This is a genomic window from Vibrio frigidus (assembly GCF_042465995.1).
GTDB lineage: Bacteria > Pseudomonadota > Gammaproteobacteria > Enterobacterales > Vibrionaceae > Vibrio.
On record NZ_JBCDMC010000019.1, the window covers coordinates 1 to 50492 of the forward strand.

A 50492-nucleotide genomic window follows, 5' to 3' on the forward strand; every position below is an offset into this window, starting at 1 on the left:
GCAAAATGAAGCCACCGTCATTCCCGTGAAAACGGGAATCTTCTACATGTTACCCATGTGCCCGGTCAGATCTGTTACCCATGTTGGTGATCAGTGCCAAACCAACGTCATCCCCATGAAAATGGGGATCTAATACCCCCAAGATTCCCGTTTTCACGGGAATGACGAAGTATTTAGCACTAACCGAACCGTATACACCTGCGTGGGAATTTTTGTCTCGCGATCCATCGCTAGTAGTTTAGCTCATTAATTGATAAATTATCTTTCGGTCTATTCGTCGTGTGGTCAGGTATTATTCTATGAAAAAATTCTCCCGTCGTGGCTGGAACAATGTTCTTATTTTCGCTGTTATTGTTTTTATGCTGATATTGAATCTACCAACAATCATTAAGAACAACTTCATGGAACCAGCGCAGAGCATTTATCCTTACGTGATGGATCCTCAATCGGATATTAGAGAGATGCACTTTGCTACTCTGTCTATTCAAAGACATAATCTTGAATGGGTTGCCAATAAAGATCTCTCCATTTCACCTCTAGAGCTCGTACAGAGATGGCATTTTCTTGCAGGTACAGAAGTGGATGAAGTGACTTTTGCGCAGTTAAAAGAGCAGCTACCAAAAGCGAACACGTTAGAAATTTGGTATTTAGACAAGGAAGAGCCGCAAAGAGTGACCTACTACCAAACCCCTCAATTCTGGCTTATGAAAAGTTGGGAACAGAAATGGATTGCGGTTTCTGTAGAAGAGGACTACCTTTTCCCTTATCTATAAATTATCTAGCCGATAACCTATACCCCATGCCTGAACTCCCAGAAGTAGAAGTTAGTCGAATGGGTATTACTCCCCATTTGTTTGGTAAAACCATAAAACACATCACCATTCGTCAACCGAAACTTCGTTGGATGATCCCAGAAGAACTGAGTCAGCTTACTGGACAGGTCATTTTAGGTATTCAACGCAGAGCAAAATACCTTCTGTTAAAAACTGAAAAAGGCAGCATTATTGTTCATTTGGGTATGTCTGGGTCTTTGCGAGTATTGAATGAAGGGCATGAAGCAGGTAAGCACGATCATGTCGATCTACTGCTAACCGACGGAACATTACTCCGCTATAACGACCCTAGAAGATTTGGTGCTTGGCTCTGGCAAGATAAAGAACAAGAGCATGAATTATTCAAGCACCTTGGTCCCGAACCTTTAGAAGAGGTCTTCAATGCTGACTATATATTCGAAAAAGCCCGCGGAAAGCGTGTTTCCATGAAGCAGTTTATTATGGATAACAAAGTGGTGGTTGGTGTTGGTAATATCTACGCAAATGAATCGTTATTTTTAGCCAAAATTCACCCTCAAACTGCTGCAGGAAAATTAAAACTCAATGAATGGCAGGCGTTAGTGGAAGTCATTAAGCAAGTACTTGCTACCGCGATTAAGCAAGGTGGTACAACGCTTAAAGACTTTAATCAGGCGGATGGTAAACCTGGCTATTTTGCGCAGGAACTATGCGTCTATGGCAAGGCGGGTGAAGCTTGTCCACTCTGCGGTGAAGATATTCAACAACTGAAAATAGGGCAAAGAAATAGCTATTTTTGTGCAGACTGCCAACCAGAAAAATAGTTATACCAATGCCATTGAATAACTGAGTAGACTAAATGTGTTCGATGGAGCAGACCTCAAAGGCTATGGATGGCCTTTGCTAAGCGAACAAGGATGTATTGAGCGGTCTGCGGAATCGAATTCATTTTGATTACATCATTAATGTAAATCGTATAATTAGCCAAAAGAATAATCTAAGAAGAATGCTCTGCTTTTTCTTTTAGTTTAATGGCAACGGCAACGGGGACAAATTGATCGATATCTCCGCCATGAATAGCCACTTCTCTTACGATGGTGGAGGAGAGGAATGCAAACTCTTCCGCGGGGGTAAGAAAGATACTTTCTAGATCAGGCAATAGCTTACGATACATATTGGTTAAGCCAAATTCGTACTCGAAATCAACCGTCGTTCTTAATCCTCGAATGAGTAGGTTCGCTTTTTTTTGTTTGGCGAAATCAACAAGAAGCCCAGAAAACCCTTCAACAGAGACATTGTTGAGTTCTTTAACCGATTCTTGCAACATGGAGACCCGCTCTTCAAGCGAAAACATGGTTTTTTTACTCGGGCTATAGGCCACGGCAACAGTGACCAGATCAAACATCTTAGCCGCTCGAATGATGATATCCATGTGTCCATTAGTGACAGGATCAAATGTGCCGGGATACAGAACGTGATTATTCATGGCTGCCTTCCTTAAGTTTGATGAGTACCTTGTTTAGGCTCTGTTTTACCATATCTAGACTAATATCTTGCATCAGGTTGTCTCCTTTTGCCCTTGCGCCCCAATGTAAACTTTCAACAGGTTTTCCCTGTTGCTCTTCGACATGCTTTTGATAAACACTAGCAATGTATTCTAAGCTATTATAAGGGCCAGTTCGTAATGGGTTGCTATGGGCGTATAATCCAATGACAGGTGTTCCCTGAGTGGTCGCTAAATGTGCAGGACCAGTGTCAGGAGCAAGAACGACATCGGCCTGTTTGAGTATGGACGTTAATTGCATTAAATTGGTCTTGCCGATGAGGTTTTTTACAGGGCATTGGCATAAAGCCTCTATGTCTTCACCAAGTTTCACTTCTCTCGGTGCAGGCGAACCGCACAATACAACCTGTAATCCTTGTTCGTTTGCGTAGTCAGCCAGTTGAGCATACCTTTCTGTTAACCAGTTTCGTTCGTCTTTGCTTGCTGCCGGTGAAATAACCAGTGTCGGCATGTTTGTTAAGTGAGATTGTGCAAATTCGATATCTTCTTGGCTAAGTGGAATTGTCCAAGTAGGGGTGTCAAATGGTACACCTATATATCTGGCAAACTCTGCAAAATTATCTAACACGTGGAAACACTTTGTTTTTGGTAGGTGTTTATTCGTGAAAAATCGCTGGCCTTCCCGGGTTCTATTATTGCCAAAGCCAATTTTATATTTTGCCTTTATACCGAAAGAAAGTGCGCTTGCTCTTATCGCCGCCTGCATATGCAATAACGCGTCAAAGCGTTGACCGGAAAGCTGACGCCAAACTTTTTTCATGCCAGCAAAGCCTTCTTTTTTATCAAATACCACAACATTGATATTGGATAGGTGGCCAATTAACTGAGCTTCTATTTTTCCTGTTATCCAAGTGATCTCGGTTTCAGGCCAGTAGGCTTGAATCGCCTGAACAACAGAGATAGCATGACAAACGTCGCCAATAGCAGAAAGTCTTAAAATACAAAGAGATTTTGGGGCAGAAGAAAAAAGAGCCATAAGCACTTTACCAGTAAAAGAGTTAAGTCGAATTATGCAGTTGCCATGGTTAAATGTAAACTATCGTAGTGCTTGAGCTTTGATCACTTCGCTTCTTGAAGCTTGAAAGTTAATGGCTGAATACCACGTTAGAAAGATTCAATATTTTCAAATAAGAGGTCGTCGTGCAAGTTTACAAAAATAAGAATGAAACCATTTGGTACGACTCTGATCTGCTGTCGGTTCCTGTTGAAATGTGTACGAATGCACCTTATTGGTATGTGAAAAATAGAGTGGTGGGCTCTGCTCAAGGGCGGGGAACCACTTGGTTTGTACAATTGGATCACATTCAAGGTGCACTCAGACACTATCGTCGAGGAGGGCTATTTGGAAAGATAGTGAAAGATCAGTACCTATTTAAAGCGTGGGAACAGACAAGAAGTTATCAGGAATTTACGTTACTAACAAAGCTTCGTGCCGCGGGGGTAAATGTTCCAAGGCCCATTGCGGCGGGAGCAATAAAAATAGGTTTCTTCTATCGAGCAGATTTATTAAGTGAAAAAGTACCAAACGCTTGTGATCTTGTTGATATCTTGCAAGAAAACTCATTGAGTAAGCTCGTTTACCATAGTATCGGTCGAGAGATCCGAAAGATGCATGACGCTAGTGTGAACCATACGGACCTGAATATTCATAATATTTTGCTCGATAACGAACAAAAGGTATGGATTATCGATTTCGATAAATGCTATTCGCAAACTGGTGAAGAGTGGAAAGCGGCTAACCTAGAAAGATTAAAGCGTTCATTTTTGAAAGAACAAGGTAAGCGGAATATTCATTGGAATGAGGATGAATGGGAAGCGTTGGTTGAAGGGTATGAGGCTGTGTCCGAAGGGCGTTCCGCATAAGCAGGCGAAGGTGACTTCTTCTGCTCGTCATTCCCCCTTCGTTCGTCATTCCAGTGGAAACGTAATGCTGTTCGGTTAGTGCGAAATACTTCGTCATTCCCGTGAAAACGGGAATCTTGGTGATATTAGATCCCCACTTTCGTGAGGATGACGGAGAGAGAGGATGACGGAGAGTGGGGATGACGGAGAGAGAGGATGACGTAAGAAGTGAGTAATCTGTGGATTCTATTTCAAAGGCTCAAGTATTTAAGCGTATTGCTCAGTGCGCCACGATTACGTTTAACTACATTAAGAGCGGCTTGTCCCATCGATGTTGACTTCTCCTTATCTGAAAAAAGCCGATGAAGTTGTTCTGCAATTTCATCGGGTGTTTTGCAGATAACTACCGCATTATTTGCTATTAGTTGTTTAGTAATCTCTGCAAAATTAAAATAGCTTGGGCCATTAATGAGCGGTTTAGCTAACGCCGCAGGCTCAAGCAAGTTATGTCCTCCAACCTTGTCTCCAATTAAGCTACCCGCCATAAAGCAGACATCGGCTGACCCTAGTAATACCAGCATTTCTCCCATGGTATCGCCAATATAGACTTGAGTTTCTGCTTGTACAGCGGCGCCGCTTGTCCGTGTTACGGTATTCAGCCCTTGTTGTTGTGCCAGTTCGGTTACCGACGCAAATCTCTCTGGGTGCCTTGGAACCAGTAGTATCAGGGCATCAGGTTGTGTTTTTAATAGTGTCTTATGTGCTTGCAGCAATAACTCGTCCTCTCCAGAATGCGTGCTGGCTGCAATCCAAATAGGTCGCGTTTCATTGAGCTCGATTCTTAATGCCTGACTCTCTTTGACCGTCTTTTCTGGAACCGTGATGTCGAATTTGATGGAGCCAGTCACATTAATCGTTTCTTTCGGGAAACCAAGGCGTATGAATCGCTCTGCATCACTCTCGTGCTGACAAAGAATTTGAGAAATATTACTCGCCAATAGGGTGAACACCGCTTGGAATTTTGCATAACGTTGGCAAGATTTTTCTGATAAACGGGCATTTAGTACTGTTATAGGGATATTTGCTTTTGCGACGGTATGCAAAGTGTTTGGCCACAATTCCGTTTCCACAATGAGCATCTGTTTCGGTTTTACTGCACGCAGAAAACCTCTTACACACCAAGAGAAGTCAATAGGCATATATCTATGTTCAACTAGGTCGCCTAACTTCTCAGCCTGCTCAGCGCCAGTGCTTGTGGTGGTAGTAAGGACAATAGACTGAGCTGGATTTTGCTTTTTTATCGCTTTAATTACGGGTGTTATAGCAATCGTTTCCCCTACCGATACCGCGTGAATCCAGATCGGCGCGACGGCATTGGTTTTACGCGTTATTCCCCAATGCTCTTTCCACCGAACACCAAAGGACGGTTTACCCGGCTTTTTCTTATATAAACTGATAAGAAGAAAAGGGCAGGCAAGGAAAAGAACGAATGTATAGAGTAGACGGATAAGCATCCTTGTAACCATTTAAAAATACAGAAAAAACAATAAACGAAAGGTAACGTGTTTTTTGTAAACAATAAACAGTAAACTATAAAGCATGCATGCTTAGTCTGTTATTATTAGTCGCCACATTTCTTCTTCGGAGAGCCTAAATGATCTCACCTCATGAGTCTGAATCAAAAAAGTATCGTTTTCTACTCTATGTAGAACAAAATTACTCTTTTGAAATCTTAAGACCGATACAGAAGCATGCGAAATTATTGGGATATGATATTAGGTGGATGTTGGTCGGTAAAGACGCTTCTAATCATTTTCTTCTAGAGAATGAGATTTCATGTGCAAGTTTAAACGATGCCGTTCAATTTAAACCTGATGCGGTATTTGTTCCTGGAGATCGAGTCCCTTCCTTTATCTCTGGAATTAAGGTGCAAGTATTTCACGGCCTTAACGAAAGTAAGCGCGGTAATACTTACCCTGAAAGAGGGATGTTTGATCTTTATTGTACCGAGGGGCACGAAAGAACGGGAACTTTGCAGCCGATTGCTGAGTCGAAAGGGTACTTTCGTGTGGTTGAAACGGGTTGGACAAAGTTGGACAGTTTATTTGGCTATACTGAAAGTTCGATCGTTGAAAAGTCGAAACCACAGATATTTTTTGCATCAACATTTTCACCAAGTTTGTCATGTGCCGAGTTGGTGTATGAAGAAGTAAAAAGGCTAAGCGAGCTTGGTGACTGGCATTGGTTAGTTACTTTGCATCCCAAAATGGCCAAAGAGACGGTTGAAAAATACCGCAAACTTGAATCTGATAATTTGACGTTTTTTTATAATGATCAGGTTGTGGCGATGATGCATCGAGCCGATGTGATGGTATGCGATAACTCTTCGATTTTTCAGGAGTTTTTGTTGTTAAACAAGCCGGTAGTCACGGTTGATAATAGAGATGCTCAAGCAAGCTTTATTAATATAACTCAGCCGGAACAGTTAAAAAACGCTATTGAGCAAGGGTTAGCCCCTTCATCAGAATTGATGACTGCGATTAAAAGTTATGGGCCGAGTGTTACACCGTTTCTAGATGGTCAGTCCGCTCCGCGTGTATTAAATGCGGTGACAGAGATGATTGAATCGGGTTGGACAAATACCAAACCAAAAAACTGGTTTAGAAATTACAAAATCCGAAAGTCATTGGGATACTGGAAATTTTAATAATAAAGCGAAATTTATCGCTAGGTTTATACGTAGATTTAGAAAAAAGGGCAATTTGAATGAGAAAGCACACGTTATCAGTCATTGTGATCACAAAAAATGAGTCGGATAGAATAGAAGCTTGTTTGAGTTCAGTCGTCGATGTTGCTGATGAAATCATCGTACTAGACAGTGGTTCAACAGACGATACGGTAGAGTTATGTAAAAAATACACCGATAACGTGGAAGTTACAGATTGGCCGGGTTTTGGGAAACAAAAACAGAGAGCATTAGATAAAGCAACTTGCGACTGGGTACTTTCAATCGACGCTGACGAAGCTTTAGATGAAACCATGGCAAAAGATCTTCAAGCACTATTAGAGCAAGACACTATTAAGCACAGTGCCTGCAAATTGCCTTGGGGCGTAACGCTATATGGAAAAACGCTTCGGTATGGTCGAAGTGCACGTTCTGTGCTGAGATTATTCCAACGCGAAGGTGCGAGATATACTCTAGATGAAGTACATGAAACAGTCGTACCTATAGCGGGTAGCATCGGCACACTTAAAGGGCATTTACTTCACTATACCCATCGAGACTTTGGTCATGGGTTAGATAAAGCGGCTCAATATGCTTGGCTTGGTTCACAAAAATATCATCGTAAAGGCAAAAAGTCGCATGGGCTGTTTCTCGCTTTGCTAAGAGCCGTTTGGACTTTTTTTCTTATATATATTCTAAGACGAGGTTTCTTGGACGGGAGTGTAGGGTTTATTATGGCAATGACGTATGCGCAGGTTAACTTTAATAAGTATGCTGGTTTATGGGTATTGGAAAATGAGTCTCGAGTTAAAAAATAATAAGAGAATAAAATGAAAGTATTAGTGTGTGCTTCTTATCTACATGCATGGAATAGTTTGCGACCAGAATCGGCTATTTTTATGGAAATGGTCCGCCAAGGTCACCAAGTGACTATTATGACTCAAGGTGAGTCTGAGCATGTGAGTAAGCTTGAAGAGAGTGGCATTAAAGTCATCGATGCTTATCCTAAGCGTAAGATCTGTTTACAAACGATAAAAAAAATCAGAACAGAGCTTAAAGCGGATAATTATGATGTCTGTTATGCGTTTAATTCTAAAACCATCCCTAATGCTGCGTTTGCTTGTATCGGGATTGATGTCAAACTTGTTGTTTATCGCGGTACTACCGGTGGTCTTTATCGACATGACCCAAGTGCGTATCTCACTCAATTGCATCCACGAGTTGACGGTATCGTTTGTGTGTCCGACGCTGTAAGACAGGATGTGGTTAAGCGAGTATGGAAAAATAGAGATCATGTGGTGACAATCTATAAGGGTCATGAACTCGATTGGTATAAAGTACCAGCAACAGACAGAGACTCTTTGGGGTTAAAAGAGACCGATGTTGTCGCGATAACGGCTGCGCATGTAAGACCGAGCAAAGGTATTTCTGTTCTTTTGCAGGCGAGCAAATATATAACAGCGCCCAATTTTCATTTAATCTTAGCAGGCAGTGGTTTTGAACCTCATTTTCAAGAAATGAAAGACAGCCCGATGAGCGACAGAATACATTACATTGGTCACCGAACCGATATACCCTCTTTGATGTGCATGGCTGATTTTCAGATACAGCCATCGGTAAGTGGAGAAGGCTTGCCAAGAACGATTATTGAAGCGATGGCTAACGGCACCACTTCTGTGGTTACGACGACAGGTGGTGGACCAGAGTTAGTTGTCGATGGGAGCACAGGCTTTATCGTGCCAACCGCTGATGCCAAGTTGCTTGGTGAAGCGATGAATATATTGGCCCAAGATAAGAATAAATGCCTGGAAATGGGAGAAGCGGCAAAGCAACGGTTGCAGAGTCACTTTACTTCTCAGGTAACGGTTAAGAAACATTTGGATTTCTTCGAAATATTGTTGAACGAAAATTGATAAATGCTTGACTAAATAACAACGTGAGCTTCATCGGTAACGTTATGACAATGCCGCATTTACGTAAAGTGGCATGCTATTATTAGATTACTTTATGAAGATCGAATTGAAAAATTGATAAGAGTTTAAATTACCTATGCTAAACAATAAAACAGTACTCATCACAGGCGGAACCGGTTCCTTTGGTAAACAGTTCATTAAAACTATACTGGAACGATATCAAGATGTTAAAAAAATCATTATCTATTCTCGTGATGAATTAAAGCAGTTTGAGTTGAAGCAAAAATACCCTCATAAAGATTATCCTCAACTTCGTTTCTTTATCGGTGATGTGCGTGACCGTTTACGTATAATCCAAGCCTGTGAAGGTGTTGATGTCATTATCCATGCTGCTGCTATTAAGCAAGTAGATACCGCTGAATACAACCCAACGGAATGTATACGTACCAATATTGATGGTGCAGAGAATGTCATTCAAGCTGCGCTTCATTGCGGTGTAAAAGATGTGGTTGCGTTGTCTACTGATAAAGCGTGTGCACCGATCAACCTATATGGCGCAACAAAACTTGCTTCTGATAAGTTATTTACAGCCGCAAATAATATACGTGGTTCGAAAGACATCAAGTTCAGTGTGGTTCGCTACGGTAACGTAATGGGTTCACGAGGTTCTGTCATTCCATTTTTTATGGACAGAAAAAAAGAGGGCTTGTTACCTATCACACATGAAGAGATGACCCGTTTCAATATATCTCTTCAAGACGGCGTAAATATGGTGATGTATGCAATTCAACATCATATTGGAGGTGAAATCTTCATTCCAAAGATCCCTTCTTACAAAATACTAGATATAGCCGAAGCGATTGCACCTGAATGCAAAACGAAGGTGGTGGGTATTCGTCCTGGTGAGAAACTTCATGAAGAGATGATTACAGATACAGACTCACTCAATACCATTGATCTTGGTAAGTATTATGTGATTTTACCGTCGGTTTCGCTTCACTATTCTGAAGACGAATATATGGACCATCATAAGGCCGAAAAAGTACCGTTTGGGTTTAAGTACAATTCTGGAACCAACACCGAATGGGAAACCATTCAAGGTTTACGTGACCTAATAGTAGAACATGTTGACCCTAATTTTTCAGTGTGAGGAAAGGCTGTGATTCCATACGGTAGACAAGATATTACTCAACAAGATATCGATGCGGTTGTTGAAGTACTGAAATCGGATTTTTTGACGCAGGGACCGAAGGTTCCTGCGTTTGAAAAATCGCTGACGAATGTGACCGGTGCTAACTATGCGTTAGCGGTAAACAGCGCGACATCGGCTCTACATATCGCCTGTTTGGCTCTCGATCTTGGTGAAGGGGATATCCTCTGGACCTCTCCAACCACCTTTGTTGCCTCTGCAAATTGCGGGCTTTATTGTGGTGCTAAGGTCGATTTTGTGGATATCGATCCGGACACCTACAATATGTGTCCGAAAAAGCTACAGAAAAAGCTTATTGAAGCAAAGAAAGCGAAGTGTTTGCCTAAAGTCGTTGTCCCGGTACATCTGTGTGGGCAGTCTTGTGACATGGAGGCGATACATGCACTGTCTATAGAGTTTGGCTTTAAAATCATAGAAGATGCCTCGCATGCGATAGGTGGACGCTATAAAGAAAGTGTCGTAGGAAGTTGTGATTTTTCGGATATTACCGTATTTAGTTTTCATCCGGTAAAAATTGTAACCACGGCTGAAGGCGGTGCCGCGCTCACCAATGATAAAACCCTCGCTGAAAAGATGAATCTGTTTAGAAGCCATGGTGTGACTCGGGACCCTGACCTAATGGAAGGTGAGTCTCATGGTGGTTGGTACTATGAGCAAGTAGAGCTTGGTTATAATTATAGAATGACGGAGTTACAAGCGGCTTTAGGTGTTTCTCAGATGGAACGTTTGAGTGTTTTTGTTCGTGAGAGACACAAGCTCGCGGACAAGTACTATCAGCTTTTATCGGGTTTACCCATCGTGCTTCCAATCCAATTAGAAGATACCTACTCTGGGCTGCATCTGTATGTTATTCGCCTAAAACTTGATGAGATATCTAAAACCCATCTACAGGTATTTAACGAACTGCGAGAAAAAGGTATTGGTGTCAATCTTCACTATATCCCAGTACACACCCAACCTTATTATCAAAAAATGGGCTTTAAGTGGGGAGATTTTCCTGAATCAGAGCGCTACTACCACGAAGCTATCTCTTTGCCTATGTTCCATTTGATGTCAGAAGAGCAGCAAAGTGACGTCGTTACTGCCATTAAAGAGACCCTAGAATGAAAGTCGTCGTTGGGTTGCAAGCAAGAACAAACTCTAGTCGTCTTCCGGGAAAAGTGTTGTTACCGATTGGGGGCATGCCTTTATCGGTACTGGCTGCGAAAAGAGCGGTTAATAACAAACAATTTGATCTTAAAGTCCTTACCTCTGAAGAAGCAACGGATGATCACTTATGCCATACGTTAGAGTCTCACAACGTCCCTTATTTCCGAGGGAGCCTAAATAATGTATTAGATCGGTTTGTTAAAGCGTTTGCAGCTTATGACGATGAAACCATCGTGGTTCGCTTAACTGCCGATAATGTTGTGCCAGATGCAGAACTCATTGCTGAAGTTATTCAAGAGCTAATAGGCTCCTCATTAAAGTATCTCTGTGTAAATGGAGAAGCCTCTGGCCTTCCTTATGGTATGTCCGTAGAGGTAACCTATCTGTCTTGTCTACGTGAAGCGAATGCGTCGACTTCAGAGGCTTTTGACCAAGAGCATGTGACACCTTACGTACGCCGTAAATATGGTGACCGTTATTTAACTACCTATTCTGACAGGCAGTTAGGCCACCTGCGTTGTACGGTAGATAGCTTTGATGACTATATACACATGTCTACATTATTCGACCAAATTGAAAACCCTCTGGATGTGTCTTGTTGGGAACTGGTCGATAGGTTGAAAGCGGATTTTAAGGGAGCTGGCAAGGCTGAAAAGCTTGTATTGGGAAGTGTTCAATTAGGTCTTAACTATGGCATCAATAATGATGCTGGCCAACCGAATATAGAACAGGCCCATGACATGTTGTCTAGCGCGATTAATTTAGGCGTTTCCTATATCGATACCGCTCGTGCTTACGGTGAAAGTGAAGCTGTAATCGGTAAGTGGCTAACACAAGGTTGGCAGGGGCGACAGACCGTCATCACGAAATTAGATCCGCTTGCATCGATAAATGAAAATACCAGTGAAGCATTAGCGCAAAGTCTGGTCGAAAACTCCGTTTTACGTTCTTGTAAAAATCTAAAACTAGATAAGCTAGATGTATTGATGTTACACAGAACATCTCATATTACGGCATTTAATGGTGTGATTTTTGAGAAACTGAAAGCCCTCAAATCTGAAGGTTATATTGAGAAGTTAGGTGCATCTGTACAATCGGCGCAGGAGCTGGAGCTCGCGCTTTCTAACGCTGACATCTCAATCATCCAATTGCCATTTAACATACTCGATTATCGTTGGAATGACTTAATCCCTTTGATTCTTCAAGAGAAGAAAACACGTGACCTTACTATTCATGTAAGAAGTGTTTTTCTACAAGGGCTACTGTTAACGGATAAAAAAGATCTTTGGGCAAAGGCAAGTGATAATCAAACAGAAATACCAGATTGGCTAAAAAGACACGTTGAAGAAACCGACTCTAACAATGTACATCAACTTTGTATTCGTTACGTTTTATCTCAAGCTTGGATTGATGGGTTAGTACTAGGGAGTGACAATGTTGAACAGGTTATTGAGAATGCCAACATGATGGCACTTCCGGCTTTAAATGTTATGCAACTTACTTCTATTGATACCTCTCGACCTAAAAGTATAAATGACAAGCTTCTGAACCCAGCGCTGTGGACATAATGAACGAGAATAATATGTTTGATTTAAAAGAAATAACGGTATTAGTCACGGGTGCCACTGGATACCTTGGTAAAGAAATGTGTATCGGCTTAGCGTCATCGGGAGCGAAGGTACTGGTGAATTCTAGAAACGAAGAGAATGCGAATAGAACGATCTTGGAACTAGCCGAATTAGGATATAGTGCAGAAGCGGCGGTCTTTGATGTCACCGATACCCGTTCTATCAATCAGTTTTTTGCCCAATATAAGGGCACTCTGGCCGTTATTATAAACAATGCGTATGCAGGCAAGGGCGGTACAATTGAATGCAGTGAAGGCAGCGATTTTACCAATGCTTATAAAGTAACGGTAGAGTCAGCCAACAATCTATTTCAGGTGGCATTGCCACTGTTAAGAGCGTCTGTAAAACGTGTTGGATATGCATCGGTTGTTAATATTTCTTCTATGTATGGTTGTGTTTCCCCAGATTTAGGTATCTACAATACCGCCGAAGGTACTAACCCACCGTTTTATGGCGCTGCGAAAGCCGCTCTGATTCAGTGGAGTAAATATGGTGCCTGCGAGTTTGGAAAGGAAAATATTCGCTTTAACAGCATATCCCCTGGGCCCTTTCCAAATATAGCGAACAACGCTGAACCATTTTTGAACGTTCTGGCAAACAAAGTGCCTATGAAAAGAGTCGGGAGCCCAGAAGAGATCCAAGGGCCGGTTGTTTTCTTGGCAAGCAAAGCGAGCTCTTACGTCAACGGCTGCAACTTGGCTGTTGATGGTGGTTGGACGGCTTGGTAATTATAAGCTTTTATTTATGCTAATCCTGTGTCCTTACGAAAAGCAACGTCATCCCCACGAAAGTGGGGATCTGATTCCAACAAGATTCCCGTTTTCACGGGAATGACGAAGGGGTTGGTTAAGGTTATTAGAACCTGTCATCCTCACGAAAGTGAGGGTTTAATCCCACCTTATCTGCAGGTGGTTTTTTACTTCTTTTAATGGTTGAGGTTGAATGTGTTATTTGGATGTAGAGTCGATGCCTCATTAAAAATGGGTACGGGGCACGTGTACCGCACGCTTACATTAGCGAACCAACTTAAATTAAAAGGCCACGAAGTGGTCTTTTTCTGTAGAAAAATGCCTGGAAACTTGATTGAGATGCTCAAAACGCAACATCAAGTTGTGACCTTGTCGATTAAAGAAGATGTTGACCTATCGAATGAAAAGCATTGCCTGCACGCCGCTTGGCTAGAAGTGAGTTATAAAGATGAAATCGATCAGATAACAGAGGCGATACAAGCCTACCTATCAACAAGTTCGTCCACCAAATTTGATTGGATTATTGCCGATAATTACGCGATTGAACATCAATGGCATACAGCCGTAAGACCGTATACTCGGCATATTATGCAGATCGATGATCTAGCTGATCGGATGCATGAATGCGATTTACTACTTGATCAGAACTTTTATATTAATGGTTCAACGCGTTATGAAAGGCGAGTCCCCCAAGCATCAATGTTATTAACTGGACCATCCTTTGCTTTACTTCGACCAGAATTCAAATCAGTAAGGGATGAACTTCAAGATTACTCTTCAAGATATGACAGTAGAAATGTGGTTCTTTTTTTTGGTGGCATTGATATCGGGAACGAGACAGAAAAAGCGCTTTCCGGTTTATTAGACGTGCCAGATAATCATGATCATTTTGATGTCATTGTTGGGATGAATAACCCCAATATCGAATCGCTCCAAACATTGATAAACAATAATCTAGAGCGAGTTGATTTGCATATCCAAGTTTCTAATATGATGGACTATTTTTCTAAATCGTATCTTTATGTAGGTGCGGTAGGCGCGACAACATGGGAACGATGCGTATTGGCATTGCCCGGTATCGTTTGTTCCGTCGCAGACAATCAAACACAATTAGCGAAAGATTTGAATGCAGTGAATGGGCATAACTTTTTAGGGTTGAGCGAAACGCTTTCTTCCAAGGATTATAAAAAGGCTTATGAGTCATTTAAATCAAATTATGTTGCTCTATATACGCAGTCTGAAATATGTGCAGAAATGATTGATGGCATTGGCTGTCAAAAAGTGTGTAAAGAATTAGTCGAGATGTCAGAAAATGAAAAACTATAGAATTCGTCCTGCTGTTGAAGCCGATAAATGGATGGTCTTAGAATGGCGCAATCATCAGGATGTAAGATCGGTGATGCTGACAGACCACCTTATTTCTAAAGATGAACATTCTGGGTGGTGGGATAAAACTATGCAGATGAAAGAGCGGGAAATCCTGATCTTTGAGAGCAATGACAAACCGGTAGGTGTGGTGACTATTTATGAGCGAGATATCAAGAGCGCGACGGCATGGTGGGGGTTTTATTTAGACAATGCCAACCTTGACCAGACAGAGCGCACTTCGGTGTGGCTAGAATTAGAGCAGGCCGTGATCGGTTATGCGGATAAAACGCTCAAACTGCATGAATTGTATTGTGAGTCTTTGAAAGATAATCAACTTGCTTGGACACTGCATAGAAAGTGTGGATTTATAGAATGCCAAGCACCAATTTCAGCTACTGAGACGGGTAAGGAAGTGGTGTATATGAAATACGAATACCCACATAATCGAATAGATTCAAGAGCGGCTCTTTATCTGTTTGCCTCGCATAATACGGATTTTTTAGCCGATAAACTTCGTAGAGAATGTGAAATCTACCCTCAATTCCCTTATCAGGTTAAGCAGAGCGAGTTTGGTCGCTATATGCTTGATCTGCTTGACCCAAATAATCGAGAGTTAAACGTAGACGATGCCGCGTATTTGTTCATCGAGCGCGTAGAGGATTTTTACCCCGATATATATACCACGTCGACGTATGACGCCTTGCTCAGCATAGAAGAAAGAGTAACGCAGTATATTGAATTTATTGCGCAATTGGCTTCCAGTAGAAAAAATCCGATCTATGTTGCCGACTTTTCTTTGCAAAAAGGGTACCCGCACACATTATCAGAAAGGCTATCAGGTTCTGAATTGGATAGTTTGATCGCGACTTGGAACCAACGTTTGTATCAGCTGGTGGCCGAAAACGGGATACATATTATTCCTTATAGTGATCAAATCAGAAGACACGGCTCCGCTAGCTCTTTTTCCAATAAATTCTGGTATGTAGCAAGAGCGCCTTTTAGTGCTCAGTATTTGCAGGCCTATTCTAAGGCCATTATTGGCAGTGTGATGGCTTCAAATGTACTAACAGCAAGAGCGTTAGTCCTCGACCTTGATAACACCCTTTGGGGGGGCATCATCGGTGATGATGGAATGGAAGGTATCGCACTTGGTGGTGATTACCCCGGTAATATCTATCGAGATCTTCAATCATTATTCCTCTCCCTTAAAGAGAAAGGCATTTTGCTTACGGTATGCAGTAAGAATACAGAAAGTGTGGCGTTAGAAGCGATTGAAAAGCATACCAATATGCGTTTGCGTAAAGATGACTTTGTGACCTGGAGAATTAACTGGGAAAGCAAAGCTTCGAATATTCAAGCATTAGCACAAGAGCTTAACCTTGGTGAGTCTTCATTATGTTTTATCGATGATAATCCAGTAGAAAGGGCTGAAGTAAGACGCCACCTACCCAATGTTTTTGTCCCTGAGTTACCCGAAGACCCTGCAGAATGGTTTGAGTTTATCTCACAGTTACCGGAATTATGGGTGGCAAGTGTGAATGATTCTGACAAGCGCCGAGCTGAATTATATAAAAAACGAGTCAATATTAAAAAAGCAGAATCGAGCTTTGGAGATAGAGAGAGCTTTTTGAAAAGTTTAGAGATGGAAGCTCGATTTGAATCTTTAAATGCCGACAATTTTGACCGCACGTATCAGCTGTTTAGCAAGACAAATCAGTTTAATACCACCACGACAAGGTACAGTAAAGAGCAGCTCAAAGCGTATTCAGAAAGTCAGGACGCTTTGGTTATTCACATCAAGACCAAGGACAAATACTCGTCTGATTTCGAAGGCGTAGCGGCCTTAGTTGTTCTTAAAACAGAGTCATCGTGGACGATAGATAATTTTGTTATGTCTTGTCGAGTGATGGGGCGAGATATTGAAAAAGCGATACTGTCGAAACTGCTTGAAAAGGCGATGCAATCTGGCGTTCAACAGGTAGAAGGTCGTTTCGTTGCGAGTAAGAAAAATAGGCCAGTAGAATCACTGTATTCGACGAATAATTTTAAGAAAGAGAATGAAAAGTGGCTGTTTAGTCTTACCCAAGACAATATTCAAAGCTATGATCAGATTATTAAATCCGACTGGGTTAATTAAGGAGCAAAAAAGTGAATCCCCTGTTTTCAACTATTGGCGTGTTGCATGTCGATCATTATGCAGTAACAACGTTAAATCTAGAAAAAACCTTGAGAGACTTCTTATCTATTCCCGGAAGTAAGCTTCTACGTGGGCCGGGAGAGAACCCAGCTCAAGGGGTTTATTATGCATTCGTTGAGCTGAACGGGATGGGAACGGTTGAAATATTGTCCCCGTTGAATGATAAATCACCTATCTTAAGCCATATTAAACAGGGTAGCGGGGCGTATCATCTTTGTTATGCGGTGGCGGATATTGAAGTCGCGGTGGCCAAAGCTCAAGAAAGTAACGCTAAGCTCGTTGTTGAACCCAGAGCGGATGGTGCCTTCGATGGCCGAAGAGTCGCTTTTTTAATCCATCCCGATCACGGCTTGTTTGAGGTGCTAGAAGCCTATCCAGCGTCTTTTGAGCGATTGTCACCGGTGATAATCTCCGTTAATTCGAATGAGGCAAAGGCTTCAGGGCAGGTGCTCACGGTTTATAATCAAGTGATGGAAACAAACTATAGCGACATGGGCGAAGTATCAATGAAGGTATGCGCCGAGTGGGACTCATTCAAACATCTATTACTAATAATGGAGATTGAGAAACAGTTCGAGATAAGTATACCCGCGAGTCAGATGTCTGAGCTTGATGATTTGACCAAGATAAATCGCTACATTGATAGTAAATTAAAATAGAGAATAAAATATGCAAATTGCAGGCAGAAAGATTGGTGCAGGACATAAGCCATATATCATCGCAGAAATGTCGGGTAATCATAATGGTGATATTAATAGGGCGATAGAGCTCATCAAAGCTGCAAAAGAAGCGGGTGCAGATGCGGTCAAACTGCAAACGTATACCGCAGACACGATCACCATCGACCACAATGGTGATGAATTTCTGATCAAAGGTGGTTTGTGGGATGGCTCTCGACTATACGACCTGTATCAAGATGCCCATACCCCTTGGGATTGGCATAAGGTATTGTTTGATGAAGCAAAAAAACTAGGTATTACAATATTTAGCTCTCCTTTTGATCATACTGCAGTCGATTTTTTGGAGTCACTAGAGGCCCCTGCTTACAAAATAGCGTCATTTGAGCTTATTGATTTACCGCTAATTCGAAAGGTCGCATCGACGGGCAAACCCATCATTATGTCGACGGGGAATGCGAACCTAGCGGAAATTGAAGAAGCTGTATTAGCCGCGAAAGGTGCCGGTGCAAAAGAGTTAGTATTACTGCATTGTACTAGTGGTTATCCGACACCCGCCGATCAAGCGAACATCTCGACGATGTCTGTAATGAGAGGGGCATTTAACTGCGAGGTTGGTTTATCCGACCATACCATGGGCATTGGTGTTTCCATCGCTGCTGTTGCACTTGGGGCGTGTGTTATTGAAAAGCACTTTACTCTAGCAAGAGCGGATGGTGGCCCCGACTCTGCATTCTCATTGGAAAAAGAAGAGCTAAAGTCTTTAGTGGATAACTGTGCGATGGCATTTGAGTCTTTAGGTCAGCCTAACTTCATTAGTACCGAAGCAGAATCTCAAACGAAACCTCACCGTCGCTCATTGTACATAGTCAAAGACATAGCAAAAGGTGAGATATTTACAGATGAGCATGTCAGGTCGATTCGGCCGGGAAATGGCATACTACCGAAATACCTTGATGATGTTATAGGTAGTACAGCAACGGAAGACCTAACGTTTGGTACGCCGTTAAAATTTGGGCATTTTAAGTAAGTACCCAATTCTTTGTCATTCTCACGGCTTGTTGTCATCCACGCGAAAGTGTAATGCTGTTCGGTTAGTGCTAAATACTTCGTCGTTCCCGTCATTCCCGTGAAAACGGGAATCTGGGTGGTAATAGATCTCCACTTTCGTGGAGATGACGTCGGTTTTCGTGGGGTTCTGGTTTTACGAAGCGAATCAATTGAGGCCTAGGACGTTAACTAGTTAAGCAGCTCTTCAATTCTCTTTTTAAGAAGTTCAGGGTCTTTTTCCCAGTTGAGCATAATCTCTCCAAACCGAGTGGTATCCTCATCCAGTATTAATGACTTTCTGGTGCAGAAATTCTCAAACCCCAGCCCTGCTGTTGAGTTTATTGACATGATATTCGGCGTTGCAGCGCAGTTTAAAACAACAAGCTCTAGCGGCTGTTTGGTTGGTAAATAAACTTCATCTGGATATAAGGCTTGATATGTATCTATCGACTCACTTGGATGGAGTTTGAAAGCAACCTTTAGCCTGTTTTTTCGGCAATAATCAATCATGTATTGATATATTTTAATCTGAAAGTCAGCGTCTTCATACTGTGATTGGTAGGCTTTTGATGTTGGTTGAGTAGCAATAATAACGTCTGTATTCATTTCTTCAGCATGGAATTTAAATACGCGATTAAGGTTTTCGACACCTAATTTATTGGTCAAAAAGTTTATTTTCTTTCCTTTACTTCGAACATCTTCAGGCAAGTTCTCCGGATAGACGACGTGAATTCTTTGACACTTATTATCCTCTCCAAATACCCAGTAATCAGACGGCTTGCCAGTTATAGCGCGAATGTATTTCTTATAGCCTTTAATGGGTATTTTATAATAATTACCAACACCATCTTCAATCATTTCGTATTGTTCAACTAATAACCTAAACAGCCGAGACATTTTATTTCTTTCATTAAATACAAATAAAGTAACGTTGTCTTTTTCTAGGTTGAAAGAGGGATAAAAATCATTCAGAAGTTGAAGTAACTTTGATTGAATGAGAGCGCCTAAAGACAATTTACGTAATGCACAGGCGAGTATGATTTTTCCAATCAAAGATTGTTTAAAGTGTTTATTCAGTTCTTTTCGAGTAAGCGTCACCAACTGGATGTGTTCAGGAAGAGTGGAGACATCAATGGAATCTTGCTCAATATTTTGATAGTCCTTAAAAAAAAGGATTATCGCTGGACTGCTTAACTCGTTTGAAGCTTTAGATACAGAAAATAAAAGGTGTCTAACCGTTGAGCATATATACAAATTCTTATGCATTAGTAGCTTCCAGTCTTTTCTCTCGCGCCATATCAGAGGCCTGTATATAGTAGTGCATGATGAAAATATACAAGAAGAAGGTACCTGGGTGCGATAGAGGTACATAGGTCAATGCTGCTACTGATATGAATATAGGCAATGTAATTAATGGGATTTTCAACCGAGGATCTTTCTCTTTGAGGCCTCGATAGAACGGATATCCAAGAAAAGTTAAGAAAATACCCAAACCGATGAATCCGTATTTGACTGTTCTATCAATGTAAGAGTTGTGGAAATTTTTGTTGTCGAACCAAGATAGAGGGTTGCTAGGTGGAGTATTACGTTGAATAATAGCTATATGCTCTGATTGGCCTAAACCTATTAATGACGGAGAATCGGCGATTATATTTAAACCTGCTCGCCAAAGGTGCAGCCTTATGCTTAATGAACTGTAGGATTTGTCAACATAATAGGTATCTAGCTGAATTTTTGTTTCATTATACTGTTTCTTAATATAGTGGGAAGAGGCAAAAATGGAAAAAGTAAAAATGATTATTGTAATTATTATTTTTTTTGGTGAGATGAATCTATCTTTTTTAATGAAAGCTATAAATAACGCGGCGACAGTAATAGCAAGCCAAGTCCCTCTGGTTTCAGTGAGTAACACACTAGTAAGTAAAATAATTGTCGTTCCGAAGGAAATGAAACTAAAGCGTCTGGAACTGACTAAATTATCAAATATATAATAATTTAATAGTGCCAAAATAGCGATAAAGTTTGCAAACGGTATCGCGCTTAATGGAAATGATCGTCGGTCAAGGCCTTCTAGATATAATATTTCATACATCATACCGGCTAGTGCCAAGGAACTCCCGAATAATATTACAATCAACACATTGCTTCTTAATGATTTTATATTTGGAAAAGATATTAACAAATATAATAAAGTAGAAATCAATACTCTGATTTCTGATGAGCTGTAAGTATGTAAAAAGTAAGAAAATGATGCATAGATTGAGGCGACAAAAATTATCCCGTTTAACTTGGAAAAATTAAAAGTAATTCTATCTTTAAGGAGTAAGTGACCAACAATCTTCGTGATTAAGGAGATAATGATAAAAGTAACAAGAATTTTATCTCCTTTAGGAATAAAGAACAGCCCACTTAATGCCCAGTAGACTGGGATGGAATGTATGAAATCAGTGGTCTTTGTTATATTCATTATTTATAAGGGTTTCTATCTGTATCAGGACGAGATTTCAATAGTCTTAAAATCCACATGTATTGCTCAGGGTTTTGACCTACATATTCTTCAATGCATTGATTCATCATGCGAGCATCTTGATGTTCATTTTCAGTAGGAAAAGGAAGCGCGGGATATATATCTAATTGATATCGACCAGACTCAGAGTGATACATTGCGAATAATGGAACTATTTTGGCGCGACTAAGCTTAGACAAGCGACCTAAGCCTGCAATCGTTGCTTTTTGGGTTGCAAAGAAATCAACAAAAACACTGTTATCTGGGCCTAAATCTTCATCAGGTAAATAATAACCCAAATAGCCTTGTCTTACGGATTTAATAAATGGCTTTATACCGCCGCTTCTATCATAAATACGTCCACCATACTGAACACGCTGCTTATGCATTAACCAATCAGAAACAGGATTTTTTTGTGCTTTTGCCATAGCGGATACAGGTAAGCCTTGTGAAGCAAGCAGAACTGCTGGAATATCAATAGCCCAAGTATGAGGAACTAAAAGGATAACGTTTTCTTTATTTTCAGTAACCGAAGTAAGATTATCTATTCCATTTATGGTGGTATTTGACTCTAACCAATGTTTGTTTTTTGTTGTTAATGAAGTAAAACTCAATATATATGAGATAGAGGTAATGTATGAATTTAGGAGTATCTCTTCTCTTTGATAATTGGATTTTTCAGGGAAACACATACTCAAATTAACACGAGCCCGCTTATTCGCTTTGTTTCTTATTCTTAGAGCAAATTTTGCAAGTTTTTGAGCCAACCAGTGACGTAATGATGTTGGCGTAAAACTAAATATTGACGCCAGTAAAACAGCCAGCCAAGTTCCCCAATATTTAGGGTGTAAAAATGACTTGAGAAACTGTGGATTATAGGCGTTTTTGTCGAAATCATCGCGTTGGTTCATAGGTTTTATGTTACTTACAAAGTTAAGTGTTAACTGGAAAACTCGCTAAGTATATATGGTATTAGCAGTATGTTTCAAAGTTTAAGTTGGTTTGTTGGTGTAGGGAAGGGGTTTGGAATACATCAAATCATTGTATACACTAAGAATATTCTTTAAAATGGAGAGATCAAGTAATTTAATGTGAGCCATTAATGGCGCAAAAATCTCAATTATCTATATATAGACCAAATACTTGTCTAGACATGTTCATATGTGGTAGTTGCTGAGGGTAGATTTAATTAAATAAATATTTTTATGATAGAACTACGATCTAGAAGAATATTAATGATTCCTGTACAATCTGCTACCCCTTTTCGCCTAATTTATCAAAAATAGGTGAAAGTATTTACCGTGTGTGAGGGCAGATCTAAAGGTGGCAATGTTCGACTCCTAAGTAAGTGTCCTAAAACGATAGGTCTTATGATTTTTTAGTTTGGTTCCAACAATAACAACTAGGTAGAAATATGAAAATTCTTGTGACTGGTGGCGCTGGTTTTATCGGTTCGGCTGTAATACGGCATATAATAGAATCCACTAACGATGCAGTGGTAAACGTTGATAAACTTACCTATGCGGGGAACTTAGACTCTCTAACTGCGATTGAATTCGATGAACGTTATGCATTTGAGCAAGTAGACATTTGCAATAGACAAGAGCTAGCTAGAGTATTTGAGTTTCATCAACCTGATGCGGTAATGCATTTAGCCGCTGAGTCACATGTTGACCGTTCGATTGATGGACCAGCAGCATTTATTGAAACGAATATTGTGGGTACTTATACTTTATTAGAAGCTACGCGTACTTATTGGAATGGTTTGAACTTTGACCAACAGTCGAAATTTCGATTTCATCATATCTCTACTGACGAAGTTTATGGAGATTTAGAAGGGACAGAAGATCTATTTACTGAAGAAACGTCTTATGAGCCTTCTAGTCCATACTCTGCATCTAAGGCATCAAGTGATCACCTTGTTAGAGCATGGTTGCGTACTTACGGGCTCCCAACTATTGTTACAAATTGTTCAAATAACTACGGTCCATATCACTTTCCCGAAAAACTAATACCACTTATTATTCTAAACGCAATAGATGGTAAAGCATTGCCTGTGTATGGCAATGGAATGCAGATAAGGGATTGGTTGTTTGTTGAAGACCACGCACGAGCTCTATATAAAGTGGTAACAGAAGGTGAAGTAGGGGAAACCTATAATATTGGTGGTCATAATGAAAAAGCGAATATAGATGTAGTGAAAACTATATGTTCGTTATTGGAGGAATTAATGCCCAATAAACCGGATAGTATTAATAGATATCTAGATCTGATTACATACGTACCTGATCGCCCAGGCCATGATGTTCGATACGCCATTGATGCAACTAAAATTGAGAAAACACTCAATTGGAAGCCAGAAGAAACATTTGAGTCGGGGATTAGAAAAACAGTCGAGTGGTATTTGAATAATAATAATTGGTGGGCTCGTGTATTGGATGGTTCATATAGCCTTGAAAGATTAGGTGTAGGAGAGAAAGAATAATGAAAGGTATTGTATTAGCAGGTGGCTCAGGCACTCGGCTTTATCCTATAACGCGGGGAGTATCGAAGCAATTGCTACCTGTATATGACAAACCAATGATTTTTTATCCATTATCAACACTAATGTTAGCTGGAATAAAAGATATTTTGGTAATAACCACACCTGAAGATTACGATAGTTTTCAGCGCTTACTAGGTGATGGGAGCTCTTTTGGAATTAGACTAACATATGAACAACAAGAAAGTCCCGACGGGTTAGCACAGGCGTTTATTATCGGAGAGACCTTTATAGGCGAGGACTCAGTCTGCTTAGTCCTTGGCGATAATGTTTTTTACGGGCAGTCGTTTAGCCAGACACTCCAACACGCTGTGCAGAAAAAACATGGGGCTACTGTTTTTGGATATCAAGTAAAAGATCCGGAACGTTTTGGTGTTGTAGAATTTGATGACAATATGAAGGCTATTTCAATTGAGGAAAAACCTGAAAAACCAAAATCTAATTATGCAGTAACAGGACTCTACTTTTATGATAATCGAGTTGTAGAATTTGCAAAGAAAGTTAAGCCATCATCTCGAGGTGAACTTGAAATCACTTCGATTAATGACATGTACCTACAAGATAAATCATTAAATGTAGAGTTACTTGGTCGAGGTTTTGCTTGGTTAGATACTGGAACTCATCAAAGCTTGCATGAGGCTTCTTCATTTGTCCAAACCATTGAACATGTTCAGGGACTAAAGGTAGCTTGCCTAGAAGAGATTGCATGGAGGAATGGCTGGTTAAGTAGCGATGATTTACTAGCTTTAGCGAAGCCGATGCTAAAAAATGGTTATGGTCACTATCTGACTAGTTTAGTTGAGAAATAATATGAGTTTAATTAATTTACTTGATTTTGATGTATTGGGTGATGATCGAGGAGCTTTGGTTTCTTTAGAATCTCAAAAAAACATACCGTTTGAAATTAGACGTGTTTACTATATTTTTGATACAAAAGAAGGCGTGGCTAGAGGGTTTCATGCTCATAAAAAACTCCAACAAATAGCAGTCTGTATTAAAGGTCAATGTAAATTCATCATGGATGATGGTATAAATAAAGAAGAGATGGTCCTAAATAGTTCTTCTAAAGGCATTCTCATTGATATTATGCAGTGGCATGAAATGCATGACTTTTCAGAAGATTGTGTTTTGTTAGTACTAGCCAGTGATTATTACGATGAAACTGATTATATCCGAAGTTATAGTAATTTTTTGGAGTATATAAACAATGCGAAATCTTGAATCTAAAACTATAAAATTAAGATTAGTTGAAGTAGAAGATGCGGACTACATTTTATCACTGCGACGAGATAAACGATATAACTCGTTTATTTCCAAAGTAGATGATGATGTGAGTGCACAAAAATCTTGGATAGAAGCGTATAAAATTAATGAAAAAAATCAAGACGAATTTTATTTTATTATTGAAAGAACTGACGGGACTAAATGTGGAACAGTACGCTTGTATGATTTTATTAAAAATTCGTTCTGTTGGGGAAGTTGGATATTAGATGAGAACAAAACACGTTTTTCTGCTATAGAGAGCGCATTTTTAGTTTACAAATTTGGATTCGAAGTTTTAGGGTTTGAACAATCACATTTTGAAGTAGATAAAAAAAATAAGAAAGTAATCTCGTTTCATAACAAAATGGGTGCCAATCTTGTGAAAACTGATTCAATCAATGACTATTTTGTAATTAGACCTCAAGATCTTGAAAAAAATAAATCAAAATTCAAAAAATTTATTGGTTAGAAAGTATGAGTATCTATATATCAGCAATAGCATCATTTATCCCTGAAAACAGAATAGATAATTATTCGAACGCATTAAAGTTTAACAAGAGTGCAGACTTCGTAAATAATCGAATTGGTATTACTCAGCTATCAGTTAAAAATCATGAATGTATGACTTCTGATTTAGCGACAAAAGCAGCTGAGAAATTGATTCATAAAACAAATATTGACATTTTTGATATTGATGCTCTAGTCGTTGTTACACAAAATGGTGATTCTGATGGGATTCCACATACATCTGCTATTGTACAAAATAACCTAGGTCTAAAGACAAACTTATCTGCTTTTGATATTGGATTAGGATGTTCTGGCTACGTATACGGTCTATCTATACTGAAAGCTCATATGATCGACATGGGATTCAAAAATGCAATATTAATAACGGCTGATCCTTATTCTTCGATTCTTGATAAGAATGATAAAAATACGAGCATGATATTTGGAGATGGAGCGTCAGCTACATTATTATCTGAACGAGGAGTTTTTTCGATCGGAAGGCCTCAATTATCGACAGATGGTGCAGGTAAAGATGCTTTGTATCGAAACGAAAAACTGGTAATGGATGGTCGCAAGGTGTTTTCTTTTGTGTCAAAAAAAGTGCCTATCCATATTAGAAAAATAATAGAAGATACGTCGTTAGATCAAATAGATTTATGCCTAATCCATCAAGGTAGTTTAGCTATTGTTGATACGATTAGGAAAAATCTAGATATGAATAATGAAATGCTGCCATTCAAAATTCAAAACTACGGTAATACAGTATCTTCTTCTATACCGATTATGCTTGAAGGTTATTTGGATGAACCAAAAATTAAGAATATTGTCATATCTGGATTTGGTGTAGGACTTTCTTGGGCAACGAACATTTTAAAAAGAGTAGAGAAGAAATGATTCCCTTTCTAGATTTAAAGAAAATAAATAATTCGTATAATGAAGAGCTTAAAGAGGCTTGTGGTAAAGTCATTGATTCTGGTTGGTATATCATGGGGGAAGAACTCAAGTTATTTGAACATGATTTTGCAATGTATTGTAATGTCAAGCATGTTATTGGTGTGGCAAATGGTTTGGACGCGTTAATTTTAGTGCTCCGTGCATGGAAGGAGATGGGTGTATTGAAAGATGGAGATGAAGTGATCGTCCCTGCCAATACATATATAGCATCAATACTGGCGATCACGGAAAATCAACTTATACCGGTTTTAGTTGAACCCGATTCGAGTACATACAATGTAGATATTAACCAAATTAATCTTGCTATTACAGATAAAACAAAAGTAATTTTACCCGTTCATTTATACGGTAAAATGTCACCAATGAAAGATATTATGGAGATTGCACAACGTAATAACTTACTAGTTTTAGAAGATTGCGCGCAAGCCCATGGTGCGGAACTTGAGGGTAAACAGGCTGGGAGCTGGGGAGATGCTGGTGCTTTCAGCTTTTATCCAGGGAAGAATCTAGGTGCTTTAGGTGATGCAGGTGCTATCACAACCAATTGTGATACCTTAGCCAAAACGCTCCTTGCATTGAGGAATTACGGGTCTCATAAAAAATATGAAAACCTTTACAAAGGAATAAACTCTCGTCTTGATGAAATTCAAGCTGCAATGTTGAGAGTAAAACTGAAGTATTTAGATGGAGAAACACAACGACGAAGAGAAATCGCTCGAAGATATAACGATGGCATTCAAAATTTATCGATAACTCAATTGCCTGAATGGGAATTCGATGAAAATCATGTATTTCATTTGTACGTAATACAGGTGAAAAATCGAGATCATTTTGCTACATATATGCAGAAAAATGAAATTCAAATTGTTATTCATTATCCGATCGCTCCACATCATCAAATTGCCTATAGTGAATTTAGAGCGTTAGAACTACCTATAACCGAAAAGATACACCGAAACGTAGTCAGCTTGCCTATAGGACCAACTATGTCAAATGAACAAGTTGATATGGTTATCAATACAATAAATAATTATACGGCGGAATAATGTTGAAGGTAACTAAGACAGAACTTTCTGATTGTCTCATTATAGAACCAAAAGTATTTGGTGATGCAAGAGGCTTTTTTTATGAATCGTATCAGAAAGATAACTATGAAATTGCTGGGATTGCGGAGTGTTTTGTTCAAGATAATTTTTCGAGATCGTCGAAAGGAATATTGAGAGGATTACATTCGCAGCTAAGTAAACCCCAAGGTAAACTTGTAACTGTTATTCGAGGCGAAGTTTTTGATGTGGCTGTAGATCTCAGATTATGGTCTCCAACGTTTGGTCAACATATGAGCATTGTATTATCAGAAGATAATCACAAACAACTTTATATTCCTCCAGGGTTTGGACATGGTTTTTTTGCTCTATCAGACGAAGTTGATTTCCACTATAAGTGTACTGATTATTATGATCCTTCAGATGAAGTTGGGATAAATTGGAATGATAAAGATCTTAATATAAGTTGGCCGACAAACACACCATTACTTTCTAATAAAGATAAAAATTTGCTAAGTTTTGAAGAATATAAAAATTTGGTCAAAGGTAAATAACAATGAAAAGATGTTTAATAATCGGTGGTTCTGGATTTATTGGTAGAGAAATTGTAACTGAATTTAGAAAATACGGTTGTGAAGTAACTGTTCCGAAGCGAGGTGATTTAAGTTACTTTAAAACTAAATTCGATATTGTTGTTTATGCTGCGGGCTTCGGTGATTGTACAAAGCCCATGTCTGTTTTAGATGCGAATACCTCTTTTTTCGCGAAAGTACTTTTCGAAGTAGACTATAACCATTTAATACTTTTATCTTCTACTAGAATCTATATGTCTAGTGAGGTTACAAGCGAAAATGCGGATTTGATGATTCCTTTTGAAGACAATAGGAAATTATTTAATCTGTCAAAAATGGTTTCAGAAGAATTATGCCGTATTTCTAAAAAGAATGTCACCATCTTGAGACCAAGTAATGTTTACGGAACCGCGATAGAAAGTACTTTGTTTCTACCAATGATAATTAAGAATGCACTATTAACTGGGAAAATAGATATGTTTGTATCACCCGGTTATGAGAAAGACTATGTTTCAGTTGACGATGTTATTAGTATCGTTTCCAATGTGGCGATGTCAGACTTACAAGGTCTCAATATTTTTAATGTTGCATCTGGGCACAACATTTCGGCTCAAACTATTGCTAATGAAATAGTCAAAGAGACATCGTGTGAAATTATTTGGCATAAAGGACATGTTGGGGAAAGATTTACCCCAATAGATATATCATATACAAAGTCGAATTTTAAATACGACCCGAAGAATCTTGTCATGGAGTTACCCGAGATAATTCAAAAGTTCGCCTCTCATTTACTGAATAGAAATAGCGAATGAATTTCATTAATTCTTCAATGTACACGTTAGCTCAGACATTAGCTAAAATGTTTGTTGGTTTTGTCATCATTAAATTAATAGCGGTGACATCCGGGCCCGTGGGTGTGTCAAATTTTGGTTTTTTTCAAAATATTTCTCTAATATACGTGATGTTATGCGGTGGTTTAGCTGTTACTGGTGTAACAAAAGTAATTTCTGAATCACCAATTAGAACAAAAAATATATTTTGTAAATTCAACTCAATAGGACAATTCACTTATAATGCTTCAATTTATGGAACACTAAGTGTAGGTGCTTTGTTAGGAGGATATTTTTTATTAAGTGAACAGTATTCAATTGATACAATATTGTATTTTTCTTTAGGGTTGTTTTTTGTTTTTTTTCAATCGAAAGTATTAATATTCAATGCAGTATTGAATGGGTTTTATCAAATAAAACAACTAGCACAGGTTAATATATGGGCTAGTATTATTTCGTTATCTTTTGCTCTTTGTACATATTATTATTACCCTAAGTGGCAGTTGTTATCAATTAGCATTCCGCTTGGTTACTTTGTTGTTTATTTTTTTACAGAGAAAAAAAATATTCGATTTTATAGAAATAAGAAATTAAATATTGATCTTGGTTCGAGTCTAATTATTAAGAAATATGCTTTTTTTGGATTAGTAAGTGCAATAAGTTTACCTTTATGTCAAATAACAATACGTAATTATCTGTCTGTATCTTATAGCGCGCATGATGCAGGAATATGGCAAGGACTAATTAGATTTTCTGAAGTTTACTTGGTTTTTGTATCTTCTGCTCTTAGTGTATATTTGGTACCAAAAATCTCATCAAGTCGTTGTAAAAATGAAATTATAAACATTGTAAAGAAAGTTTTTTCAGCTACGGTTTTAGTTTCTGTTTTAGGTATTCTACTAGTATATCTATTTAGAAATACTATAATAACCGTGTTATTTGATGAATCGTTTTTAGAGATGAGTGAGTTGTTTATATATCAATTGCCGGGTGATTTTTTTAAAATATTATCATGGGTTATCGCATTTAGCCTTTTGGGTATGGGAGGCGTAAAAATCATGATAATATTAGAAATAATTTTTTCTGTCACTTATGTAACTATGTCACTTTTTTTATTAGATACATACGGATTATTGGGTGCAATTATTGCCTACACGATTAACTATGGAATTTATTTACTAGCGATATTAATTATGTTTGGAGTAAAAGTTGGAAAGTATGAAACATTATCCTAAGGTTTCGGTCATGGTTGTAGCATACAATCAAGAAAATTTGATTAGAGAAACCATTGGAAGTATTCTTGCACAAAATTATTCTAATCTAGAAATAGTCATTTCCGATGATGCATCGACGGATAATACTCCCGCTATTATTAAAGAGTATCAAAAAAAATACCCTGAAATTATTATTCCAGTATTAAATAGTAAAAATTTGGGCATTACAGGAAACTCAAACACAGCATTCTTTGCTTGTACAGGTGATCTAATCGCTATTATGGGAGGTGATGATATTTACCTTCCGGAGAAGTTACATAAGCAAGTTAAAGCGTTTGAGGATGAATCAGTGGTTTTGTCCTACCATCCGGTAGATGTTTTTTTACATCAAACTGGTGAATCATTATTCATAACAAATCAAACGGAAAGTGAGCGAATTAACGATGTATATGAAATAATAACAAAAGGTGGAATTCCTGGTGCGTCATCTATAATGGTAAGAAAAAGCGCTTGCCCTGAACATGGTTTTGACCCTGAGTTTCCAACTGTATCGGATTGGATTTTTTCAATTGAAGTTGCATATATGGGTAAAGTAGTTGAAATCCCAAGTGTGTTAGGGCGATATCGAAAGCATGGTGAAGGAGCTAGTGAAAGAACATTTGAATTACTTAATGAATCATTGCTTACTCTAACTAAAATTAGACTAAAGTACCCAAATGATGAATATTTAGAAGGAGTATGCCGTAGTGGTCGATATAGATATTTATGTGGCGAGCTTTTTCGTCAAATCGAAAATGGGAATCACACTTTAGCGAACGATGTCAAAAAAATGATTGAGTGTTATGTCCCTGAGAATAAAAGAAGACAATGGTTTGTTTTATCATTTTTTGTTTCTAAAAATTCAATTTTTAAGTTATCTCATTATGTTTTACCCAAACTAAAAAATATTATTAAGCGTATTATATGATATTATTATCGCCACTGTTTATCTATTTTTTTTCTTGGATATTAGTTTTGTTTTTATATTCACTAAAAATGACAAGTAATCTTACATATTTCTCATGGGAAGGAATGATACTGATAATATTGAATATGTTTTCAATGGTATTATTCTATTTTTTTTCAAGTTTAGGAAGAAAATCAAGAATAACATTAAGATATTTTCCTGATGAATATGTCAAAACTGTAAGTTTATATGTGAAAGGTCTTGGTTTTATTTGGTTCGTAGGGACATTTTTTGAAATTTATTATTCAAAAGGGGTCCCTTTACTCTGGACTATAATGGGTAGTGGACGATTATATACAGATTTCGGAATACCTTCTTTTCATGGGGTTATGAATGCTTGTTTTCTACAATTAGTAACAGGTTTAGCATGTTTGGGTATTAAAAAAAGAAACAAAATTCACTTTATTATTATATTACTCTTATTAGTATGGCCAATATTGATGTTTGGCAGAGGTATTCTATTAAGTGCTCTTGTTCAAATTTTTGTTGTCAGTGCTTTTTATATTAAAATTAAAATTAGGCACTACATATATCTTACTATATTGGCCGTGTTATTCATTCTCGGGTTCGGTGTTATAGGTGACCTGAGACAAAATGCCAATCCTTTTGAATATTTAGTTGTCAGCGACTACGAAGGTTTTTTTAAAGCACTTCCTACTGGATTTCTGTGGTTTTACGTGTATTTGACTGCAGGGATATCCAATTTATTTTATAATTTACCAATTTTAGATCCCGTGTATTCTATGACGTATTCTTTTTCTAATATGCTCCCAACTATTGTTAGGACATTCTTTGGATTGTCAGAAAGAAATGACCTTTTTATTTTTGTGGATCATAATCTTAATACGTCGACAATATATGCTGGTTTTGTTTCAGATTTTTGGATCCTTGGTGGTTTTGTCATGTTTGGTGTTGTGCAGCTGTTTTCTTGTATAGCATTTCAAGAAGCGAAGAATGGAAAGCCGTGGGGGGTATTTTCCTACACTGTATTTTTTCAGATACTTTTATTTTCAATTTTTTATGACATGTTTTTCTTGCTACCTACGTTATTTCAGTTGTTTCTGTGTCTTTTTTTGTGGTTTTTACACAATTTTTTTACTAAAGTAGGGAATAAAAATGGTCACAACATTATTGAGTGATGTCGATAGATATTTAATCTTACTAGGAAAAGAACAAGAAAAAAGAACACGCTTAAAAAAGTTACTTTTGTTATGTTCTCCTAGGCTGATGCCTGTTTTTTTGGTTAGGTTATCGTTGTCATGTATACCGGTTATCAGTAAGTTGATATCGCTCATGAACGTAGTGGTTTTTGGGCTAGAAGTTAACACTAAGTGTAAAATCGAAAGTGGTTTGTTTTTTCCTCATACTGTTGGTAGCGTGATAGGAGCTAGAAAAATAGGGTGTAACTGCACTATTTTTCAAGGAGTAACTATTGGAGCCAAAGAGTTAGATTTTTCTAATAGCAAAGAGAAGCGCCCCTCAATAGGTGACGATGTTATTATTGGGGCCGGAGCGAAAATTCTAGGAAATATTCATATTGGAAACAATGTAACTATAGGAGCAAATTCAGTCGTCACAAAGTCCATACCGGATGATTGCACTGTTGTTGGTAACCCATCTAGAATTATAGGTTTAGAGAATGATGGCTAAGAGAATTTTATTTATTTGTCCTAAATTTTTTGGATACGAAACTGAAATACATCAAGAGCTCGTTTCTCAAGGGCATGATGTTGACATGATCAATGATAGCCCTACAGATAGCGGTCTGTTAAAAGGGGTCATCCGGTTGTTCAGACCATTATGTACATCATATTTAGATAGGACGTTTAGAAAAAAAGAGCGGCTACTTTGTAATACTTATGACATGGTTTTGATCGTCAAAGGGGAATATCTGTCCAAGGATACTCTTCAGCGATTAAAATCTAAGTTTCGTGAATCCGAATTTGTTTACTATAATTGGGACTCAGTGATTAACTCTCCGTACTCTTTGTGTATATCCACACTTTGCGATAGGGCCTATACATTTGATCCCAATGATTCAAAAAAATATGAGTCGTTGAAACTATTAGATTTGTTTTATACCCATAAATATTACCGCGATGAGCTGAATATAGGGAAAGAGAACTATTTGTATGATGTTTGTTTTATTGGAACAGCACGACCTGGGCGATTCTCCGTAATAAATTTGTTATCAAATCATCAAGAGATCTCTAGGCTATACTTGTATATCTATGTGCAGTCTAAAATTAAAAATATAATTAACAAATTTTTAATTAGAGGTTATAATAATTTTGATACGAAGCATTTAAAATACAAACCATTGACTTCTGATTTTATATACAGTGTCTTTCTTGATTCAAAATCTGTTTTGGACGTGCATCACCCTTCTCAATCAGGGCTTACAATGAGAATATTTGAATGCCTTGCCGCTAACAAAAAAATCATCACAACAAACAGTGCGATTAAAGAATATGATTTTTTTAATCACAACAATGTATTAGTGATCAACGATGCGAATATTGTTGATGTTGTTGAATTTTTAAAACTGCCTTTTATACCGTTATCAAATAAACTTATAAGAAAGTATAGTTTGAGAGCTTGGGTGTCGGTGCTTGTAGGTTGTAAGGAGAGAAGAAATGATAAATAATATTCAAGTCTAATGATCATTTTCATGTATTATTGTAATTTTCGGGCATGTTGAATTGTCTTTTTTTTCGGGTGGAGATGTAAATGCTCTTTTATTTCAAAATGATGCAATAGAGGTAGACATAATATGATGCTAGTGTCATATTATGTTCGAATTGTTTTAATTTTCGTGTTGTATCATTGAATTTTTTACTCTTGGTCATAGTTGTTGTGATTACGTGTTTTTCTGTGGAATATGGTTATATTTCAAACATGCAATACTATCATTTTCCCGGGACGAAACTAAAATGGTTGTGGTTTTTCGAGTCATTATCATTTTTGCATTTCTAACGTCCCTTACAATAGTATTGCTTGGACATTGCAATACGAATTGTTCTTCTACTCTATTTTTTTAATTGTGATATTTCTAGGCATAAATAGGCTATTTTTTTTGGTCTCCATATGCGGCTGGTATAATATTGTTAAGTATCAGTTCAATTGAGTTAAGTGGTGTATACAAGATTATTTTTTCATCGAATGCGAGCAGTATAATAGGTTAGTTATGAAAATATTAGTTACAGGTGCTTCCGGGTTTATTGGCAGAGAAACAATTCAACCTCGGAATGATATGAATTTTGTTGCAGTTCATCGAAATACTGAAAGTCATATTCGACAACGTAACGATGGCACTAGCGCCTACTTCATTGATTCGTTGGGCAGAGAAACAAATTGGAATGGGGCTTTCTCTGGTGTTAATGCTGTGATTCATTTGGCGGGAATGGCTCACCAGTATGGGAGTAGTACTGATTTTTATAGGATTAATGTTGAAGGTTCAAAAAACCTGGCCCTACAGGCTGCAGATGCAGGCGTAGAGCGTTTCGTATTTGTTAGTTCCATAGGAGTTAATGGGGCAATGACTACAACAGACGCGTTTGAGCCTAATTCGAATCCGTTTCCTCATAACTCTTATACACAATCTAAATATGAAGCAGAATTACAATTGAAAGACATCGCGATTTCGACAGGTATAGAGTTAGTAATAGTAAGGCCAACTCTAGTTTATGGTCCGAGTGCTCCAGGTAATTTTGGTAGGTTATTTAATTTGATTCAAAAAACGCCTATTTTGCCATTTGGAATAGTAAATAATAGACGTAGTTTTATTTCTGTTCAGAATTTGGCTGATTTGCTGTTAACTTGTGCCATACATCCAAATGCAAACGGCCAGACATTCTTGGCTTCAGATGGATGTCCTGTTTCCTTGAGAGAATTCACAGATGAATTGGCTTGTGGGGTCAGCAAAAAAATACTTCAGTTGCCTATCCCTACTGGGCTCATGCGACTTTTTGCAGGTTGCATCGGAAAATCGACTTTAGCTGAGCAACTATTTAGTAACTTAGAGGTTGATTCAAGCAACACAAAAGAAGTGTTAGATTGGACTCCACCATATACAATGAAGCAATCAATGGCTTTAATCGGAGGAAAATTATAGATGATTCGCATGATAGATATACTGATAGCATTCTTTGGACTACTTTTTCTTTGGCCGGTATTATTGGTTGTTATCCTCATTGGGTTATTTGATACAGGATCACCTGTTTTTGTTCAAACACGGGTAGGCAAGAACAAAAAACCATTCAAGTTAATTAAACTTAGAACAATGAAAGTTGATACTCGTTCTGTAGCTAGTCACTTGGCAAGTTCCTCTTCGATAACAAAGTTTGGAGCGATTTTACGTAAAACCAAAATTGATGAATTACCTCAGTTGGTTAACGTGATGAAAGGGGAGATGAGTTTAGTCGGACCTCGGCCTAACCTATTCAATCAGAACGAACTCATTACAGAAAGAGAGGCGTTAGGTGTATATAACGTATTACCCGGTGTGACTGGCTTAGCCCAGGTGCAAAATATTGATATGTCCACGCCTAAAATATTGGCTGAAACAGATAGAGAGATGATCACGACGTTGACGATTAAAAAATATTTTGGATATATAATTATGACCGTAACGGGAAGTGGTATTGGTGATGCGATTAAATAATACAATATGCATCTTAAATTCATAAATCATAATAGAAGATAATAAATTGGCGATTAAGTATTCTTTAGTTATACCTGTGTACAAAAATGCAGAGTCAATAAATAGCCTTATAAATGTTATAACTAAAATGGCATCAGAGCTGAATAACAGTTTGGAAGTGATATTCGTGATCGATGGCAGTCCAGATAATTCATTTGAACTAATCCAGGCAAAAATACCTGAGTTAAATTACTCAGCTACAATTATTTCGCATTCGAGGAATTTTGGTTCTTTTGCTGCTATTCGTACAGGGTTAAGTGAGGCAAAAGGTCTTTATTGCTGTGTGATGGCAGCAGATCTTCAAGAACCTGTAAGTTTATTCATTGAAATGTTTAAAGTGTTGGACTTGAATAAGTCAGACGTAGTTGTTGGGACTCGAGATTCACGAAAAGATCCTATATCTACACGATTAATGTCTTCGTTATATTGGAAACTATACAAAAAATATGTTGTTAAAGATATTCCTGTAGGCGGAGTAGATGTCTTTGGTTGTAATGAAGTGTTTAAAGATCAATTACTTTCTCTTGATGAATCTAGAACATCATTAATTGCTTTAATATATTGGCTTGGATTTAGACGTTCAGAAGTAACATATGTCCGTTTGGAAAGACAAGATGGACACTCGGCTTGGACAATGAGAAAGAAATTCGACTACATGCTTGATAGTGTATTTTCTTTTACAGATTTGCCAATTCGAATTTTGATTCGAACCGGGGCCTTTGGAATATTAGTGGCTATTGCCCTTGGGCTTATAGTATTTATTTCTCGTGTTTTTGGGGTAATCACGGAACCTGGGTACTCGACAACAGTTGTGCTGATAGTGCTATTTGGTGCTTTGAATATACTCGGATTAGGGCTTACAGCAGAATATGCATGGAGAGCCTATGAAAATACAAAAAACAGACCACAGTCAGTAACGTTAGGGAAAATAAAAAATGACAAGCAATAACAAAGAGTTACATTCAAAAATAGGATTAGACTCTAATGTGTTTTATGCCGGTTTATTGGTGTTAATGACCATCAGTATACTGTTTTATTTCTTATCTATTAAATATCCCGTATGTTGTGATGCCAAATACTATGTGGAACTGGCGAGTTCTTTAAATTTAAATGGTATCGATAGTTTTAATGAACAAGTTAGAACATTCGCTTATCCTTGGATTCTTTCACATTTACTGTCACTCTCAGATTTTTTTGATATACAGTTTTCTATATTTGTTTTTTTATTCCAATTAAGTGTGTACTATTTTTCCATTTTAATGGTATGTAGAGCTTTATCTAAGTATTCATCAAAAGCTTCGAACGTAGTATATGTACTATTATGTTTTAATTTTTATGTAGTACCTTATATAGTCATAGCACTGACAGAGTCACTTCATATTAGTCTGATACTGATTTTCTTCGCATTAGTGATGGAGATTTACGCGGATGTTGATCGAAGTAAACGAGACGTTAGTAAACTTGTGTTCCTTCTTTTTCTTGCTTTTACCATAAATATGGTAGTCAGGCCGGCGGCGGTTTGGTTAATAGTACCATCAATGTTGGTCGTTCTAGATATGTTATTTAGAAGAAAGGTCGAGATTGCCTTTTTGGCGTTGCTGATACTGATTTCTGCTACTCCTTTGTTTATTCAAATGTCAATATTTGGAACTCAATTTGGTAAATTTACAATCTTTCCAATTGTTGATTTGGGAGGACTTCAAATTAAGTGGGGAATTGAATTTATAAAATATGGCACTTGGTTAGGTGGTGGTGCGCCTCAAAATTATTACCCATCTACAGCGTTAGTAAATAGTGCGGATTCAGCTCTGGGATTGTACTGGTATTTTGAGCATCCTATAGCCGCAGTCAAATTATTGACGGTTAAGTTCGTAGGAGCTTTTGATTTTGACTATTTAACTCCATATGCTTATAAACGGCCATTCATTCCATATATATCTTCTTTTATTGCATTTGCTTTTTTTTGGACAGGATTAGTTTCAATTTTTGTTCATACTTGTATCAAGCGAATACCCGCTTTAGGTCGAAGAGTAATGCCGTTACTAATACTCATATCTTGGGGCGCAATTTCACTGTCTTCAGCTCTTGAGTTGAGATTTACTCTGCCATTGTTATGTTATTTTATTGTTATATCAGTACTATTTTTTGAGTTTATAGTTCCTCGAATGAACATTAAGTATAAGTTGATATATGGTGTGGGAGGGGTGTTATTTATCTCGATTTGTTTTGTGATTTCTGATTTTGTTAGATCTCAAAGTTCTGTTTTATCTTACGTCAATTAGGTCATTACAGTTGATGAAAAAATTTACTATATTTGTAATCATTGGTGCAGGTGGTACAGTATTTTCATATATTATTTATTTGTACTTGAATATGTACCTTAATTATAATGTTAGCTTTTTTATCGCGTATCTATTAGGGATAGTTTACTCGTATGTGATGAACTCCAAAATCGTTTTCAAAACTACACTAAGTATTAAAAAGTTCTCAGTTTTCCCCTTGGTTTATGTTGTACAGTATATATTCTCAGCACTATTACTTACATTTTTGGTAGATCAAATAAGATTCAGTGAAAGTTGGGCTCCAATAATTATTGCAGCGATAACAACACCGGTCACTTTTTTGTTGTCTCAATATGTTTTGGAAAAAAAAACATAAATTGGGAACCAATATAATGCTATTGAACCTTTAAGTAAGGTATTATCTGGATTCTAATGGGTTTTATTATTATAGTAGAGCAGTTGCTAACGTTGGCACTGTTTTATCTGGAAATTGACTATTATTGATGTCTAACACTTCACTATCTGGTCAGCTAAACTATACTCTTAAGTTAGCGTTGAACATATCGTTAATTTCGATAACTAAAGTAAGCTTAGGATTGCTAAAAAGAGGCGATGGCTTTGGCAAGATTTTGCGTGTTCTTCCTGTTATCAAAGTGCTTAAAAATAAAAGAGAAAAAAATGGTTAGATTGAATTACCTTTGGGCTATGCCTCGTTTTAAAAAACGGATAATTAGCGTATGTATTGATACTATTTTTATTGTAGTTTCTTTTTTTTCGGCATATTGGACAAGAACTGGATATATAGTGTCTTTGAACGACTCGATCATTCAATACATTCTTCTTGGTACTATTGTTATTACTCTGGTGTCATTTGTTCGACTAGGATTGTACCGGGCAATTCTTCGATACCTCACTTTTCATGCATTGGCTATTGTTTGTTTAGGAACTTTGATTTCAGCGGTATCAATTGCCGTACTTGCTTTTTATTCGGGATCTTCAATACCTAGATCTGTACCTATAATATATGGTGCATTTCTTTGCTTGTTATGTGGTGGTTCACGTTTACTGATTCGGGTATTGGTCGCTCAGGTTAATGGGAGAGGACGCAAAAATGTACTTATATACGGTGCTGGATCAGCAGGAAGGCAATTAGCGCTAGCTCTGCGGACTTCCGATTCGCACCGTGTAGTTGGTTTTATCGATGAAGATAGGACCCTCGAAAATACGGTCATCTTAGGACTTTGTGTTGAAAATATACAATCTGCAGAATCTTTAATTGTCAAAAAAAATGTTAACCAGATTCTGTTAGCGGTTCCAAGTGCATCTAGAATGCGTCGAAAACAAATACTAGAATCATTGACTCCGCTTTCAGCGGAGGTGTTAACTATTCCTGATATGAAGGACATAGTAGATGGTAAGTCTAAAATAGATGAACTAAAAGATGTGGCTATCGATGATTTATTAGGTCGAGATACAGTAACACCTCAAAAAGCTCTTATGGAAGCGAATATCAAAGACAAAGTAGTCATGGTTACTGGTGCTGGTGGATCAATTGGTTCTGAATTGTGTCGACAAATTGTTCATCAACACCCTAAAGTGCTAGTTCTCTTTGAGTTATCTGAATTTGCTTTATATCAAATAGATAGGGAATTATCTGCTCTTATTCAGTCGAATAACATTGAAGTGAAAATTATTCCATTACTTGGTTCTGTACAGCGAATCAATCGTCTTTCTACTGTGATGAAAAGTTTTTCTGTAGAAACGGTATATCATGCTGCAGCTTACAAACATGTTCCGCTCGTCGAGTATAATGTTGTTGAGGGTGTTAGAAATAATGTTTTTGGTACTTATTATACTGCAAAAGCTGCAATTGAGGCTAATGTGCAGTTATTCGTGTTAATTTCAACTGATAAGGCAGTAAGACCTACTAATGTTATGGGAACGAGCAAACGAATGGCAGAATTAGGACTTCAAGCACTTGCAGAACAGCAGAATTCACTAAGCGGAGGCACTTGCTTTTGTATGGTGCGATTTGGTAATGTGCTTGGCTCATCAGGATCGGTTATTCCATTGTTTAAACGCCAAATAGCGCTTGGTGGTCCAGTTACTGTCACTCACCCAGATATTATTCGCTATTTTATGACAATTCCAGAAGCTGCTCAATTGGTTATTCAAGCAGGAGCAATGGCTAAAGGTGGGGATGTATTTGTGTTAGATATGGGAGAACCTGTAAAAATCACAGATTTGGCTCAAAATTTGATACAGTTATCAGGTTTGGAAGTTAAAAACAAGCATAATCCTTATGGTGATATAGCGATCGAATTTACAGGTCTTCGTCCAGGAGAGAAGTTATTCGAAGAGCTGTTAATTGGTGAGGATGTTATGGGTACTGCTCATGAACGAATAATGGCTGCTCAAGAGAAGTATTTGCCTTTAGAAGAATACCTACAATTAATCGATGAGCTTGATTCTTTGTGCCATGATTTTGAACATGAAAAGATTAGAACGCTTTTAATAGAGGCTCCTATTGATTTTAATCCTTCCGATGGAATTGGTGATTTGGTTTGGCAACAAATAAAGCAACCCTAAGTAGCCATCTCTGGCAGGATAGTTGTCACTGTTAAAATTTAGCCAGTTAGGGGGCGATAACAGAGAGAATATGTCTCGTTACTCGCAAGAAAGAAAAGACGCAATACTGAAAAATTTGTTACCTCCGTACTCTAGATCGGTGGCCGAAGTTGCAAAAGAAGAAAGCATCAGTGATGCAACGTTGTATTATTGGCGTAAACAACTTCGAAAATCGGGATCCGTTGTGCCAAATAGTCATACCTCCTCACAGCAGTGGTCAGCCCAAACTAAGCTGGCGATTGTTGCGGAAACTTTTTCAATGACAGAAAACGAATTGAGTCAGTACTGTCGAGAGAAAGGATTGTATCCAGAAGAAGTCTAGTTGTGGCGCAGTGAATGTATGCACGGTTTTATGTCTTCAAAAGAACGTGAGGCCGAATCCAAGAAACAAGCCAAAGCAGATAAACACGAAATCAAAGAGTTAAAGAAAGAACTCTGTTATAAAGAAAAAGCTTTAGCCGAAACAGCGTATCCGCCCCACGAACCCCGCATTTTAATCAGTCACACGTCACCATAAGTTCAACACTCCACCAAATAAGGAGAGTTGAAAATGGCGACGCGACGTACCAACCAGGAATGGCAAACCCTGTTAGAACAATACGAAACGTGCAACGTTGTCAACGCCGACTTAAAACTGACCCACTTAACGGCGTTATCGCCGATCTAAAACTGACCCACCCGTGTAGCTATACCAATTAAAGTAAAAATATGATCTAATTGAGGCTACCTGAAACAAACTTATTATCACTATGGAAAACCTCAATAATATCGACTTCAAAAAGCTTGCTAGTCAGCAAAAATCTATGCAGATGAAAATGCGTTTTTTGGCCTTGGCACACTTCAAAGACGGCGCTTCTAGAACCCAAATTGCAAAATCTCTTAAAGTGAGTAGAACCAGCGTGAATAAATGGGTTCAAATCTTTCTAGAAGACGGTATCGATGGTTTCCAAGAAAAACCACGAACTGGAAGACCAGCATTTTTGACTCTGGCTCAACGTGAGCAACTCAGCCAATACATCAAAACAGAAGCTGAAAACTCATCAGGTGGTCGACTGACTGGCAGTGATATACACGCTTACATAATTAATAATTTCGATAAGCACTATCACCCAAACTCCATCTACTACCTGCTCTAGCATATGGGCTTTTCTTGGATAACGTCACACTCAAAACACCCTAAACAATCGCCACAAGCTCAGGACGATTTTAAAAAAATTCAAAATTGAAACGATCCTCAAGATCCCTGGCCACGTAGGGCTTGAGTACGTTGATGTTTGGTTTCAGGATGAAGCTAGATTCGGCCAGCAAAACACGACAACACGACTTTGGGCAGAACGAGGAACTCGGCCTCGAGTTGTGAAACAGCAGCAATTTGAATACGCCTATCTGTTTGGTTCCGTTTGTCCCGCAAGAGGTATAGGTGAGGCAATGGTCGTCCCTTGGGTCAATAAAGATATTATGATTGAACACTTGAAACAGATATCTGAAATGACCCAAAGTGGGCGTCATGCAGTGGTGATAATGGATGGTGCAGGATGGCATACCGAAGATATCGTTAACCAATTCGATAATGTCAGTATCATCAAACTTCCACCATATTCCCCGGAGTTGAATCCTATCGAGCAAGTTTGGAGTTGGCTACGACAACATTACCTCGCCAACCAAAGTTTTGAGCACTATGACGATATAGTTTCTCAAATATGCACCGCATGGAATGGCTTTTTAGAAAGCTCAAAGAGAGTCACGGAAATGTGTTCTAGAAGCTGGATAGACCTGACCAGTTAATTTTCCGGAATGGTATTAATTTCATTTTACTTCTTATTCGTTTCTAATATTGTTGGAACCACTCCTGCTGCTTTTTTCCCTTTCAATCGATAACTTTCTCCGCTTATCTGCACGATATGTGAGTGATGTAATAAGCGATCAAGTAAGGCAGCGGTTAGAGTCGTATCATCGGCAAACGCATTTGACCATTGTGAGAACGGTAAATTACTGGTCACGATAATACTGCCTTGTTCGTAACGCTTGGCGATGACATTAAAAAACAGGTTTGCTTCCTCCCTGCCGAACGGAAGATAACCTATCTCGTCGACGATAAGGAGTCGTGGAGCCAGTACACTTGATTTAGTAAACAAAGCCGATTAAATGAATTAATCTCAAATTGACATCGATGTTTAATTGAAGTGTAGCAATCAGAAAAATATCGTCATGTGTATGTACTTTTGTCTATTGAGGATGGATTTGCTATTTATGTATGAAAATAAATGAATGTGCTAAAATGTAAACATAGCTCTAAAAATAGAAGTATGTTTACATTTAATTATTTTAATTTGATTATGTGTCGTATGGCAATGATTGCCAATCCCACCATGATGCCTATTAATATGCTGAGAATGATAATTAACATGCTTTTAGGGCTGTTTTTATTGCTTGGTGTTTCTGGTTCGGCCAAGTAGCGAAAAGGTTGGAAGTTTATTTTATTCGTGACTTTAGTCTGTGTTATTAAATTTAGTTTGACATTTATTTGTGCAAGTCGTGGTTCAAATATTTGCATGCTATCTATTGATTCCAGTAATTTTAGTTTTTCTTTGATAGCTGAGCTTCCTAGCGTAATTGGAAAAATATCTTCGTTTCTGAAATTTAACAATGGGGATACTATGTTGGCTGAAGTTGCTATTTTTAATGAATTTCTAGTTATTAAAATTTCATTTTTAATAGAATGCTTAGCAAGTTGAACTGCTATTAATTCTGACTGTAATAACTCTCGAGTTTTATAGTCGATAGATGCTTTTAAGTTTTTAATATGATTATTTTTAACCACGTCTGTAACGAAACTAATATATTCACGTAATAAAGTTGTACTACCGAATTGAGTCGGAGAAGACGCTGATAGTACGACTATACGATCATTTGTTGTTTCTTGATAACGTGCACTAATTTTGTTAAACCATAGACTATAATATGTTGATACCTTAAGTTTATCGTTAATATCAATTTTATCAAGATTCGTTGCAAATGATGGTGTTCCTTCTAAATAAGCTCGCTTATTGTAATTGGCATTAAAAGCAGAAATGAAAGAATCAAAAACCACTTCTGGTTTAACCATCTCTTCTAACGTTTTATCAATAAGAATTACACCATCTTTTTGGTAGGTATTGAGGATAGGTTGAAATTGTGCTACTTGAAGTCGAAAATCTGAGTAATCTTGTACCTGAGGTAGCGTTATGACTGCTTTGCTATTCCACCATTCAGGAGCAAAAAAAATATAGATGGAGGCAAAAATTGAAAAGATTATGCTTGAAAACACCACAATCAATTTTTTTTGCCAAAAGACAGTGATTAATTCAAGAAATCTTGCGTCACCTTCGTAATTGTGCGTGTTGTGAACGTCTGAAAGAAGTTGTTTTTTGTGTTGATTACTTAAATCCACGAACTGTCCTTATGCTAAAATGCTTTATGTATTAATGAGATTTCAATTGATAGTTTACAAAAATGATAAATATCCGATCATTTTATATCATTGGGTATCATAAATCTCTAGTTTTTGTAGGCTTAGGATTTTATCTAACATTATAGATGATGGTGTAATTGGATGGATAAGTATCATTCTTCGGGAGTGGTGTAATATTGCATAGTAGGATATAAAGACCTACCTATACAGGTATTGTAAGTAGACTGATTGTAAAGTTGGTATGTAACTCTTGATGAATATGAATATGAATATGAATATGAATATAAAAATTGCAATCGCAGGAACGGGCTACGTTGGCCTATCAAACGCAATGTTACTCGCTCAACATCATGAAGTGGTTGCGGTAGATATCATTGCTGAAAAAGTAGAAATGCTGAACAGCAAGCAGTCTCCTATTGTTGATGCAGAGATAGAAGATTTTTTAGTTAACAAAGCATTAAACTTCACCGCAACATTAGATGGTGATTTAGCCTATCGGGACGCCAACTACGTCATTATCGCGACGCCGACTGATTACGATCCAATTACCAACTATTTTAACACGTCTTCTGTAGAAGCGGTGATTAAGCAAGTAATGTCTGTCAACGTTGATGCCGTGATGGTAATCAAGTCAACGGTTCCTGTTGGTTACACCGAAAGGATCAAACAAGAACTCGGTTGTGAAAATATTATGTTCTCACCTGAATTTTTGCGTGAAGGTAGCGCTCTGTACGATAACTTACATCCCTCACGAATCATCGTGGGCGAGCAAAGTGAGCGAGCAAAGGTTTTTGCAGGCTTGTTAGTTGAAGGTGCAGAGAAGCAAGATATTCAGGTTCTGTTTACCGATTCAACAGAAGCCGAAGCGGTAAAACTGTTTTCTAATACCTACCTTGCTCTCCGTGTCGCCTATTTTAACGAGCTAGATTCCTACGCGGAAGCGCATGGTTTAAATTCTCGTCAAATTATTGAAGGGGTAGGTTTAGACCCTCGTATTGGTAATCACTACAACAACCCTTCATTTGGTTATGGCGGTTACTGTTTACCTAAAGACACCAAGCAACTGTTGGCTAATTACCAGGAAGTGCCCAATAATATTATTGGCGCCATTGTTGACGCAAACAGAACGCGCAAAGATTTTGTTGCAGACTCTATAATCAACCGAAAACCTAAAGTGGTTGGTATCTATCGTCTGATAATGAAAGCCGGTTCAGATAATTTCCGTGCCTCTTCTATTCAAGGGATAATGAAGCGATTGAAGGCAAAAGGTATCGAGGTCGTTGTCTATGAGCCTGTTCTTAATGAGGAGCACTTCTTTCACTCTAAAGTGATTACTGACCTTGAAGCGTTCAAAGCCATGTCTGACGTTATTGTTTCTAATCGTATGGTTGATGAGATTCGAGATGTTGAAGACAAAGTCTATACGCGAGACCTGTTTGGTTCGGACTAAAAAACATTTGATATAGAGCACTTGCGGTTTTCTGATTCAGAAGCGAGTGCTCAAATTTCAACTTATTATCTTCAAAAAGATATGCCTCCAAAAAATTCACTTCATTTTCCATCCTGTTTGCAAATTCATTTATCGTTATCCTGACGCAACAATCAGGAGCAAACTATGAAAGTCATCCATCATGGTGGCAAAGATACCGTTACTGGTTCTTGCCACGAACTGTTCTATAGCGCGAAGCAAAGTATCCTAATTGACTGCGGTCAGTTTCAAGGCAAGGATGTTCAGCCTTTAGAGGTTGGTTTTCCTGTTCATCAAATAACAGCCCTTGTTATTACCCATGCCCATATCGATCATATAGGTCGAATTCCATGGCTATTGGCGGCGGGCTTTTCTGGGCCGATAATGTGCACCGAGGCAACGGCTGAACTGATGCCATTGATGTTAGATGATGGGTTAAAGCTTCAACTGGGTATGAAACGAAAAAATAGAGCGTCACTCTTAGCCGCCATTAAAAAAAGGGTTCGAGTAAGCAGGTATGGAAGATGGCATCGAGTTACGGCGAACAACCGTAAGTTAAACGAATTTTGTTATATCCGATTTAACCCGGCCGGTCATATTTTGGGCTCGGCTTATGTAGAAATAAAACTATCGGATAATAACATCGTAGTTTTTACTGGTGACTTAGGCGCAAGCAACACGCCGCTGTTACCCGACCCTATCCCACCTCAACGGGCCGATTATCTATTCATTGAATCGACCTATGGCAACCGTTGTCATGACGAAGTAAAGAGTCGCGCCTCCAGACTCAAGGACATTATCAACCGCTCGTTACTGGATGGTGGCACCATTTTGATCCCTGCTTTTAGTGTTGGCAGAACACAGGAATTGCTGTTCGATATTGAGCAATTAATTTTCCAATCAGAATTAGAAGCCGATATTCCTATTATCTTAGATTCTCCAATGGCGCAAAAGGTAACGAAATCGTATCGGCGTTTTAAAAAGCTTTGGGGGAAAGAAGCGAAAGAAAAAATTTTACAGCGACGACATCCACTTGCGTTTGAACAGTGTATTCAAATCGACAACTACCCAGCACATCAACGTTTAGTCAATCGCTTGGCTTCATCAGGCGAGCCCGCGATTGTGGTCGCCGCGTCTGGCATGTGCGAAGGAGGGCGAATTGTTGAGTATCTCAAAGCATTGTTACCAGATAAACGTACTGATATTGTTTTTGCAGGATATCAAGCAAAAGGGACCTTAGGGCAAAAACTACAATCGTTACCACAAAGCGTCTGGATTGATGGTGAAGAGATCGACGTCGCTGCCCACATTCATAATATGTCCGGTTACTCTGCTCATGCTGATAAAAGAGATTTACACGCGTTTATTGACGGAATAAAGGTTAAGCCTAGAGAAGTCCATCTTATCCATGGGGAAGACGAAGCCAAATCAGTCATTGCTAAAGAACTAGAAGGTAAAGGGTTTTGTGTGGTTAAGTGAAAAGATTGAGTGTTTCAGCCTCTCAACCCAACTCTCCCCCCTTTAAGAATCAATGATTTCTGCTTATACTTGCAATTGTTAGCACAATGGATAATAAAAATGAAAACGAGAGAAAGAATTGTTTCCGCAAGTCTCGAGCTATTTAATGAAAGCGGTGAAAGGAATATCACCACCAATCACATCGCAGCGCATATAGAAATCAGTCCCGGTAATCTGTATTACCATTTCAGAAACAAACAAGAAATTGTGCGTGATATCTTTGATTGCTATTCAACTGAGTTGTTGGAGCGTTTTACCCCAGTAGAATCGAAAGAAGAGAGCTTGGTTTTACTTAAACGCTACCTGGATTCAATATTTACACTCATGTGGAAATATCGTTTTTTCTATTCAAATCTACCAGAGATATTACAGCGAGATGAAATGTTGCATGAACGCTATTTGGGCGTTCAAGAAAAGCTACGTAAAAACCTAGAAACTATTTTTTATGGGTTTGTTGATCTTAAGTTATTGAAGGTTAATGAAGAAGAAGCTAAGTCACTCGTTATGACCCTCCATCTTGTGGCATCAAGTTGGCTTGGGTATCAATCTGCTATGTCACCAAGAACGGGTATTACAGAGAAGATCATCCATCAAGGTGTGTTGCAAATGATCGCCATTGTTAAACCTCACACAACGGTGATGGGAAGGGATCAAATTCAACTTTTAGAAGATGGTATAAAAGCAATGAATAATTAGGAAGAACAATGCATTACGATATTTTTAACGGGGATGCCGATGGTATAATTGCTCTTCTACAGCTTAGATTGGTTCAACCTAAAAAAAGTACGTTAGTGACGGGGATAAAAAGAGATATAAACCTTGTTGCAAAAATTGAGGTGAATGCAGAAGATAGCCTTACCGTTCTTGATGTTTCGATGGCAAAGAATAGGCAAGCGTTAGAGGCCGCTTTAAATAAAGGCGTGAACATTTTTTATGCTGACCATCATCAATCAGGCGATATTCCAGACAATGAAAACCTAGATGCGCATATAGATTTGGATGCAAATACCTGTACGGCATTGATTATAGATAACCTGCTCGATGAAAGGTTTCATTTGTGGGCGATTACCGCGGCGTATGGTGACAACCTTATCGCAAGAGCGGATGAGCTTGCAGATAAAGCCTCTCTAGATGCAGAACAAAAGAATGCCCTGAAAGACCTTGGCACATTGATTAATTACAATGGGTATGGCGCAAAAGTAGAGGATCTACACTTTCATCCAGCAGACTTATATACAGCGTTGTTAGATTATTCTTCACCTTTTGATGTTATCTCAGATAAAGCGTCGCCGTTTTATACATTACAGAAAGCATATCAAGAAGATATGAATAAAGCGCTTGCAGTTGATGCGATGCATAGCAGTACTATGTTAAGTGTTTTTGAGCTACCAGATGATGCCGCATCGAGACGAATCAGTGGTGTGTATGGTAACTGGTTAGCGAACCAAACCCCAAATTCTGCCCACGCGGTACTGACATCGAATGGTGATAATACCTATACTGTCTCTTTACGAGCCCCTCTCAACAATAAACAGGGTGCAAGTGTGATATGCAGTCAATTCTCAACCGGTGGTGGTCGAGAAGCCGCGGCGGGCATCAATGCGTTGCCGTCTTCCGAATTGACACTGTTTATTCAAAAAGTAGAAAGCTATTACCAACGTTGACATCGCAGACGACTTTAATAGATTCAAAATTTAAACCAACTATTTTCAACAGAGAACCGATATGAAATATTTAGTGACAGGTGCTTCCGGGTTTATTGGGGCAAAAACAGTCGAAGAATTATGTAAGAAAGGGCATATCGTTGTTGGCATCGATAATAATAATGACTACTACGATGTCTCTTTGAAACAAGCCCGACTTAACCGAATTGACCATCCTCAGTTTACGTTTATTAAGATGGATATTGCTGATACCAGCGCAATGACGGCTTTGTTTGAAAGAGAGCAATTTGATAGGGTTGTTCATCTTGCGGCTCAAGCAGGCGTTCGATATTCATTAGATAACCCACACGCTTACGCCAATAGTAACTTGATAGGTCATTTGAATGTCTTAGAGGGCTGTAGAGCAACGAAGGTCGAACATCTGGTCTATGCGTCTTCTAGTTCGGTCTATGGCTTAAACGCAAGCACACCATTTAAGACTACCGATTCCGTTGACCATCCGGTATCTCTTTATGCCGCGACAAAAAAATCTAACGAACTGATGTCTCATTCTTACTCCCATCTTTATGATATTCCAACCACTGGGCTTCGATTTTTCACTGTATATGGCCCTTGGGGTCGCCCAGATATGGCCCCGTTTATTTTTACTAAGCGTATCTTGGATGGCGACACGATTGATATCAACAATAATGGCGATATGTGGCGTGATTTCACCTACGTTGACGACATCGTTGAAGGTGTCATCCGGATTGCAGACGTCATCCCAGAAAAGAATAACAACTGGACAGTAGAAGCGGGGAGCCCAGCGACGAGCTCTGCACCTTACCGTGTTTATAATATCGGTCATGGCAGCCCTATTAGTCTGATGGACTTTATTTCCGAGATCGAATCGGCTTTAGGAATAGAGGCGAAAAAGAATTTTCGTGAGATGCAAGCGGGTGATGTCTATAAAACCTATGCAGATACACAAGATCTGTTTGAAGCGACAGGCTATAAGCCTCAAGTGGGTGTGAAAGAAGGCGTGGCTAAGTTTGTTGAGTGGTATAAAGAATATAATCGGTCGTGAGTTATTCCAACGGCATCGCCACGAAACCAACGCCATCCCCATGAAATCTACGTCATCTCCATGAAATCTACGTCATCTCCACGAAAGTGGAGATCTAAACCACCAAGATTCCCGTTTTCACGGGAATGACGAAGTATTTAGCACTAACCGAACAGCATTACGTTGACTGGTTGCTTCAAGTCAGATATGCATTCCAACACGGAGTATTGGAACGAGGGTTTGAGGCATAAATATACGACCCAAAGAAAAACCAACGCCATCCCCATGAAATCTACGTCATCTCCACGAAATCTACGTCATCTCCACGAAAGTGGAGATCTAAACCACCAAGATTCCCGTTTTCACGGGAATGACGAAGTATTTAGCACTAACCGAACAGCATTACGTTGACTGGTTGCTTCAAGTCAGATATG

47 protein-coding genes and 2 pseudogenes are annotated in these 50492 nt (G+C 38.5%); 41 read left to right on the forward strand and 8 right to left on the reverse strand.

Annotated elements, in window-relative coordinates:
• Positions 1–299 precede the first annotated feature (299 nt).
• Both AACW90_RS21410 and mutM read left to right on the forward strand, forming a co-directional pair.
• Positions 300–773, forward strand: coding sequence for a hypothetical protein (locus tag AACW90_RS21410; RefSeq protein WP_390238709.1), 474 nt, complete (start codon positions 300–302; stop codon positions 771–773).
• A 26-nt stretch (positions 774–799) separates the two neighbouring features.
• The gene (gene mutM / locus AACW90_RS21415) at positions 800–1615 is read left to right on the forward strand and encodes a bifunctional DNA-formamidopyrimidine glycosylase/DNA-(apurinic or apyrimidinic site) lyase (RefSeq protein WP_390238817.1); all 816 of its coding nucleotides are present in this window, start codon (positions 800–802) and stop codon (positions 1613–1615) included.
• Positions 1616–1788: 173 nt separating this feature from the next.
• Here the strand turns inward: mutM and coaD are convergent, their stop codons facing one another.
• Together coaD and AACW90_RS21425 are read right to left on the reverse strand one after the other, a co-directional pair.
• Positions 1789–2277: a pantetheine-phosphate adenylyltransferase gene (gene coaD / locus AACW90_RS21420; protein ID WP_390238711.1), complete on the reverse strand. Its 489-nt coding sequence runs from the start codon at positions 2275–2277 to the stop codon at positions 1789–1791.
• Positions 2270–3331, reverse strand: coding sequence for a glycosyltransferase family 9 protein (locus AACW90_RS21425; protein ID WP_390238713.1), 1062 nt, complete (start codon positions 3329–3331; stop codon positions 2270–2272). The genes coaD and AACW90_RS21425 overlap by 8 nt, the downstream gene beginning before the upstream one ends.
• A 164-nt stretch (positions 3332–3495) precedes the next feature.
• Here AACW90_RS21425 and AACW90_RS21430 point away from each other — a divergent pair, with 164 nt between their 5' ends.
• Positions 3496–4218, forward strand: a complete 723-nt coding sequence (locus tag AACW90_RS21430) for a 3-deoxy-D-manno-octulosonic acid kinase (protein ID WP_390238715.1) — start codon at positions 3496–3498, stop codon at positions 4216–4218.
• A 230-nt stretch (positions 4219–4448) separates the two neighbouring features.
• Here the strand turns inward: AACW90_RS21430 and waaA are convergent, their stop codons facing one another.
• Positions 4449–5711 carry a lipid IV(A) 3-deoxy-D-manno-octulosonic acid transferase gene (gene waaA / locus AACW90_RS21435; protein ID WP_390238716.1) on the reverse strand — a complete coding sequence of 421 codons (1263 nt, stop codon included), beginning with the start codon at positions 5709–5711 and terminating at the stop codon, positions 4449–4451.
• Positions 5712–5851: 140 nt separating this feature from the next.
• Between waaA and AACW90_RS21440 the strand changes: the two genes are divergently transcribed.
• The 11 genes from AACW90_RS21440 to pseI all read left to right on the forward strand — a co-directional run bounded on the left by AACW90_RS21440 (position 5852) and on the right by pseI (position 18843).
• The gene (locus AACW90_RS21440) at positions 5852–6904 is read left to right on the forward strand and encodes a UDP-N-acetylglucosamine 2-epimerase (RefSeq protein ID WP_390238718.1); all 1053 of its coding nucleotides are present in this window, start codon (positions 5852–5854) and stop codon (positions 6902–6904) included.
• Between the two features lie 59 nt (positions 6905–6963).
• Entirely contained in the window at positions 6964–7740 is a 777-nt protein-coding gene (locus tag AACW90_RS21445; RefSeq protein ID WP_390238720.1) for a glycosyltransferase family 2 protein, read from the forward strand.
• Between the two features lie 12 nt (positions 7741–7752).
• The gene (locus AACW90_RS21450) at positions 7753–8835 is read left to right on the forward strand and encodes a glycosyltransferase family 4 protein (protein ID WP_390238723.1); all 1083 of its coding nucleotides are present in this window, start codon (positions 7753–7755) and stop codon (positions 8833–8835) included.
• A 136-nt stretch (positions 8836–8971) separates the two neighbouring features.
• On the forward strand, positions 8972–9985 hold the full coding sequence (gene pseB, locus AACW90_RS21455) for a UDP-N-acetylglucosamine 4,6-dehydratase (inverting) (protein ID WP_390238725.1): 1014 nt from the start codon (positions 8972–8974) through the stop codon (positions 9983–9985).
• A gap of 9 nt (positions 9986–9994) precedes the next feature.
• Complete coding sequence (gene pseC / locus AACW90_RS21460) at positions 9995–11152, forward strand: UDP-4-amino-4,6-dideoxy-N-acetyl-beta-L-altrosamine transaminase (RefSeq protein WP_390238729.1); 1158 nt, start codon at positions 9995–9997, stop codon at positions 11150–11152.
• Positions 11149–12762 carry an aldo/keto reductase gene (locus tag AACW90_RS21465; RefSeq protein WP_390238732.1) on the forward strand — a complete coding sequence of 538 codons (1614 nt, stop codon included), beginning with the start codon at positions 11149–11151 and terminating at the stop codon, positions 12760–12762. Before pseC ends, AACW90_RS21465 begins: the two co-directional genes overlap by 4 nt.
• A gap of 14 nt (positions 12763–12776) precedes the next feature.
• The gene (locus tag AACW90_RS21470; RefSeq protein ID WP_390238736.1) at positions 12777–13550 is read left to right on the forward strand and encodes an SDR family NAD(P)-dependent oxidoreductase; all 774 of its coding nucleotides are present in this window, start codon (positions 12777–12779) and stop codon (positions 13548–13550) included.
• Between the two features lie 216 nt (positions 13551–13766).
• On the forward strand, positions 13767–14897 hold the full coding sequence (gene pseG / locus AACW90_RS21475; RefSeq protein ID WP_390238738.1) for a UDP-2,4-diacetamido-2,4,6-trideoxy-beta-L-altropyranose hydrolase: 1131 nt from the start codon (positions 13767–13769) through the stop codon (positions 14895–14897).
• Complete coding sequence (pseH, locus tag AACW90_RS21480) at positions 14884–17076, forward strand: UDP-4-amino-4,6-dideoxy-N-acetyl-beta-L-altrosamine N-acetyltransferase (protein ID WP_390238741.1); 2193 nt, start codon at positions 14884–14886, stop codon at positions 17074–17076. Before pseG ends, pseH begins: the two co-directional genes overlap by 14 nt.
• Before the next feature lie 11 nt (positions 17077–17087).
• Positions 17088–17795: a VOC family protein gene (locus AACW90_RS21485; RefSeq protein ID WP_390238745.1), complete on the forward strand. Its 708-nt coding sequence runs from the start codon at positions 17088–17090 to the stop codon at positions 17793–17795.
• Positions 17796–17805: 10 nt separating this feature from the next.
• Positions 17806–18843 (forward strand): pseudaminic acid synthase, encoded by a 1038-nt coding sequence (gene pseI, locus AACW90_RS21490; protein ID WP_390238748.1) that lies wholly within the window; start codon positions 17806–17808, stop codon positions 18841–18843.
• Between the two features lie 209 nt (positions 18844–19052).
• Here pseI and AACW90_RS21495 read toward each other — a convergent pair whose 3' ends face one another.
• Genes AACW90_RS21495 through lpxM form a run of 3 tightly spaced genes read right to left on the reverse strand, consistent with a single transcriptional unit; the run spans position 19053 to position 22280 of the window.
• Entirely contained in the window at positions 19053–20129 is a 1077-nt protein-coding gene (locus AACW90_RS21495; RefSeq protein WP_390238750.1) for a glycosyltransferase family 52, read from the reverse strand.
• On the reverse strand, positions 20122–21330 hold the full coding sequence (locus AACW90_RS21500; protein ID WP_390238752.1) for an O-antigen ligase family protein: 1209 nt from the start codon (positions 21328–21330) through the stop codon (positions 20122–20124). The genes AACW90_RS21495 and AACW90_RS21500 overlap by 8 nt, the downstream gene beginning before the upstream one ends.
• Positions 21330–22280, reverse strand: coding sequence for a lauroyl-Kdo(2)-lipid IV(A) myristoyltransferase (gene lpxM / locus AACW90_RS21505; protein ID WP_390238755.1), 951 nt, complete (start codon positions 22278–22280; stop codon positions 21330–21332). Before lpxM ends, AACW90_RS21500 begins: the two co-directional genes overlap by 1 nt.
• Before the next feature lie 503 nt (positions 22281–22783).
• Between lpxM and rfbB the strand changes: the two genes are divergently transcribed.
• From rfbB to AACW90_RS21615, 22 genes and pseudogenes are all read left to right on the forward strand, one after another.
• Positions 22784–23854, forward strand: a complete 1071-nt coding sequence (rfbB, locus tag AACW90_RS21510; protein WP_390238756.1) for a dTDP-glucose 4,6-dehydratase — start codon at positions 22784–22786, stop codon at positions 23852–23854.
• Positions 23854–24720 (forward strand): glucose-1-phosphate thymidylyltransferase RfbA, encoded by an 867-nt coding sequence (gene rfbA / locus AACW90_RS21515; protein WP_390238758.1) that lies wholly within the window; start codon positions 23854–23856, stop codon positions 24718–24720. The genes rfbB and rfbA overlap by 1 nt, the downstream gene beginning before the upstream one ends.
• 1 nt (position 24721) lies before the next feature.
• Positions 24722–25132 carry a sugar 3,4-ketoisomerase gene (locus AACW90_RS21520; RefSeq protein ID WP_390238761.1) on the forward strand — a complete coding sequence of 137 codons (411 nt, stop codon included), beginning with the start codon at positions 24722–24724 and terminating at the stop codon, positions 25130–25132.
• Positions 25119–25643, forward strand: a complete 525-nt coding sequence (locus AACW90_RS21525; protein WP_390238763.1) for a GNAT family N-acetyltransferase — start codon at positions 25119–25121, stop codon at positions 25641–25643. Before AACW90_RS21520 ends, AACW90_RS21525 begins: the two co-directional genes overlap by 14 nt.
• Before the next feature lie 5 nt (positions 25644–25648).
• Entirely contained in the window at positions 25649–26575 is a 927-nt protein-coding gene (locus AACW90_RS21530) for a ketoacyl-ACP synthase III (protein WP_390238766.1), read from the forward strand.
• Positions 26572–27681: a DegT/DnrJ/EryC1/StrS family aminotransferase gene (locus tag AACW90_RS21535; RefSeq protein ID WP_390238820.1), complete on the forward strand. Its 1110-nt coding sequence runs from the start codon at positions 26572–26574 to the stop codon at positions 27679–27681. The genes AACW90_RS21530 and AACW90_RS21535 overlap by 4 nt, the downstream gene beginning before the upstream one ends.
• Positions 27682–27683: 2 nt before the next feature.
• Entirely contained in the window at positions 27684–28232 is a 549-nt protein-coding gene (rfbC, locus tag AACW90_RS21540; protein ID WP_390238822.1) for a dTDP-4-dehydrorhamnose 3,5-epimerase, read from the forward strand.
• 2 nt (positions 28233–28234) lie between these two features.
• The gene (locus tag AACW90_RS21545; protein ID WP_390238769.1) at positions 28235–29062 is read left to right on the forward strand and encodes an NAD-dependent epimerase/dehydratase family protein; all 828 of its coding nucleotides are present in this window, start codon (positions 28235–28237) and stop codon (positions 29060–29062) included.
• Positions 29059–30315 carry an MATE family efflux transporter gene (locus AACW90_RS21550; RefSeq protein ID WP_390238772.1) on the forward strand — a complete coding sequence of 419 codons (1257 nt, stop codon included), beginning with the start codon at positions 29059–29061 and terminating at the stop codon, positions 30313–30315. Before AACW90_RS21545 ends, AACW90_RS21550 begins: the two co-directional genes overlap by 4 nt.
• Before the next feature lie 10 nt (positions 30316–30325).
• The gene (locus AACW90_RS21555; protein WP_390238775.1) at positions 30326–31261 is read left to right on the forward strand and encodes a glycosyltransferase family 2 protein; all 936 of its coding nucleotides are present in this window, start codon (positions 30326–30328) and stop codon (positions 31259–31261) included.
• On the forward strand, positions 31258–32439 hold the full coding sequence (locus AACW90_RS21560; protein ID WP_390238777.1) for an O-antigen polymerase: 1182 nt from the start codon (positions 31258–31260) through the stop codon (positions 32437–32439). The genes AACW90_RS21555 and AACW90_RS21560 overlap by 4 nt, the downstream gene beginning before the upstream one ends.
• Entirely contained in the window at positions 32417–32950 is a 534-nt protein-coding gene (locus AACW90_RS21565) for a serine O-acetyltransferase (RefSeq protein ID WP_390238780.1), read from the forward strand. The genes AACW90_RS21560 and AACW90_RS21565 overlap by 23 nt, the downstream gene beginning before the upstream one ends.
• On the forward strand, positions 32940–33947 hold the full coding sequence (locus tag AACW90_RS21570) for a WaaS/CpsH family glycosyltransferase (protein WP_390238783.1): 1008 nt from the start codon (positions 32940–32942) through the stop codon (positions 33945–33947). Before AACW90_RS21565 ends, AACW90_RS21570 begins: the two co-directional genes overlap by 11 nt.
• A 540-nt stretch (positions 33948–34487) precedes the next feature.
• A complete protein-coding gene (locus AACW90_RS21575; RefSeq protein WP_390238786.1) occupies positions 34488–35414 on the forward strand; it encodes an NAD-dependent epimerase/dehydratase family protein in 927 nt (308 codons plus the stop codon).
• Entirely contained in the window at positions 35415–35963 is a 549-nt protein-coding gene (locus tag AACW90_RS21580; protein ID WP_390238789.1) for a sugar transferase, read from the forward strand.
• 46 nt (positions 35964–36009) lie between these two features.
• Positions 36010–36951 carry a glycosyltransferase family 2 protein gene (locus tag AACW90_RS21585; protein WP_390238792.1) on the forward strand — a complete coding sequence of 314 codons (942 nt, stop codon included), beginning with the start codon at positions 36010–36012 and terminating at the stop codon, positions 36949–36951.
• Positions 36938–38284 (forward strand): hypothetical protein, encoded by a 1347-nt coding sequence (locus tag AACW90_RS21590; RefSeq protein ID WP_390238794.1) that lies wholly within the window; start codon positions 36938–36940, stop codon positions 38282–38284. The genes AACW90_RS21585 and AACW90_RS21590 overlap by 14 nt, the downstream gene beginning before the upstream one ends.
• A gap of 13 nt (positions 38285–38297) precedes the next feature.
• Positions 38298–38660 (forward strand): GtrA family protein, encoded by a 363-nt coding sequence (locus AACW90_RS21595; RefSeq protein WP_390238796.1) that lies wholly within the window; start codon positions 38298–38300, stop codon positions 38658–38660.
• Between the two features lie 302 nt (positions 38661–38962).
• A complete protein-coding gene (locus AACW90_RS21600; RefSeq protein ID WP_390238825.1) occupies positions 38963–40873 on the forward strand; it encodes a polysaccharide biosynthesis protein in 1911 nt (636 codons plus the stop codon).
• Between the two features lie 22 nt (positions 40874–40895).
• Complete coding sequence (locus tag AACW90_RS21605) at positions 40896–41234, forward strand: transposase (protein WP_390238799.1); 339 nt, start codon at positions 40896–40898, stop codon at positions 41232–41234.
• Between the two features lie 30 nt (positions 41235–41264).
• The gene (locus tag AACW90_RS21610) at positions 41265–41429 is read left to right on the forward strand and encodes a hypothetical protein (protein ID WP_390238802.1); all 165 of its coding nucleotides are present in this window, start codon (positions 41265–41267) and stop codon (positions 41427–41429) included.
• Between the two features lie 232 nt (positions 41430–41661).
• Positions 41662–42697: pseudogene (locus AACW90_RS21615) on the forward strand (IS630 family transposase).
• A gap of 26 nt (positions 42698–42723) precedes the next feature.
• Here the strand turns inward: AACW90_RS21615 and AACW90_RS21620 are convergent.
• Positions 42724–43029: pseudogene (locus AACW90_RS21620) on the reverse strand (ATP-binding protein); the annotation flags it as partial.
• A 203-nt stretch (positions 43030–43232) separates the two neighbouring features.
• Positions 43233–44342 carry a Wzz/FepE/Etk N-terminal domain-containing protein gene (locus tag AACW90_RS21625; RefSeq protein WP_390238804.1) on the reverse strand — a complete coding sequence of 370 codons (1110 nt, stop codon included), beginning with the start codon at positions 44340–44342 and terminating at the stop codon, positions 43233–43235.
• A gap of 304 nt (positions 44343–44646) precedes the next feature.
• Here AACW90_RS21625 and AACW90_RS21630 point away from each other — a divergent pair, with 304 nt between their 5' ends.
• From AACW90_RS21630 to AACW90_RS21650, 5 genes are all read left to right on the forward strand, one after another.
• A complete protein-coding gene (locus AACW90_RS21630) occupies positions 44647–45813 on the forward strand; it encodes a nucleotide sugar dehydrogenase (protein ID WP_390238828.1) in 1167 nt (388 codons plus the stop codon).
• 165 nt (positions 45814–45978) lie between these two features.
• Positions 45979–47310, forward strand: coding sequence for an MBL fold metallo-hydrolase RNA specificity domain-containing protein (locus AACW90_RS21635; protein WP_390238806.1), 1332 nt, complete (start codon positions 45979–45981; stop codon positions 47308–47310).
• 99 nt (positions 47311–47409) lie between these two features.
• The gene (locus AACW90_RS21640) at positions 47410–48045 is read left to right on the forward strand and encodes a TetR/AcrR family transcriptional regulator (RefSeq protein WP_390238809.1); all 636 of its coding nucleotides are present in this window, start codon (positions 47410–47412) and stop codon (positions 48043–48045) included.
• Between the two features lie 8 nt (positions 48046–48053).
• Positions 48054–49013: a DHH family phosphoesterase gene (locus AACW90_RS21645; protein WP_390238811.1), complete on the forward strand. Its 960-nt coding sequence runs from the start codon at positions 48054–48056 to the stop codon at positions 49011–49013.
• 61 nt (positions 49014–49074) lie between these two features.
• Entirely contained in the window at positions 49075–50079 is a 1005-nt protein-coding gene (locus AACW90_RS21650; protein ID WP_390238814.1) for an NAD-dependent epimerase, read from the forward strand.
• Positions 50080–50492 lie beyond the last annotated feature (413 nt).

Excerpts from the sequence above, each read along its gene's own strand:
- AACW90_RS21410 (WP_390238709.1), top strand. The coding sequence starts at position 300 with ATGAAAAAATTCTCCCGTCGTGGCTGGAACAATGTTCTTATTTTCGCT.
- mutM (WP_390238817.1), top strand. The coding sequence starts at position 800 with ATGCCTGAACTCCCAGAAGTAGAAGTTAGTCGAATGGGTATTACTCCC.
- coaD (WP_390238711.1), bottom strand. The coding sequence starts at position 2,277 with ATGAATAATCACGTTCTGTATCCCGGCACATTTGATCCTGTCACTAAT.
- AACW90_RS21425 (WP_390238713.1), bottom strand. The coding sequence starts at position 3,331 with ATGGCTCTTTTTTCTTCTGCCCCAAAATCTCTTTGTATTTTAAGACTT.
- waaA (WP_390238716.1), bottom strand. The coding sequence starts at position 5,711 with ATGCTTATCCGTCTACTCTATACATTCGTTCTTTTCCTTGCCTGCCCT.
- AACW90_RS21440 (WP_390238718.1), top strand. The coding sequence starts at position 5,852 with ATGATCTCACCTCATGAGTCTGAATCAAAAAAGTATCGTTTTCTACTC.
- AACW90_RS21445 (WP_390238720.1), top strand. The coding sequence starts at position 6,964 with ATGAGAAAGCACACGTTATCAGTCATTGTGATCACAAAAAATGAGTCG.
- AACW90_RS21450 (WP_390238723.1), top strand. The coding sequence starts at position 7,753 with ATGAAAGTATTAGTGTGTGCTTCTTATCTACATGCATGGAATAGTTTG.
- pseB (WP_390238725.1), top strand. The coding sequence starts at position 8,972 with ATGCTAAACAATAAAACAGTACTCATCACAGGCGGAACCGGTTCCTTT.
- AACW90_RS21465 (WP_390238732.1), top strand. The coding sequence starts at position 11,149 with ATGAAAGTCGTCGTTGGGTTGCAAGCAAGAACAAACTCTAGTCGTCTT.
- AACW90_RS21470 (WP_390238736.1), top strand. The coding sequence starts at position 12,777 with ATGTTTGATTTAAAAGAAATAACGGTATTAGTCACGGGTGCCACTGGA.
- pseH (WP_390238741.1), top strand. The coding sequence starts at position 14,884 with ATGAAAAACTATAGAATTCGTCCTGCTGTTGAAGCCGATAAATGGATG.
- pseI (WP_390238748.1), top strand. The coding sequence starts at position 17,806 with ATGCAAATTGCAGGCAGAAAGATTGGTGCAGGACATAAGCCATATATC.
- AACW90_RS21495 (WP_390238750.1), bottom strand. The coding sequence starts at position 20,129 with ATGCATAAGAATTTGTATATATGCTCAACGGTTAGACACCTTTTATTT.
- AACW90_RS21500 (WP_390238752.1), bottom strand. The coding sequence starts at position 21,330 with ATGAATATAACAAAGACCACTGATTTCATACATTCCATCCCAGTCTAC.
- lpxM (WP_390238755.1), bottom strand. The coding sequence starts at position 22,280 with ATGAACCAACGCGATGATTTCGACAAAAACGCCTATAATCCACAGTTT.
- rfbB (WP_390238756.1), top strand. The coding sequence starts at position 22,784 with ATGAAAATTCTTGTGACTGGTGGCGCTGGTTTTATCGGTTCGGCTGTA.
- rfbA (WP_390238758.1), top strand. The coding sequence starts at position 23,854 with ATGAAAGGTATTGTATTAGCAGGTGGCTCAGGCACTCGGCTTTATCCT.
- AACW90_RS21520 (WP_390238761.1), top strand. The coding sequence starts at position 24,722 with ATGAGTTTAATTAATTTACTTGATTTTGATGTATTGGGTGATGATCGA.
- AACW90_RS21525 (WP_390238763.1), top strand. The coding sequence starts at position 25,119 with ATGCGAAATCTTGAATCTAAAACTATAAAATTAAGATTAGTTGAAGTA.
- AACW90_RS21530 (WP_390238766.1), top strand. The coding sequence starts at position 25,649 with ATGAGTATCTATATATCAGCAATAGCATCATTTATCCCTGAAAACAGA.
- AACW90_RS21535 (WP_390238820.1), top strand. The coding sequence starts at position 26,572 with ATGATTCCCTTTCTAGATTTAAAGAAAATAAATAATTCGTATAATGAA.
- AACW90_RS21545 (WP_390238769.1), top strand. The coding sequence starts at position 28,235 with ATGAAAAGATGTTTAATAATCGGTGGTTCTGGATTTATTGGTAGAGAA.
- AACW90_RS21550 (WP_390238772.1), top strand. The coding sequence starts at position 29,059 with ATGAATTTCATTAATTCTTCAATGTACACGTTAGCTCAGACATTAGCT.
- AACW90_RS21555 (WP_390238775.1), top strand. The coding sequence starts at position 30,326 with ATGGTTGTAGCATACAATCAAGAAAATTTGATTAGAGAAACCATTGGA.
- AACW90_RS21560 (WP_390238777.1), top strand. The coding sequence starts at position 31,258 with ATGATATTATTATCGCCACTGTTTATCTATTTTTTTTCTTGGATATTA.
- AACW90_RS21565 (WP_390238780.1), top strand. The coding sequence starts at position 32,417 with ATGGTCACAACATTATTGAGTGATGTCGATAGATATTTAATCTTACTA.
- AACW90_RS21570 (WP_390238783.1), top strand. The coding sequence starts at position 32,940 with ATGATGGCTAAGAGAATTTTATTTATTTGTCCTAAATTTTTTGGATAC.
- AACW90_RS21575 (WP_390238786.1), top strand. The coding sequence starts at position 34,488 with ATGAAAATATTAGTTACAGGTGCTTCCGGGTTTATTGGCAGAGAAACA.
- AACW90_RS21580 (WP_390238789.1), top strand. The coding sequence starts at position 35,415 with ATGATTCGCATGATAGATATACTGATAGCATTCTTTGGACTACTTTTT.
- AACW90_RS21590 (WP_390238794.1), top strand. The coding sequence starts at position 36,938 with ATGACAAGCAATAACAAAGAGTTACATTCAAAAATAGGATTAGACTCT.
- AACW90_RS21595 (WP_390238796.1), top strand. The coding sequence starts at position 38,298 with ATGAAAAAATTTACTATATTTGTAATCATTGGTGCAGGTGGTACAGTA.
- AACW90_RS21600 (WP_390238825.1), top strand. The coding sequence starts at position 38,963 with ATGGTTAGATTGAATTACCTTTGGGCTATGCCTCGTTTTAAAAAACGG.
- AACW90_RS21610 (WP_390238802.1), top strand. The coding sequence starts at position 41,265 with ATGTCTTCAAAAGAACGTGAGGCCGAATCCAAGAAACAAGCCAAAGCA.
- AACW90_RS21635 (WP_390238806.1), top strand. The coding sequence starts at position 45,979 with ATGAAAGTCATCCATCATGGTGGCAAAGATACCGTTACTGGTTCTTGC.
- AACW90_RS21640 (WP_390238809.1), top strand. The coding sequence starts at position 47,410 with ATGAAAACGAGAGAAAGAATTGTTTCCGCAAGTCTCGAGCTATTTAAT.
- AACW90_RS21645 (WP_390238811.1), top strand. The coding sequence starts at position 48,054 with ATGCATTACGATATTTTTAACGGGGATGCCGATGGTATAATTGCTCTT.
- AACW90_RS21650 (WP_390238814.1), top strand. The coding sequence starts at position 49,075 with ATGAAATATTTAGTGACAGGTGCTTCCGGGTTTATTGGGGCAAAAACA.